Annotated in this window: 47 protein-coding genes and 1 other annotated feature (2 of these 48 only partly in view); of the genes, 9 read left to right on the forward strand and 38 right to left on the reverse strand. The window is 46.7% G+C overall.

Features of this window, described 5'->3' with window-relative positions:
* The 7 genes from CHH60_RS05735 to CHH60_RS05770 all read right to left on the reverse strand — a co-directional run.
* Nucleotides 1–781 carry the beginning of an ABC transporter ATP-binding protein gene (locus CHH60_RS05735; RefSeq protein ID WP_095358323.1) on the reverse strand. 989 nt of this gene lie to the left of the window's left edge, so 781 of the gene's 1770 nt are visible here — the first part of the coding sequence; it begins with the start codon at nucleotides 779–781; the stop codon falls past the left edge of the window.
* Entirely contained in the window at nucleotides 778–2523 is a 1746-nt protein-coding gene (locus CHH60_RS05740) for an ABC transporter ATP-binding protein (protein WP_095358324.1), read from the reverse strand. Before CHH60_RS05740 ends, CHH60_RS05735 begins: the two co-directional genes overlap by 4 nt.
* A 141-nt stretch (nucleotides 2524–2664) precedes the next feature.
* Nucleotides 2665–3396 carry a Stf0 family sulfotransferase gene (locus CHH60_RS05745; RefSeq protein ID WP_095358325.1) on the reverse strand — a complete coding sequence of 244 codons (732 nt, stop codon included), beginning with the start codon at nucleotides 3394–3396 and terminating at the stop codon, nucleotides 2665–2667.
* Nucleotides 3397–3964: 568 nt separating this feature from the next.
* Nucleotides 3965–6598, reverse strand: a complete 2634-nt coding sequence (locus tag CHH60_RS05750; protein WP_095358326.1) for a PAS domain S-box protein — start codon at nucleotides 6596–6598, stop codon at nucleotides 3965–3967.
* Between the two features lie 273 nt (nucleotides 6599–6871).
* Complete coding sequence (locus CHH60_RS05755; protein ID WP_095358327.1) at nucleotides 6872–9256, reverse strand: polyprenyl synthetase family protein; 2385 nt, start codon at nucleotides 9254–9256, stop codon at nucleotides 6872–6874.
* Nucleotides 9257–9444: 188 nt separating this feature from the next.
* Nucleotides 9445–10242, reverse strand: a complete 798-nt coding sequence (locus CHH60_RS05760; protein ID WP_095358328.1) for a sulfite exporter TauE/SafE family protein — start codon at nucleotides 10240–10242, stop codon at nucleotides 9445–9447.
* Between the two features lie 449 nt (nucleotides 10243–10691).
* On the reverse strand, nucleotides 10692–11162 hold the full coding sequence (locus tag CHH60_RS05770; RefSeq protein ID WP_141236937.1) for a DUF6376 family protein: 471 nt from the start codon (nucleotides 11160–11162) through the stop codon (nucleotides 10692–10694).
* Nucleotides 11163–11304: 142 nt separating this feature from the next.
* Between CHH60_RS05770 and CHH60_RS05775 the strand changes: the two genes are divergently transcribed.
* A complete protein-coding gene (locus CHH60_RS05775) occupies nucleotides 11305–12273 on the forward strand; it encodes a bile acid:sodium symporter family protein (RefSeq protein WP_095358331.1) in 969 nt (322 codons plus the stop codon).
* A gap of 67 nt (nucleotides 12274–12340) precedes the next feature.
* Here CHH60_RS05775 and asd read toward each other — a convergent pair whose 3' ends face one another.
* From asd to CHH60_RS05805, 5 genes are all read right to left on the reverse strand, one after another.
* Nucleotides 12341–13426, reverse strand: coding sequence for an aspartate-semialdehyde dehydrogenase (asd, locus tag CHH60_RS05780; protein ID WP_095358669.1), 1086 nt, complete (start codon nucleotides 13424–13426; stop codon nucleotides 12341–12343).
* 168 nt (nucleotides 13427–13594) lie between these two features.
* Nucleotides 13595–13867 (reverse strand) — a binding site (T-box leader).
* A gap of 183 nt (nucleotides 13868–14050) precedes the next feature.
* A complete protein-coding gene (galU, locus tag CHH60_RS05785; RefSeq protein ID WP_095358332.1) occupies nucleotides 14051–14923 on the reverse strand; it encodes a UTP--glucose-1-phosphate uridylyltransferase GalU in 873 nt (290 codons plus the stop codon).
* 1 nt (nucleotide 14924) lies between these two features.
* Nucleotides 14925–15368: a GtrA family protein gene (locus CHH60_RS05790; protein WP_095358333.1), complete on the reverse strand. Its 444-nt coding sequence runs from the start codon at nucleotides 15366–15368 to the stop codon at nucleotides 14925–14927.
* Entirely contained in the window at nucleotides 15361–16347 is a 987-nt protein-coding gene (locus tag CHH60_RS05795) for a glycosyltransferase family 2 protein (protein WP_095358334.1), read from the reverse strand. Before CHH60_RS05795 ends, CHH60_RS05790 begins: the two co-directional genes overlap by 8 nt.
* Before the next feature lie 47 nt (nucleotides 16348–16394).
* Nucleotides 16395–18632: a glycosyltransferase family 39 protein gene (locus CHH60_RS05805; RefSeq protein ID WP_255247835.1), complete on the reverse strand. Its 2238-nt coding sequence runs from the start codon at nucleotides 18630–18632 to the stop codon at nucleotides 16395–16397.
* Nucleotides 18633–18834: 202 nt separating this feature from the next.
* Here CHH60_RS05805 and CHH60_RS05810 point away from each other — a divergent pair, with 202 nt between their 5' ends.
* Together CHH60_RS05810 and CHH60_RS05815 are read left to right on the forward strand one after the other, a co-directional pair.
* Complete coding sequence (locus CHH60_RS05810; RefSeq protein ID WP_095358335.1) at nucleotides 18835–19518, forward strand: response regulator transcription factor; 684 nt, start codon at nucleotides 18835–18837, stop codon at nucleotides 19516–19518.
* Nucleotides 19518–21065 (forward strand): sensor histidine kinase, encoded by a 1548-nt coding sequence (locus CHH60_RS05815; protein WP_095358336.1) that lies wholly within the window; start codon nucleotides 19518–19520, stop codon nucleotides 21063–21065. Before CHH60_RS05810 ends, CHH60_RS05815 begins: the two co-directional genes overlap by 1 nt.
* Nucleotides 21066–21139: 74 nt before the next feature.
* On the opposite strand, the gene CHH60_RS05820 is transcribed toward CHH60_RS05815, so the two are convergent.
* The 7 genes from CHH60_RS05820 to CHH60_RS05850 all read right to left on the reverse strand — a co-directional run bounded on the left by CHH60_RS05820 (nucleotide 21140) and on the right by CHH60_RS05850 (nucleotide 26501).
* A complete protein-coding gene (locus CHH60_RS05820) occupies nucleotides 21140–21730 on the reverse strand; it encodes an HAD-IA family hydrolase (protein ID WP_095358670.1) in 591 nt (196 codons plus the stop codon).
* A 65-nt stretch (nucleotides 21731–21795) separates the two neighbouring features.
* Nucleotides 21796–22344 carry a hypothetical protein gene (locus tag CHH60_RS05825; protein WP_095358337.1) on the reverse strand — a complete coding sequence of 183 codons (549 nt, stop codon included), beginning with the start codon at nucleotides 22342–22344 and terminating at the stop codon, nucleotides 21796–21798.
* Between the two features lie 41 nt (nucleotides 22345–22385).
* On the reverse strand, nucleotides 22386–22736 hold the full coding sequence (locus CHH60_RS05830; RefSeq protein ID WP_095358338.1) for a VOC family protein: 351 nt from the start codon (nucleotides 22734–22736) through the stop codon (nucleotides 22386–22388).
* Nucleotides 22733–23308 (reverse strand): GNAT family N-acetyltransferase, encoded by a 576-nt coding sequence (locus CHH60_RS05835; protein ID WP_095358339.1) that lies wholly within the window; start codon nucleotides 23306–23308, stop codon nucleotides 22733–22735. The genes CHH60_RS05830 and CHH60_RS05835 overlap by 4 nt, the downstream gene beginning before the upstream one ends.
* Nucleotides 23309–23488: 180 nt before the next feature.
* On the reverse strand, nucleotides 23489–23782 hold the full coding sequence (locus tag CHH60_RS05840; RefSeq protein ID WP_095358340.1) for a hypothetical protein: 294 nt from the start codon (nucleotides 23780–23782) through the stop codon (nucleotides 23489–23491).
* Between the two features lie 143 nt (nucleotides 23783–23925).
* A complete protein-coding gene (locus tag CHH60_RS05845) occupies nucleotides 23926–25659 on the reverse strand; it encodes an ATP-binding cassette domain-containing protein (protein ID WP_095358341.1) in 1734 nt (577 codons plus the stop codon).
* A complete protein-coding gene (locus CHH60_RS05850) occupies nucleotides 25656–26501 on the reverse strand; it encodes an ATP-binding cassette domain-containing protein (protein ID WP_141236938.1) in 846 nt (281 codons plus the stop codon). Before CHH60_RS05850 ends, CHH60_RS05845 begins: the two co-directional genes overlap by 4 nt.
* A gap of 113 nt (nucleotides 26502–26614) precedes the next feature.
* Here CHH60_RS05850 and CHH60_RS05855 point away from each other — a divergent pair, with 113 nt between their 5' ends.
* Nucleotides 26615–27205, forward strand: a complete 591-nt coding sequence (locus tag CHH60_RS05855) for a biotin transporter BioY (RefSeq protein ID WP_095358343.1) — start codon at nucleotides 26615–26617, stop codon at nucleotides 27203–27205.
* Nucleotides 27206–27379: 174 nt separating this feature from the next.
* Here the strand turns inward: CHH60_RS05855 and CHH60_RS05860 are convergent, their stop codons facing one another.
* On the reverse strand, nucleotides 27380–28150 hold the full coding sequence (locus CHH60_RS05860) for an SDR family NAD(P)-dependent oxidoreductase (RefSeq protein ID WP_095358344.1): 771 nt from the start codon (nucleotides 28148–28150) through the stop codon (nucleotides 27380–27382).
* Between the two features lie 139 nt (nucleotides 28151–28289).
* On the opposite strand from CHH60_RS05860, the gene CHH60_RS05865 reads away from it, so the two are divergent.
* Nucleotides 28290–28919: a TetR/AcrR family transcriptional regulator gene (locus tag CHH60_RS05865; protein WP_255247836.1), complete on the forward strand. Its 630-nt coding sequence runs from the start codon at nucleotides 28290–28292 to the stop codon at nucleotides 28917–28919.
* A 75-nt stretch (nucleotides 28920–28994) separates the two neighbouring features.
* Here the strand turns inward: CHH60_RS05865 and CHH60_RS05870 are convergent, their stop codons facing one another.
* The 6 genes from CHH60_RS05870 to CHH60_RS05895 form a co-directional block, all read right to left on the reverse strand.
* On the reverse strand, nucleotides 28995–31250 hold the full coding sequence (locus tag CHH60_RS05870) for an FAD-dependent oxidoreductase (protein WP_095358346.1): 2256 nt from the start codon (nucleotides 31248–31250) through the stop codon (nucleotides 28995–28997).
* 5 nt (nucleotides 31251–31255) lie between these two features.
* Complete coding sequence (locus CHH60_RS05875) at nucleotides 31256–32101, reverse strand: carbohydrate ABC transporter permease (RefSeq protein ID WP_095358347.1); 846 nt, start codon at nucleotides 32099–32101, stop codon at nucleotides 31256–31258.
* Nucleotides 32102–32123: 22 nt separating this feature from the next.
* Nucleotides 32124–33005, reverse strand: a complete 882-nt coding sequence (locus CHH60_RS05880) for a carbohydrate ABC transporter permease (RefSeq protein WP_095358348.1) — start codon at nucleotides 33003–33005, stop codon at nucleotides 32124–32126.
* A 263-nt stretch (nucleotides 33006–33268) separates the two neighbouring features.
* Nucleotides 33269–34582, reverse strand: a complete 1314-nt coding sequence (locus tag CHH60_RS05885; protein ID WP_369680177.1) for an ABC transporter substrate-binding protein — start codon at nucleotides 34580–34582, stop codon at nucleotides 33269–33271.
* Nucleotides 34583–34735: 153 nt separating this feature from the next.
* The gene (locus CHH60_RS05890; protein WP_095358349.1) at nucleotides 34736–35491 is read right to left on the reverse strand and encodes a response regulator transcription factor; all 756 of its coding nucleotides are present in this window, start codon (nucleotides 35489–35491) and stop codon (nucleotides 34736–34738) included.
* Between the two features lie 18 nt (nucleotides 35492–35509).
* The gene (locus tag CHH60_RS05895) at nucleotides 35510–37312 is read right to left on the reverse strand and encodes a sensor histidine kinase (protein WP_095358350.1); all 1803 of its coding nucleotides are present in this window, start codon (nucleotides 37310–37312) and stop codon (nucleotides 35510–35512) included.
* 450 nt (nucleotides 37313–37762) lie between these two features.
* On the opposite strand from CHH60_RS05895, the gene CHH60_RS05900 reads away from it, so the two are divergent.
* Both CHH60_RS05900 and CHH60_RS05905 read left to right on the forward strand, forming a co-directional pair.
* A complete protein-coding gene (locus CHH60_RS05900) occupies nucleotides 37763–39487 on the forward strand; it encodes a cellulase family glycosylhydrolase (RefSeq protein WP_095358351.1) in 1725 nt (574 codons plus the stop codon).
* A gap of 125 nt (nucleotides 39488–39612) precedes the next feature.
* Nucleotides 39613–40512 carry a manganese catalase family protein gene (locus tag CHH60_RS05905; RefSeq protein WP_095358352.1) on the forward strand — a complete coding sequence of 300 codons (900 nt, stop codon included), beginning with the start codon at nucleotides 39613–39615 and terminating at the stop codon, nucleotides 40510–40512.
* 71 nt (nucleotides 40513–40583) lie between these two features.
* On the opposite strand, the gene CHH60_RS05910 is transcribed toward CHH60_RS05905, so the two are convergent.
* Nucleotides 40584–40973 (reverse strand): hypothetical protein, encoded by a 390-nt coding sequence (locus CHH60_RS05910; RefSeq protein WP_141236939.1) that lies wholly within the window; start codon nucleotides 40971–40973, stop codon nucleotides 40584–40586.
* Between the two features lie 565 nt (nucleotides 40974–41538).
* Here CHH60_RS05910 and CHH60_RS05915 point away from each other — a divergent pair.
* Nucleotides 41539–41844 carry a hypothetical protein gene (locus CHH60_RS05915; RefSeq protein WP_217989974.1) on the forward strand — a complete coding sequence of 102 codons (306 nt, stop codon included), beginning with the start codon at nucleotides 41539–41541 and terminating at the stop codon, nucleotides 41842–41844.
* 84 nt (nucleotides 41845–41928) lie between these two features.
* Here the strand turns inward: CHH60_RS05915 and CHH60_RS05920 are convergent, their stop codons facing one another.
* From CHH60_RS05920 to CHH60_RS05930, 3 genes are all read right to left on the reverse strand, one after another.
* Nucleotides 41929–43893, reverse strand: a complete 1965-nt coding sequence (locus CHH60_RS05920) for a sucrose-specific PTS transporter subunit IIBC (RefSeq protein WP_095358355.1) — start codon at nucleotides 43891–43893, stop codon at nucleotides 41929–41931.
* 26 nt (nucleotides 43894–43919) lie between these two features.
* Nucleotides 43920–45395 carry a glycoside hydrolase family 32 protein gene (locus CHH60_RS05925; RefSeq protein ID WP_095358356.1) on the reverse strand — a complete coding sequence of 492 codons (1476 nt, stop codon included), beginning with the start codon at nucleotides 45393–45395 and terminating at the stop codon, nucleotides 43920–43922.
* A 161-nt stretch (nucleotides 45396–45556) separates the two neighbouring features.
* Nucleotides 45557–46546: a LacI family DNA-binding transcriptional regulator gene (locus CHH60_RS05930; protein ID WP_095358357.1), complete on the reverse strand. Its 990-nt coding sequence runs from the start codon at nucleotides 46544–46546 to the stop codon at nucleotides 45557–45559.
* Between the two features lie 540 nt (nucleotides 46547–47086).
* Here CHH60_RS05930 and CHH60_RS05935 point away from each other — a divergent pair.
* Nucleotides 47087–48166: a bifunctional 3-deoxy-7-phosphoheptulonate synthase/chorismate mutase gene (locus tag CHH60_RS05935; protein WP_095358358.1), complete on the forward strand. Its 1080-nt coding sequence runs from the start codon at nucleotides 47087–47089 to the stop codon at nucleotides 48164–48166.
* 122 nt (nucleotides 48167–48288) lie between these two features.
* Here CHH60_RS05935 and CHH60_RS05940 read toward each other — a convergent pair whose 3' ends face one another.
* From CHH60_RS05940 to CHH60_RS05975, 8 genes are all read right to left on the reverse strand, one after another.
* A complete protein-coding gene (locus CHH60_RS05940; RefSeq protein WP_095358359.1) occupies nucleotides 48289–49962 on the reverse strand; it encodes a ribonuclease J in 1674 nt (557 codons plus the stop codon).
* Between the two features lie 204 nt (nucleotides 49963–50166).
* Nucleotides 50167–51438: an L-rhamnose isomerase gene (rhaA, locus tag CHH60_RS05945; protein ID WP_095358360.1), complete on the reverse strand. Its 1272-nt coding sequence runs from the start codon at nucleotides 51436–51438 to the stop codon at nucleotides 50167–50169.
* Nucleotides 51439–51455: 17 nt separating this feature from the next.
* Nucleotides 51456–53525 carry a bifunctional aldolase/short-chain dehydrogenase gene (locus CHH60_RS05950; RefSeq protein ID WP_095358361.1) on the reverse strand — a complete coding sequence of 690 codons (2070 nt, stop codon included), beginning with the start codon at nucleotides 53523–53525 and terminating at the stop codon, nucleotides 51456–51458.
* Nucleotides 53526–53779: 254 nt separating this feature from the next.
* Entirely contained in the window at nucleotides 53780–54760 is a 981-nt protein-coding gene (locus tag CHH60_RS05955; RefSeq protein WP_095358362.1) for a glycoside hydrolase family 5 protein, read from the reverse strand.
* A gap of 272 nt (nucleotides 54761–55032) precedes the next feature.
* Nucleotides 55033–55743, reverse strand: coding sequence for a trehalose operon repressor (treR, locus tag CHH60_RS05960; protein WP_095358363.1), 711 nt, complete (start codon nucleotides 55741–55743; stop codon nucleotides 55033–55035).
* Nucleotides 55744–55855: 112 nt separating this feature from the next.
* Nucleotides 55856–56509: a prolyl oligopeptidase family serine peptidase gene (locus tag CHH60_RS05965; protein WP_095358364.1), complete on the reverse strand. Its 654-nt coding sequence runs from the start codon at nucleotides 56507–56509 to the stop codon at nucleotides 55856–55858.
* Nucleotides 56510–56525: 16 nt separating this feature from the next.
* On the reverse strand, nucleotides 56526–57542 hold the full coding sequence (locus CHH60_RS05970) for an SDR family oxidoreductase (RefSeq protein ID WP_095358365.1): 1017 nt from the start codon (nucleotides 57540–57542) through the stop codon (nucleotides 56526–56528).
* Nucleotides 57543–57639: 97 nt separating this feature from the next.
* Nucleotides 57640–57671 carry the 3' portion of a cupredoxin domain-containing protein gene (locus tag CHH60_RS05975; protein ID WP_095358366.1) on the reverse strand. It continues 394 nt past the right edge of the window, so the window shows 32 of its 426 coding nt (coding positions 395–426); its start codon lies beyond the right edge, outside the window; it ends in the stop codon at nucleotides 57640–57642.

A 57671-nucleotide genomic window follows, 5' to 3' on the forward strand; every position in this document is an offset into this window, starting at 1 on the left:
CACACATCAGCAGGATTAACCCTGTACAAATGCTGAGCACATGCTGATTCAGGGATCTCATCCACTGTTTGAACAGATTATCCCTTAAGGCTGCTTGACGACGATCCTCATTGAGTTCATTGAACCGGGCTGAAACATGCTGCTCAGCCTGCCCCAGTTTCAACGCTTGCACAGCACCAAACGTTTCCGCTATAAAACTCGTAATCCGCCCTGTAGCCTCCCGATTTTTCTGGGCGTATTTACGTGCGCGATTACCTGACAGATTGTTCAGCAGCGTAACTACAAGTAATGGCATGACGGCAACCAGTGTGATTTTCCAGTTGATGTTCGCCATAATGACGATGGATACAATTGCAAACACAAGCCTTCCCCAGAAGTCTACCCAGGACTCAGCGTACTCGACAACTTCGTCCACATCATCACGAAAGCGACTCATCGCTTCTCCGGGTGAAGCCGGAAGATTACGTCCAGGCCAACGCATAATGCCAGCCAGCATATTGGTACGAAGAATGGCCTGAATGTGAAAGACATATGTAATCCACGCATAGAAAGCAGCAAAGAACGTGCCTACTCTGGCTAATCTTACTAGCGCAATGAATACTAGCGGCACTGCCAGCCATAAGTAGTCACTGGATCCGATCGTCACCCGGTCAAAAAACCACTGCATCCCAATACCAATAGCTAATGGCAAGGAATGAAACAAACACCACAACAAACCGTTAATGATGAATAATACAGTTCTAAATCGAAACAGCCGTCCAATAAACCCTGCCACATTCACGCAAGTTCCTCCTCTCTGCCTGTCATTCGCAGCCGTGCATAATGAGAATTCGGATTATTCGCCAGATCTTCCCTCGCACCGAATTCCAATATCCGGCCATCCCCCAATACCATAATCTGATCTACCTGTTCAAGCGTAGCCAGACGATGAGCAATAATAATTCCCGTACATTGCTGCATCAACTGGTTGACAGCCGACTGGAGCAAGTGTTCCGTAGCCGCATCCAGACGTGAGGATGGTTCATCCAGAATAACCAGACTCGGCTCGGTCAGAAATACCCGGGTTAAAGCAAATAATTGCGCTTCCCCAGCGGACAAGGATGAACCACCCGCCGTCAAATGAGTATCCAGCCCATTTGGCTGGGTATCAATCCATTGACGCAGACCCAGTCGATCCGTCGTTTCCAGGATCATGTCATCCGACACCTCCTGATTGAACAATGTCAGGTTATCCCGCAGTGTGCCATCGAACAGCTGAACATCCTGCGTAACCATACCCACCCGTCTGTACAGTGCCTTCAAGCTAAGTTTGGAAATATCCGTACCGCCAACGCGGATAACACCCCGGTCCAGATTATATAAACGAAGCAGCACCCGGCTCAGGCTTGACTTGCCGCTGCCTGTGCGACCAATAATTCCAAGCCTCTGACCAGACTCAATCTTAAAATGAATATCCTGTAAAACAGGCTTATCGATGTTATAGCTGAAGTGTACATGTTCAAATTCAAGACCAAGCGCTCCATGCGGCAGCTGTTCCTGGTCTCCGTCTTTGATTTCACTGCTCAGGGCAAGCAGTTCCCTGGAACGAAGCATACCGGATTTCGCTTTTTGAAACTCCTGCACCTGATCTCCCAGCATCTCAATCGGATCATTTAGCATCTGGGTATATTGATAGATCAGAAACAAGGTTCCGATGCTAATCGCCCCTTGCATAAAATAATGAACACCCAGCAAGAGAACCACTGTAACAGCAATGGCGAATAAAATCACGGTGGTATTCCACGGAATTACACGGAGCATCCAGGCTCTCCGGCCTTTCAGGAATACCATCCGCATTAATTTGTAGAAACGGCTCATGACATACGGCACGTGCCCGTTCGCCTGTACATCTTCAATTCCGGCAATCCGTTCTTCGATCATGCCGAACAGGGATGCACTTGCTTCTCGCTCATTTTTGGAAGATTGTACGCCCAGATTACGGATAAATACCATAAATAAAATCGATAATAACGTAAACACGGTCATAACGATGGCAATAGGTACATTCACCGTGAACATAAATCCGAGGATGCCGGCAAGCAATACAAAACTCCCGATGACCTGAACAATAAACATGGCGAAAAAGTTGGAAATGCTCGTTACATCTCCATCGACACGTTCAATCATCTCCCCGGGTGTTTTTACATTGTGAAAACGCATATCCAGTTGCAGACAATGTTTAAGCAGATCTCCCCGCAGCTGATTAGTTGCACGCCACGACACATCATTTCCAAAATAACTGACTGCCACCGTAATCAACTGATTACATACAGCAACGACCAGAAAGAGTCCCGCGAGCTGAATCAGATTTGTGAGCATTCCACCGCTAGCGGCTGTATCAATAAACCGCTGGATGATCTGCGGATTCAGCAGCTGCAAGCCGGTAGAAGTCAGCAGCATTACCAGCAGCAGAGCGAGTCGACCTTTTACAGGCTTCAGATAACGGAAGAGCCAGGTCATGGATCTTTTTTCTTGTTTGGGCATGCTGCCCACCCCTTTACGTCTATTTAAATTCCTTTTTCAATGAACTCATAATGACTTTTATGACGAATGTCTAAGACGAATCATGCAGAAAAACATGAAATACCATCTCTTGCACCCAAACATCATATTTGACTTGTGGTTTTACCATCTTGTATTCTCCCAACCCTTCTGGCAATCTTCCCGGAACTTTTGTACCCATTGTTCGGATATCTCATCTGCGATAGGGTCAAAAGCCGGTGGCGCAACGGTAACGTCTGCAGACGAAACATCCAAGTACTCCAGCACCTTCTGGACGGTCCCTTCGTAATTTTGTACGAAATCCTCATATACTATCGTCAAAGGTACGATACCCGACTCCGAAAGGAAATCTTCGATGGCAGCTTCACACATACTGCTCTCAACAAGCAAATGTTTAATGGCATCAAAATGGTATTGATCTGCAATATCTTTCTCTTCAGCCTGAGTACCATACTGACGATGCCACTCACCTGAAACAATAGCCCGCCACCAGGAGACAGCCAACCTCACTTTGTTTCGGCGTGTCATGTAAATATGCTTCGTGCAGTTGGGGAAACCTGTACTCCATACTTCCGCCCTCGGCGTTTCGGATGGCAGCTGATACAGTTTGCGAATGGCATCGATCCAACGCTGTTCAAAATTGATTTTGATGCCGAATACCCCATTAGGTGTTGTACCCATCTCCCAGATTTGCTCCAGATCTGCGTGCTGCAATGTCTCCGGACGCTTGTGCTGGAAATGCAGCCATTCACCAGGTTTACCTGCAACGCCTGTTGAACTTAAAGCTTCACCAAGCAGTGTACTGCCTGTGCGTTGAGAAAACCAAATCGTATAGCTTTGAGAAGGTTTATTCATACCTTTACCAACTTTCTTCCCTTAGGATATAAAATGAATTGAAGCCCGGTAGCCTACAAGATCTCCTTTCCATGTGAACCGATTGGCGGGATGCATGCAAAAAAGCCATAGATGAACTGATGTTCATCTACAGCTTTGTATCAACAAGAGAACCATATGAAATCAAAAATCGTTTCCGGATTTCTCCTCTGCATCGCAAAAATGAATAGTGTCCACGACAGGGGCTGCACAAGCACGACTGTCTACACACTGACATTCATCCTAAGATCGTATCTATGCTCATGCTTATTCAGTTATTGAATGTATATCCCTTAATAGCATGAACATATTCATCTACCCACCCGTTACACATATTTGTTGTTTATTGTATTCGCTCCACTACATTACGTCAAGAACATTTTGTCTAAATTGTTATTTCCTACATGTTGATCATCATATGAGGTTAGCTTAACGATCATACCCCAGATTAGGAATCGGACCAAAAAACCGCTAACTTATCTAGGATAAGCTAGCGGCTCCAATGCCCATCAAGTGCTGACTCGTTCAGAAATGATCCTTTATTACGAGGTCAATGATGGATTTGTTTCTTGTGGTAATACCTCTCCATCACTTGCATGATGGACTCGTTCTTAATAGGTTTGCTTACATAATCATCCATGCCTGCCTTCAAGCATTTATCCCTATCGCCTCGGACGGCGTTTGCCGTAACCGCAACAATATATGGACATGCTTCGGGGTCCGAAAGTTCCTTAATCGCTCTGGTGGCTTCAAATCCGTCAAGGTGCGGCATATGCACATCCATAAAAACAATATCATATGCATTACGTTTGACCTTCTCAACTGCTTCCACACCATCTGCCACATGATCTACAAAATGCCCTTTTTTCTCAACCATCCGGCTAAGAACAAGCAGATTAACCTCATTGTCTTCCGCAATCAGAATGCGCAGAGGTGTACTTCTGTTCTTTTTCTGCTGTTGATCAAACTGGTTGCTACCTTCATCATTATTTAATTTGAAAGAAGCCGTAAATATAAATGTTGTACCTGGTTCGTCCGATTCCTCGATCCAGATATCTCCCTGCATGAGCTCTACCAGCTTCTTACTGATGGCTAAACCCAGACCAGTCCCTTGAGGTTTACGGGTCATAAAGTTCTCTAACTGGTAGAACGGCTCAAACAATTGTTGTCTTTTCTCAGCAGGAATCCCTATGCCCGAATCCTTCACCTTAAATTGCAGAAGGATGTTATTGCTGCACTGCTCATTAACTCCGACTTCAATTGCCACACTGCCTTCTGGCGTAAATTTGACCGCATTGCCGATAATGTTGGTAAGTACTTGTTTCAAACGGTAAGCATCGCCATAGAGCGGAGTCGGTATGGCCTCATCCAGACATAAACGAATATCCAGCTTCTTTTCACGAGCCAGTGGTTTCACAATTTGCACGGTCTCTGTCACGATTTCCCCAACATCAAAAGGATCATCTACCAGATCCGTTTTACCTGACTCAATTTTTGAGAAATCCAGAATATCATTAATGATGGCCAGCAAGGAATCTCCACTCTTCTGAATAATACGAATATATTCCTCTTGCTCCTCACTAAGTCCCGGCGTATCCAGAAGCAGGTCTGTCATACCGATAACACCGTTCATCGGTGTGCGAATTTCATGGCTCATCATGGCCAAAAATTCACTTTTGGCCTTGTTCATTCTCTCGGCGGTCTCTTTGGCCACAAGCAGCTTCTTCTGTTCCGTAATATCCTTCGCAATCAGATAGAATCCAACATTGGTCTTGTTGATGATGATCGGAGCAAGTGTAGCCAACACTTCTGTCTCACTGCCATCCGTGTGACGAACAGCGTTAATTTCCTTCTCAGCCAATTCGTAGTTGCTGCGCAGGATCATTCCCAGATTGACAGCTCCGATGAATCTGCTAATACTCGTGCCGATCATGTCTGACACAGGACAACCTGTCATCTTCACTGCGACCGGGTTCGCATTCATGATGTTGCCGTCCATGTTAAACGAGATAATGGCGTCATGATTATATTTCTTAAGTGAAGTGTAACGTTCCACGGATTCCTGAAGTTTAAATTCAATAAGTTTCCGTTCGGTGATGTCCTGCAATGTTCCGTTCAATTGTACGGGCTGTTGATGTTCATCGAACGTAATCAGACCGCGCAAATGAAGATATTTCTCACTCCCATCAGAGCGTATGTGTTTATATTCGAAATCAAGCGGTTCTCCTTGCTTCGTGCCTCTGATTTTTTCTTGCAAGGATGCTGCATCCGCGGGATTCATCACCCGAAGAACATCCCTTGCCCGGTAGCGTTTGTGTGTGCGCTCGAGCTCGAAGATTTCAAGTACCTGATCTGAAGTGGCGATTTGGTCATTGACCATATCCCATTCCCAACTACCAATCATCGCAATCCGTTCGGCCTCTGCACTGATCTCTTCATGTTTCTTTCGCTCAGATATGTCTCGTCCAATGGTAAGTATCTGCCGTTCTTGCTCGGCATCCCCAATAATCTTGTATGTGGTCTCAAACCATAGATAATGTCCATCTTTATGGCGAACTCTGATATTCAGAATATTCCCCGTAGTCAAGTCCATCTGTGAAATCTGTTCCAAATCAAACGGATGGAAATAGGCATTGTTATTTTGACCGATAATGTCTTCTGGAGAGTAACCCAGCAGATCTTGAACCGAAGGTGAGCAGAACCGGCAAACTCCTTCAAAATTGGCGATGTAGATGATCTCCTGTGCGTTATCCGAAATCAGTTTGAACATCTCTTCACTGTGCAGAAGTTTTTGTTCGGACAACTTACGATCTGTGATATCTACAATATGACAAATGAAATAAAGCGGCTCATCTGTACTTTCATCCCGAGCCAAGGCTATATGCAATGAAATCCAGAGTACGTCACCATTTTTTTTGATGTAGCGCTTTTCGTACGTATACTCATTTGATCTGCCTTCAAACAAATCGCCAGCATAGATTATATCCTGCGGGCAGTCGTTCGGATGTGTAATATCCTGGTAGCTGAGATTCATGAGTTCCTCACTGGTATAGCCCATCATGCAGCAAAATGCAGGGTTTACTTTCATCCATTGACCTGAAGGAGCTACAAGTGCAATTCCAATAGGTGCTTGGTTATAAATCTGCTCGAACAATTCGTGATGGTCAACCTTTTGAACCTGCATTTTAAGATCTCCTTTTTGATATATATACTCATGCAATAGATTGTCGAAATTTCAAATTTTTCTTTATCTTGTCCGTTCCGAAAGGAATAGTGGTTTTAGAACCATAATAACTGCTTAGTACCCCGTATTATAGCGATTGAAACATCTCTTTCCAAGTGATTTGTGTCTTTCAAACGGAAACAAGGCCTGGATCCCATAGACATGGAATTCCCGACCTTTGTCGCTAAAGTTAATTATAAGTCAAATGGTGCACGAAATCGCGAGTAAAATCTGTCAGCGCTCACGCCCAACAATGTAATCCAACAGATGTTTCAAAAAAGGGATATGCTTCGGCATTTCGGCAAGTGCATCCGTTGCGAGACCATAATGTTCCCACATTGCTTTCTTTGCTCCATCCTCCCCAAGGATGGAAACGAAGGTAGAATTGTTGTTGCGGACATCCTGCCCGGCTGGTTTACCAAGCACCATGTCATTCCCGTCCAGATCCAGCAGATCATCCTTGATTTGAAAAGCGATACCCGCATGGTAGGCAAATGTCTTCAAGGCGGAAATTTCAGAATCCTTGACCTGTGCCAGAATAGCAGGCATGACAAGCGCCGCTTCAAAGGCAATGCCTGTTTTGTAGAAGCAGATCATGTTCAGCTGATCCAACGTTAGCGCTTTACCTTTGGCGTTCAGGTCCATCGCCTGCCCCATACACATGTCTTCTGCTTTTTCAGCCGAATATCGGATCAAGGTTAGCACCGTTGCAGCATCGAATTGACTTAGCGAGGATTGTTCTCCAATGGCTTTCTGGATCAGAAAGAGGCCTGTTAATTCAGCTGTGGCGCTGTTATGCACCTGATGCAAGGTTGAACGGCCCCGCCTGGTTGAAGCATTATCCTGCGTTGGCAGATCATCAAAAATGAGCGAAGCGGTATGCATATACTCCAGTGACCTTAATAGCGGAACGATCGATGCTTCTGACAGCCCATACTCTCGCACACCCATAACCCAGGTCAAGATCGGCCTCAGCCGTTTGCCGCTGCCCTGCAGGCTGTAATTGGCTGCATCAATCAGCGTTTCTTTCATTTCCGGAATTGCATTCGGTTTGGATATTTGAACTTCCATGTTAATCCGTTCACGAACGTTTCGAACCGTTTGAATAAAATCCTCTTTTTCCTTTTTGTCATTCTTCAGATGGACAACAACCTGATCCCTGAGCAATTTATCGAGAAAGTCCACGTCATCCGCTTTTCGAACCATTCGTTGAATGAGATCGTTAAATTCAGGCTGACCCGAAGCAAAGATGTCCATAATTTCATTATATTTCGCCGGTCCCAGGCGTTCTCTGCTGCGTTTGAGGCCATTGATCGCACGATCCAATATGACCTCACGTGTTTTGGCATCCGAGTCATACACATTATGGATCAAGTGAGAGATCACTGTCCAATAGAGCTCATATGGATTAATTAAGTCAGGACGCAGATCCCGGTACTTCAAATAATACGTGTACGGAGTCACTGCCCCCTCTTCCAAATCATCAAACATATCTGCAAAATCATCTGCCAGTTGATTGTAAATTCCATAATAGAACGTGCGGACATCAAAGCCTTCATCCTCCGAAGCGCTAAGAACGGAACGAACAATCAGCCTGGATGAAGATGACTTGATAATAATCGGGATATAGAGCTCTTCATTGGTATAGTTCGCATTGGTAAGTTTCTTCGCCCGGTCCAGCTCTTGGGATTGAAAAAAAACATAAGATTGCTCAAAAAAAGTTCGCTGCATCTCAGGTCGCTGGTAATTCTTGATGTATTCAAATGCCTCCCGCAGCTCCGAGTGAACATAGCGGATGACTTCCTCATTGTCTCCATTCCACTCACCAATGTCAGGTACAATTCCTGTAAGCAGCGCCTTTCGAATCAGGAGGGAATACTGTTCTTTCTCCTGGGAAGTCAGGGCCTGTGAATCCAATAGATCGTCTATAAATGGATAGGTTAACCCGTATGAATATCCCAATCTGATGGCTGCATCAAATCTCTTCGAACGTTCCGGAATTGGCGTCGTCTCATCCAATTCATCATTCACATGCAGAACAACGCCAAGAATGATCTTAATCAGCTTGCGTTGTGCCTGCTCTGCGTCGAGCTCCTTCGGGATATTTGAAGCGACGTTTTCGAGTTTCTGAATCAGCCAGATTACGGCAGTCTCCACGTTTTCCTTCTGAGCCCAGCGATACAATGCAGCCAGGCTGATAAAATCGGGCTGGCCCTGTCGTTTCGCTCCATCCTTACGCATGAAGTATTTCTTCGTATCCTGCACAACCCGCTGAATACGAGCCTGCGTCTCAGGGGTATCCAGCGCCTTGCCCAGATCTCTCATATAAATATAGGAGATGCTGCGATCGAGGTACTCGTCCAGTTTGCCGGTTACGTTCAACCAGTGGATATATCTATATACATCCCGGGAATCGGGTTTTCTTGCGGTTCGTGATATCCAGGGTAACCATGAGAATCGATGAATATGTTTCTTTTGCCATTGATGAAAATCCTGCATTAGAACCGTCGTATATGTGTTATTCATTAGCTGGTTATGAAGGGAAGCAAAGTACTGGGCTGCCTTATGCTCGGCTAACTGATATCCTGCTTCGGCATGATCTATAAGTGCGTTATTCATAGGATGGATACCTCAACTTCTATTAATGTTAAACATGTATCCATGAGAGGAGATTGAGGGTGCTCCATGGACGAAAACTGTTGTGAATTCATGCTGTATCAAATTCGCCAGCTCATGTTCATAACCTTTATACGGCGCTTGAAGCGTTTGGTTACGTAATCGTCAAGGTCCCTCCACTGATCCTTGTTTTATAAGATAGAAGCCCACACTTTAACGGCAGTAACAGCAATAAGAACAATTAGACCATAGCGAAGCACACTTACATTCATCATTGAACTGACTCTCGAGCCAAGTGATGCTCCTATCAGACTCCCTATAACGGTGTAGATGATCGGCTCAATCGGAATGCTTCCACCACTGACTTTCCCGATGACTCCACCAATCGCGGATATTAACACGATGGCCAGGGACGAGGCGATCGTCGTTCTCGTAGGAATACGAAGCACCGTCAGCATGATCGGAATCAAAATAAACGCACCGCCAGCGCCAACAATTCCCGAGACAACGCCCACTGCCAGAGCCGAACCTGCCGCAATCCATCGGTTAAATTCCACCACATCAGAAGAAGCTTCTGTACCTCTTCCAGGGATCAACATGAGGACAATGGCGATGACCGCCAATATGCCGTAAATCAGGTTAATGACATCTCCATCCAGATGGCCGGATATGATGCCTCCGATTAAGCTGCCGATGAGAATACTGAAGCCCATGTATACCACGAGCGTCCTATTCACCAAAGCATGCCCGTCCCCGGCCTTCCTCTTCTTTCTCTGAAATGCGATTACACCTGCCAACGAAGAAAAGAATACCTGGAACATACTAATGGAGGAAACCTCATGTGTAGTAAAAGGCTCAATACCCATAAGAGAGGGAACGTACAGCAGCAGGGGGTAGTTAATAATAGCTCCACCAATACCCAGTAAACCGGAAAAGAAGGAACCGACCAGACCCAGTATAAACATGATGATAAAAAGCAGAACATCCATCGGTAATTCTTCCTTTCTTGCGCTTGAAAAACCTTGTCAAAAAACTGTATACGCGGCGAAATTTATCGGCTATAATAAAAACCAAGTAAATTAATCAGAAATGAGTGATTAAGCATGCTTAATCTGTTCAAGACTCTTTTTGAAAATAAATGCCCTCACTGCAACGAAAAACTGCATGTGTCCAGTGATCCGCTCTGCGCCACCAAGACCTGCAGCCAGTGCAATTATAAGGAAGAAAGCTACGGCTCTCTCGGTGTACGCATTGTGTATGACACCACAAAATGATAAAAAACATTCCTGCTCATTGTACCACGTCTCCGCTGGCTCGATAAGCGGTAAGCCCTGAGAACAATTGAAATCGAATACTCCAACATGTAGAAATATAAAAAAAGGTGCCAAACGAATTACATCGTTTCGCACCTTTTTTACTTCATATTTGAATATTTAGCTTATTCATTCCCTAATCCGCTCAACGGATCTTTTAGACTGTTGATATTATTGATCAGATCCGGGATTCCGGTCTTTTCCCAGTTTTCTGCAGTGAAGCCTTGCTCTGCTATGGTGGTCTCGAATTGATCCACAACTTCGGTTAACTGATTGTTATAACTGACCAAATTTTCATGGATACTCTCACCGATGGCCGGAGCCGTAAGCTGTGAGAATTCACTTGCTTCCGCTTGAATCTGATCAATTTTCGTTTGAATTTGATCGGTGATTTGGGGATTGTTGACGGCATCCGATGCGAGCTGCTGGAGCTCCGCACCAGCACTGGATATTTGCTCGATATAGTCCGTTGCTCCGCTAACGTAGTTTAAACTTTCGTTTGCCTGCTCCACAACAGAACAAGCCGAGATGACAAAAATACTTGCAGCAATAAAGCCTGTCATGATCAGTGTTTGCCTTCGTTTACGTAAAATCATGAGCATCTTCCCTTCCTTGTTTCAGAAGTCATTTACCTAATTGAATGATAGCTGTTCCGGATACCTGAATGCAAATCGGTCTGCACTCATAGGATTGAACATGTATAATGGAAGAATCACACGGTAAAGGGATGTCATGAATATGCTTCAGGCTTTGAATCAGCGCTTGAACCGCATCATGCCACTGATTACTCCAACCAGCATTATCATTGGCGTACTTTGCGGAAGCTTTCTTTCTTCGTACACCTTTTTGTCACCTTGGCTTTTTGCATTTATGACGTTTGCAGGAAGCATCAGTCTAGGGTTCAGGGATTTTCTGAATGTTTTGAAAAAGCCTTTTCCCCTGTTTGTTTGTCTGTTCATATTACATTTGGCGATGCCTTTGATCGCACTGGGTATGGGGCATCTGGTTTTTCCGATGGACGCTTATACGATAACCGGACTTGTTCTGGCAGCCGTAATTCCGACTGGTGTAAGCAGCTTCATCTGGGTTAGCATTTACCGTGGCAATATTGCACTGACGCTATCCATTATCCTGATTGACACCATGCTGGCCCCATTCGTCGTTCCGGGTGTTCTTTCACTCCTGATCGGCACCAGCGTTACGCTGGATATGGGAGCGATCATGAGCAGTCTGTTTTGGATGATCGTTGTGCCATCATTGGTGGGTATGCTGCTGAATGAATGGACCAAGGGAGCCATTGTACCGGTATGGGGCCCAAGACTGAATCCATTTTCCAAGTTGTTTATGGCGGTGGTAGTGGCTATCAACGGATCGGTCGTTGCTCCTTATCTGGCCGATTTCAACTGGAAACTGGCAGGTCTGGCGGCAATCATCATTTTCCTGGCTTCCTTAGGCTATGCACTCAGTTATTTCATTGCAAGATTGCTGGGCTGGAATGAGGCTGACCAGGTGGCTCTCGTTTTCAATGGAGGCATGCGCAATATCAGCGCAGGAGCAGTGCTTGCCGTATCCTATTTCCCACCTCCCGTTGCTGTGCCGGTTGTTCTCGGAATGGTATTTCAGCAAATGCTGGCTTCCCTGACAGGTTATCTGCTAGGACGGCGCTCTCAACTGCTGCAAAATGCAGACAAAACGTCGGCAGCCTAGGGACGTAAAAACCAAAAAAAAACGCCAACAACGGTTGGCGTTTTTTGGTATTTCAAATGATCATTTTTTATTTCGGTTGAATATATCCTTCAGCTTTAAGCAATTCCGCGATCAGAACTGCACCGCCTGCTGCTCCGCGGAGCGTGTTGTGGGACAATCCCACAAATTTGTAATCATACAGGGAGTCCTCACGCAGTCTTCCTGTGGATACACCCATTCCGCGTTCAATATCACGATCAAGCTTCGTTTGTGGTCTGTTCTCTTCTTCAAAGTACGTAATAAATTGTTTCGGTGCACTTGGCAATTCCAACTCTTGCGGACGCCCTTTGAATTGCAACCAACGCTCCAGAATTTCATCTTTGGAAGGTTTTTTCTCAAAGTTGACAAATACCGTAGCCAGATGCCCATCCGTTACCGGAACACGGATACATTGCGTCGTGATGAGTGGAGACGAAGCTTTCACAATCTCGTTGTTTTGCACGCTTCCCCAGATGCGAAGCGGCTCTTGCTCGCTCTTCTCTTCTTCGCCACCAATGTATGGAATGACGTTATCCAGCATTTCAGGCCAATCCGTGAAGTTTTTGCCTGCTCCCGAAATGGCTTGATACGTGGAAGCAACCACTTGAGTCGGGTTGAACTCACGAAGCGCATGCAGTGCAGGTACATAGCTCTGAATGGAGCAGTTTGGTTTAACTGCGATGAATCCGGTTTTGGTGCCCAGACGTTTGCGCTGTGCTTCAATCACTTCCAAGTGTCCTGGGTTGATCTCTGGAATAACCATAGGTACATCGGCAGTCCAGCGATGAGCCGAGTTGTTGGAGACAACCGGTGTGCCGGTTTTGGCATAAGCTTCTTCAAGCGCTTGGATCTCATTCTTTTTCATATCTACTGCACAGAAGATAAAATCAACCTGGCTGGCAAACGCTTCAACCTGGGAGGCATCCTGCACAACGATTTGTTTCACATCTTCCGGGATGGGAACTGCGAGTTTCCATCTGCCTTGAACGGATTCTTCGTATGTTTTGCCTGCCGAGTTGGCACTTGCCGAAATAGCTGTTACTTCAAACCATGGATGGCCATCCAGCAGGTCCACAAAACGCTGGCCTACCATTCCTGTTCCTCCGACAATACCGACTTTCAATTTTGCTGTCATATAATCATCATTTCCTTTCGGTGTGAGTTCAATAATCGCTATTTTCATTCCTGCATCGGTTGATGGGACTTCATGATTCTTCCCTTAGTAAACACTATTCAGGTGATTCCAAAGCGTGTTGCGAGCACCCCGGAAAAACCAAAAAAATCCCACCCCCAAGACAAAAGTCTCAGGGACGAGATTGAACACTCGTGGTACCACCCAGATTCGCCCATATGTCGCCATATCAGCCTCTAAGAGTTAAGGATACAACCGTTAATCCGTTGTAACAGCCTATACTCCAGCTCTGTAACAGGAGCTCCTGTCACACCATCCCTTATATGCCAAGTTCCGATGTGCTGCTCTGAGTCTTTATTCAATAAAAATTCTTTACCCCTTTTCAGCTGCCGGGGCTCTCTGAGAAAGAATACTTTTATTTACTCGTCTCTTCGTCGCATTTGATATTGCGATTATAATATCAAAGTTACCATTGCGAAGTAAACATATTTTTTATAATTTGCTGCAATTGGATATTTATTTACTACGTTTTAGTGACAAAAGCATTCGTTACCAGAAGGACAAGCTGCATTATGCTCAGATTACCATATCCTACCTCATTACCTAATGCAGCTAAACATTATACAATCAGCCCCACTGCGTTGCGAGCTGTTTGAGGTATGGTGACAGTACCGGCTGCAGCTCCTTGCGCATAAGTCCGATTTCCAAAATAGCCTGGATGTAACCGAACTGATTGCCAATATCATAGCGGCGGCCCTCAAGCTCAAGAGCGAGCAGCTCTTCCAACTGACTCACTTCTTTTAACGCATCGGTTAATTGATATTCTCCTCCTGCGCCTCTCTCGATCCGATCCAATATGGGAAATATCGATGGTTTCAGAATATAACGTCCCATTACCGCAGTTCTTGATGGTGCCTCCTCCATTGAGGGCTTCTCCACCAGATTCGTAATTCGGTGGACCCGATCCTCTGCACCTGCTGAATCGATAATTCCATATTTGCTTACATCTGCAGGCTGCACTTGACGTACACCCACGACCTGACTGTTGGTCTTTTCATACAAATGAATCATCTGTGCAAGTGCCGGCGGATCGGATACCATAATATCATCCCCCAGCAGCACTGCGAACGGATCCTCTCCCACAAACTGACGTGCGCATCCGATGGCATGTCCTAGTCCCAGTGGTTCTTTTTGACGGATAAAATGAATGCTGGCCATATCACTTATCGCCTGCACTTGCTCGAGCAAATCCTTTTTGCCTTTGGCATAGAGGGAATGCTCCAGTTCCACCGATTTGTCAAAATGATCCTCGATCGATTTTTTGTTGCGTCCGGTCACAATGATAATATTTTCAATGCCCGATTGAACCGCTTCTTCAACAATATATTGAATGGCGGGTTTATCTACAATGGGCAGCATTTCTTTCGGCTGAGCCTTGGTTGCCGGCAGGAAGCGTGTTCCGAGTCCGGCTGCCGGAATGACTGCCTTTTTGATTCTCATATCATGAAACACTCCTTTCGTTCGTATCTGTATTCGGATTCGGATAGGACGCTGTTGCAGACACAGCACGGAAAACCCAATATCGACTGGCAATATAGTTCAGAATCATCCCCAAGAGGGTCGCTGCTGCTTTGCTTATGACCAGATTCCAGCCAAGTATGTGGTTCGAGAGAAACAAGATTAGGGATGATATGACGAGAACGATCAGATTTGTAATCACAAAACGCAGCAATTCATTATTTGGACCTTGTCTTCTGGCATCCCTGAACGTCCAGCGTCTATTCCACCAATAACTGTTCAATACGCCGCAGCTATAGGAAATGAGCTGGGCAATCAGAGCGGGTCTGCCCAGGGCGGCGAGCATGGTAAACACCAATGCATCCACCGCCGTATTCATCACACCCACGATCCCGAATTTGATCAGAGTGGCCAACCGATTAATCATGGTGAGCAACTCTGCCTGTCATTCGCACTTGTCCGGACTGACTCTCCGATTGATACACGTCTCGCACAATGTATAATGGCCTCGCCTTGGTTTCATCATAGATGCGGCCAATGTATTCCCCCAGAATGCCCAGCATAATGAGAATAAATCCATTAAATATCAGCATGATGCTGACGATGGATGGCCAGCCTTTGATCGTTGAATCGGTAAAAATCGCAGAAATGATCACACTCAGCATGTAGATAAATCCGCCTACGGACAGAATAGCACCCACGTAACCCGCAAGCTTGAGCGGTTTATACGAGAAGGAAGTAATACCATCCAGGCTCAGCTTCAGCATGCGTTTCAACGGATATTTCGTCTCGCCTGCCAGACGCTCATCCCGTTCGTATTCGATCGCTGTTTGTCTGAATCCAACCCAACTGACCAAACCACGGACAAATCGATTTTTTTCCGGAAGGCGTTTCATTTCATCGCACACTTTGCGATCGATTAAGCGGAAATCTCCCGTATCCACTGGAATATCCGTATCGGTTGAAGCCCGGAGTACGCGGTAAAACATGCTTGCAGACCATTTCTTGAATCGGGTCTCCCCGCTTCGTCTGGTTCGGCGGGCATAGACTACCTCATAGCCCTCTTTCCATTTGGCAATCATGTCCAGAATCAGTTCGGGAGGGTCCTGAAGGTCTGCATCAATAATGACTACTGCATCACCTGCTGCATAATCCATCCCTGCAGTAATCGCGATCTGATGACCGAAGTTGCGTGCAAAATCAATTAATTTTACACTTTCATCCCAACGTGCATAGTCACGGATCATCTGCGCACTTCGATCGACACTGCCATCGTTGACAAACAGCAGTTCATACGTTTCTCCCGTACTGCCCATAACCTTTTTCACACGTCGATAGGTTTCTTCAATGACTGCCTCTTCGTTGTACATCGGAATAATGATGCTGTAACGGCACTTTTGGGCCATATTCATTCCCTCCCTTTTCAATTTCGGTTCGTTCCACTTGACCATCTCTATAACTTCACTTCGTATAGGTTGCTCTGTCCGCCGAAGCCAGCTCCGCTATCCGTACCTGTCATCCACTCAGATGTCGGAATTTCGGTACCATGTTCCATGATCCAGATGCTGATATCCGAATTACCTCCTCGACCACCCATGCCGCCAACCATGAAGTATTTCACTTGTCCGCTCTTCACAAGCTCTTCCAGTTCCTCGGTCGTATACACCGGATCAGAACCGGAGAAGCCTCCGAGTGTAATGACAGCCTCGTTCTCATCAATGATGTATGGAGCTGCCTGGTTATAATCTGTCGTTGCGAAAAGATAAGTCTCTCCTGTGTTATTTTCTCTGAGATAATTCAGTGTTGTTTTATCTACTTCTTCGTTCCTGTTTCCGGCTCCGCCTCGTCCGCCAGCTGCTCCCATGCCACCACCGCCAAACATGTTTCCACCAGATGCCGGAGGTGTTCCTGTACTCGAATTATCATCAGCAGCTCCGCTGCCAGAAGCACCAGGGAAGGATGAATCCGTATCACTTGCAGCATTAGGTGGAGTCATCTCGCTATCTCGATCACCTTGTCTGCCTCCCATAGCCATGCCCATGCCGCCGAACATTCCATTCGAACCCGTAGGACCCGCCGCAGGAATCATGCTGTTACCGCCGTAGGTAATCGGCGTAAATGCCCAATAGACTGGACCAATAAGCATAACCATAAACCCTGCCACGATGATGCCTTGCTTCCATTGATGTGGACGATTGAGCATAACAATTAGGATGAGTGTGATCACAATACCTGCAATGAGTTCGCTGATCGACCAGCCTGCACCGATGGTGTCATCATAGACCTGCATGATATACCAGCCGAAGATCGTCGTAAGCAGAACGGCAAGAGGAAGCAGCCAGGCTTGCCATCCGTTACGTTCTCGATAGGCCTGCCACATGGCTACAAATCCGGCACCAGTCAAAGCTGCAACTGGCGGGGCCAGCATGATCAGATAATATTGGTGGAAGAAACCAGCCACACTGAAGAATGCTGCAACCGGAAGCAACCAGATCAGCCAAAACGCAGCTTCCTTATGTTTCATCGTAATATTTATCCGTCTGAGCCCCGCAAAGAGAGCAATGCATCCCAGCAGTACCGTTGGCAGAAGCCAGCTGGCCTGCCCCGACAGTTCAGTCTGGAACAATCGAAGCACACCTTTTTCCCCTGTGCCGAACATGCCACCCATTCCGCCACCATTGCCGCCGAAATTCCTTCCGTTTGGCATATCAGCGCCGTTCGGCATCTGTCCGCCTTGCGGGAAATTCATTCCGTTCATTTGCCCCATCTCACCCGTTGAACCGTCATTCGATGGGTTGCCTGCAGCAACGGAGTTGTCTGATGAATCAGAATCCGAGGCTGCGGCTGAAGCACGGTTTCTATCATCTGCCATGTTAGGCATGCCTGCGCCAGCGGTTCTGTTCTGCTGACCAGTAAGACGGGACAGACCGTTATAGCCAAAAGCAAGCTCCAGCACCGAATTCGTCTCGCTGCTTCCTATGTAAGGCCGCTGACTTTCCGGTATAGAATCGACCGTCACTGCCCAGGATAAGGAAACAACTGCCAGTACTGCGGTACTACCAATAAGCAGAAGGATCTTCTTTCTCCATTTCGCCTGGAATGCAAGCAGGTAAAAGATATAAAATGCCGGAAGGATCATGTAGGCCTGAAGCATTTTCATGTTAAATGCCAGTCCAATAAGGCCAAATGCTACGAGGATCCGCCACGGACTGCCCTGCTTGGTACCTTTGAACAAAAACCAGGAACCGAGCAATAGCGTAAACACCAGCATGCTGTCGATATTGTTGGTACGGCTTACTGCCGCCACAACGGGAACCGTAGCCATGGCCAGAGCAGCAATACGTGCCGCAGCAAGTCCAAAGGTTGGTTTAACCATGAAATAAATGATCAGTACCGAACCGATTCCCGCTAACACTTGCGGCAAAATAACACTCCATCCATGCAATCCGAAAACATAGGCAAAAGCCGTCTGAATCCAAAACACGACGGGTGGTTTATCTACCGTTACGGAGCCAGCCGAATCAAGGGATGCGTAGAAGAAATTGTGGAAATTTCTCAGCATGCTCCCTACGGCGGTCGTATAGTAGGAATTGGTATAATGATCGTTCCAAATTCCGTATCCGTTCAGAATTGCCGCCAATATAACAATCGGCAGAAGGACAAGATCAATCCTTCGTTTGGCATGTTTCAATGTCAATCACTCCTTCTCGTTCTTCATGATTGTATTGTGACATGCCAAAATAAAATTGGGATGAGTCCCCGCTGAATGTTAACTGAGGATAAGTTCCAAACCTTTCAGCTAATTTTCAGCTTGGCAAGCGATAATACAACATAAAGCCCTCAACTTTTTGAGGCATTCAATAGATGGATTTAACAGGGAGGCATGCCCGCTTATGAAGTTAAGTACCGGGATTAAAGTCCTTTTGGCGGATGATGAACCACATATTTTGCAATTTTTGGAGCTTGGATTGAGTAATGAGGGCTTCGATGTACGCACGGCTCCGGATGGTGCTGCAGCGCTTGAACTCGCACTTGAGTTCCGTCCGCATATGGCCATTTTGGACGTCATGATGCCGGAAATGGATGGATTCGAGGTGGTTGAACGTCTGCGCAAGACTGGAGCCCAGGTTGGCGTCATCATGCTCACAGCCAAGGACGAAGTCGAGAACCGGGTTAAAGGTCTATGGCTTGGTGCTGACGATTATATGATCAAGCCCTTTGCCTTCGATGAGCTGCTCGCCCGGATTCAGGCAAGGCTGCGTAATCAGTTTCCATTGCTCATTGGGGCCGTGACACATGGTCCTTTCCGAATCGACGATCAGCGCAAGGAGATCACCTATCATGATCAGATTCTTGAGTTGTCCCCTACGGAATATGAACTATTAAAGTTCATTGTGCTGAACCACGGTATCGTGCTAAGCAAGGCGACAATTCTTAGTCGTGTGTGGGGGTATGATTTTGGTGGTGAAGAAAACATTGTCGAGGTCTATATACGATCATTGCGTGACAAACTTGGGGATAAAGAGCACAAACTCATTCGCACTCTTCGAGGTGTTGGATACCGAGTGGATCTCTGATGAGTCATTCGACGAATCCAACCACCAAATCTCTTCTGGGACAATTGCAGCGATTGATCTGGCCCCGTTCGCTCCGTTCTCAGCTGCTCGCACGTTCTCTGTTTATTCTTGCTGCCTTATTCTTGTTAATTGGCATTTTTCAGTTCTGGATTATGGAGAGCTTTCTGTATCGCAATCAGGCGAAAACGATGGAAGAGCAGATCATGTCCATGCCTCCTGTCTGGCTCGGCTTATCTTCGCGGAATGAGTCATTCAACAACCCATTTGCTGGACAGGCAGGCTTGGATGCGCGCGTGTCGGGTAACAGGATGCTCTACATTCCCGATCGTTCACTTGCCCTATTCGATCGAAATGGTACATTCGAGGATGTATTCGGTAAAGAAGACGGTCTGGCAGCACCCCAACTCACTGCCGCCGAATACAAAACAATCACGGACCAATTATTGGACAAACGACATGCTCCATACCAGATTTTGACGGATCGTACAGGCAGTGAGCAGTTAATCGTTTTTGCCTCGCCCGGTCCGCGCAATCGGGATTTCACCATGGTTCAGATGGGTACCCCCACGAAACCGATAAGAGATCTCATGGTTAAACAGCTGCTCATCTTCGTCATGTTATCCATTCTGGCGATGGTGGCAGGTCTCATTCTCTATACCAAAACGCTCCGCCGTACACTGATTCCGTTATCCAGTATGGTCGATACCGTCCAGCGGATCGATGCAGGCAGCTTGGCAGAACGTCTTCCCGCCACCCAGGGTCAGCAGGAAGTGGATCAGCTCGCGCAGTCGTTCAACGGCATGCTCGAAAGACTCGAGCAATCATTTGAAGCGGAACGTGAATCCAAGGAACAGATGCAGCGTTTCCTGTCCGATGCTTCCCATGAACTGCGTACTCCATTGACGTCCATCCACGGATTCATTGAAGTTCTCCAGCGGGGCGCAGCGTCCAATCATGAACAACTGTATAGGGCACTGGACAGCATGTATGGGGAGTCTGTTCGTATTAACAAACTGGTTGAAGATTTGCTTATGCTAACCAAGCTTGATCAAGCTCCGAAGCAAGAACAGGAGATTGTTCAGCTGGATCATTTGCTGATGGAGATGCAGCCCCAGCTGAACATGATGGCACGGGAGCGCCATGTACACTTTGACCTGACTGCCGGTTTAACCATAATGGCTGAGCCGCACAAGCTGAAGCAGGTGGTTCTCAATTTGTTCCACAACGCGGTGCAGCATACGCATCCGGAATCCGGTTCCATTACAGTGGCGCTATATGCTGTTCATAACAAGGCCGAATTGACCGTTAAAGACAACGGCACCGGAATTGAACCGGAACATCTTCCCCATATTTTTGAACGCTTCTACCGAACCAGCTCTTCCCGTTCCAGAAAGGAAGGCGGCGCTGGCCTTGGCCTAGCCATTACACGTTCCATTGTGGAAGCGCATGGCGGAAGTATTGCGGTGAACAGCAAGTTAGGCAGCGGAACAACGTTTACCATTTTGCTGCCTTTGTCTGACTTATCTGAGGCAACTTTCGATCATTAGCATGACCAATAACCCTTTCCAGCTCCTAATAGACTGTGAAAGGGTTATTGGCTTAATACTCATTTTTTTCAATTCTAAACTCCTACGGTAAGTATATGGTCTATTTTTTCAATCCAATAATGTTGTTCATCTGCAAGTATTGTTTCCCATCCCAGCTCCACAGCAGACTTAAAGTTTTTCAATTGATCATCCACAAATATAATACGAGTTCTGGAATTCATATGAGATTCTACGATTTCATAAATTTCTCTATAGGGTTTGCAGAACCCGACCTGATTCGAAATGGTAATGCTCTCGGTGTGCTTTTCAATCATTAGCAATATCGGTTTAACCCATTCATGGCAATGATTACTTAGCAGATGTATATCAGCGTGCTGACTCCATCGTTCAAGATAATGTATCGCAGGTAATAATTGTGTCGTACGCTCCAGCAATTCATAAGCATAAGTTTTGTCAATCTTGGGGTATTGGGATTGCAACCAGATCCAGAACTGTTCCTCTTTCAATTTTCCTGTCCATAGGTCTATCCGAATAGCGCTCAGCTGTTCAATGAATATAGGAAAGGTCGTGCCTGCATGACCTGCAAGCTCCTGCCAAAATGAAGAGGAAAGATTCGTAATCAGAACTCCGGCTATATCCAAAACAAGCTGAGGTTTATCTTCCATTCCATCACCTCTGTTAAAATTGATTTTCTCGAGTAAATGTTTCCTCACCATATCCCCAACTCATACTAACTCTCCGGTTTCCATGACTGGATCACCTGATGATTGGCATCGATGGCATGGATATTGTCGAACGTCTCCATGAGACTAAGCTGCGATTCGTTTTGAAAGGCTACTGGCATTCTCACGATAAACGTATTATTTATTGCTTCTACAGCATGAGTCTCTCCATTAATATATTCAATTTGGAATTTGGCAATGGAGATGTCAGAATATAAGGCACCCCACATGAAATTTCCGTTATTGTTTTTGGGCTCCGCGACAACGAGGAACGCAGGACCCAGATCTGAACTGGCCGTCCAACCCGACTCGGTGTCCGCATTTACATGAAATCTCCCACGCTTCTGTTCATAGGCTGCAAATACATACTGTGTTTCGTCCAGATAAAGGACCAACTGATTCTCCTGATCAACATTCACAATCTTCACCGGTGTCTTCCAATTGGATTGGACAGCCTGGTCCAATGTTGGATATCCGAAGATCCGATTCCAGAAAAGGTTGAGACCTACAATCAACAGCACAAGCAGGATGGTGCTTATCCAAATTATTTTCTTCATGCTCCCCCTTACTACACTTCACCTTTTATTCATTTTACGAGCTAACACTTGCACACCATTAACAGGTTTCCATCCAGATCCTGAAAGTTAAACCAGTGATCATGCTCAATGGGTGTCGTTATGTGAACATCCTTGGATTGCATAAACGCATAGGCTTCCTCAATATTTTCCGTATCAAAATGGAATGCAGGCGTTTTGAACGTATGCGCTTCGGCATAAATTTTGCTGTCCAGCACAATCCGTGTTCCGTTCATTGGAAGGATGTATAAATGACCAAACAGGATCTCGCCATCCGCAGGCAAGCCCAAGAGGTCACAATACCAATCTTTTGCACGCTCAATGTCACGGACGGGTATAAACACTGTACCGATCTGATTTAATATCGGGCTCATACCATTCCCTCCTTCTCCATAAACTCGTCCTTGGTTAATCCGAAAAGGATCATGTCATGGTACCTGCCGTTCGTATATATGACCTTGCGTCGAACACCTTCCTGAACGCAACCCAGCTTTCTCATCATGGCTGCTGAGGGTTCGTTCCCTTCGAGGACGCTATCGTTAAATTTGTTCAGTCTTCTCTCGAAGAAGGCATACTTCAGCATAATTCGAATGGCTCGCGTTCCAATCCCTTTGCCCCGATGATCACGATCGATCTGGATTCCAATGCTAAATGTGCCGTTCCTCTCATCTATACTGTTTATGTTAGCGCCCCCAACGTACTCTCCATGCCAATCCTCAATCGAGAACATGATGCGTCCATGTGTACTGGAGAAATTGGAGAATCTCTCTGTAAAATGTTTGGCCTCGGCAGACGTCGGCGGCAGTTCCACTGCACATTCGAGCAGACGACGGGCAGGTGTATCAAACCGATTATAATAATGAGCTTCCCAATCTTCCTCGCGCAGAGCACGCAGCCTGATCTGCTCATCCTGCCAAAAGTAATGGCTATAGTCAATCTCTCTCATTTCTTCATCCCCATTTCCCGTCCGTTCTTGTACTCACCATCTGTTGAACTAAAGCTATGATAACCCAAATTGTGAAATATGTGGTAGATATTTTTCCATGAGTGCACGCCAAACAGCCCCCAAGCAAAACATTCTGCCAGGAGACTGTGATTTATTTTTGTATACGATGAACTGCTCCAATTATTCCGAATATTGAGGCTTAGTTACGCGATCAGGAACCGATTCGTCGAAGACATCCTGACCCGGATAATCCCGTACTTCCCCTTCATGAAGCTCGTGGTTCTCATAGTCAAACCGATGTGCGGATCGCTGATCCATTCGCCACGGCGAACTCTTTCCAAGTGATTCTGACAGTAACGATGAGCCGTAAGGCCCTTCCGGAAACTCTTCCAGTGCGAGATCATTCCGCTGCGACTCCACCGTGGACAGATCGGTATATTCGCGCCGTTCTTCGTACAAAAATTTGTCCTTCATCGTTCGTCCCTCCATATCCGCCTTGAGGTATCCAAAGCACGTCTATTTTGAGCGAAAACCATACCATTTATGCATCATCCCTGGAAAACACTGCGTTTCATATTTTGATTCATAGAATGAATCTGAGCATTGCTCTCTCGTCATCACTTACGTATCGATATAAACAAAACAAATACAATAAGTCCAATACAACAGATGATCGTATCCCTTTTGGACCATACCAACAGGGTAGAACGTACGCCAAGCATCGGATTTTCCCGCACTTTCCGCATCTCCATGGCAATCGTCATATCTTCAGCTCGCTGCAATAACGACATTAATAAGGGGATAACCATCGGTCCGATGTCCCGGACCCGAACCGTATTGGGTTTCAGGACAGCTTTACCGCGTGATCGAACGATAAGCGAGAAGCGCTGCCACTCGCTCCAGATCATCGGGATAAACCGGAAGATCAATGAAACGGCAAGTGCAAACGAAGCAACAGGCAGCCTAATTTTTTTACCTATGCCCAGCACCCAGTTTAACCCTTCTACCATTCGGCCATAAGGCGTGGTTAGCGAAAACCAGAGACTCGCCAAAGTAACGATAAACAGACGAAATACATTCAGGAGTGTTGCCTCCGCCTGCAGCAAGGAAAAACCGAAGCGTAGACTCCCTCCCTCTGTAGCAAGCGTGGTTCCAGATAACGCTGTAGATATAATGAAGAACAGCAATAAGGGCTTCATTAACTTCACGCAGCCTGCCAGAGTCTGACGGGGCAATATACTAAGCGCCAAAACGACTGGTACCAGTGTGAGGGATAACCCAATCCAGCGGTGCTGCAGCATCGCTGCCGTTACGAGCAGAATATACAGCAGCCATTTAAGACGCGGGTCCATGTTACGGTAAAGGCCATTGGGTGGAGTTGCCTCTTGAGCTTCAATGGAATGCTCCATTTTTGCTAACTCTTGCTGGCTCGCTTCACTTGTCCCTGGCACACTCCTGGACTGTTCTCCCTGCTGACGAAGCTCATTCGAAGCCTGGAAAGAAGTCTGAGCTATACTTGCAGCCATCTCTTCAGGTGTCATTGCAGTGGGCAAGTCCATACCAGCCGCTCTCAACTGCTGGGCAAGTCGCATGGAAGGCGGCAACCCGATCTCCGCCTCTTCCAGCAGTTCGGGATGCATATGAAGTTCTCTCGGTGTAAGATCCGCAATCAACCGTCCTTCTCGCAGCAAAAGAACACGATCCGCAATCGGCAAAAATGTATCCAGGTCGTGCGTGGCCACAATGGCTCCCTTACCTACATTCCGGTGCCGTTTAAGCACGTCAAGCAGAAGCAAAACGCTCTGCGCTTCCAATCCAGCGCTGGGTTCATCAAGCAGAAGCCACTCAGGCTTCGTTGCCGTCCCGAGTGCGAGGCCGAGCCTTCTTCGTTCACCACCGCTCAGCGCAAAAGGAGATCTATCCGGATTGAAGCGCTGTTTCATCTCATCTGGATCCGTTGGCGGATCCCATTGTACAAGCGACTCGGTCATCTGGCATTTCTTTTGTTCATCCGATAGTGGGTACGGGCGAAGCGAGTACGAGAATTCCCGCTGAATGCTTCGGGCAAATAGCTGCTGCTCGGGAAACTGGAACACCAATCCCATCTGCAGCAAAATAGACCGCGGTACCTTGCCATTTTGCCAGAATGGTTCACCGTTCAATGCAATGTGACCAGCACTTGGTGGTTTGAGACCTGCTATGGTCTGCAATAAAGTGGTTTTACCGGATCCTGTGCAGCCTAATAACAGGGTTATTTCACCGCTGTTAAACTGGATGGAAAGGTCCTGCAAAAGCGCTCGTGTTCCGGAGTCAGGCGCTTCTAGGGTTAGGTGATCCAGTTCAATAGTCATCGGGCAGCCTCCTCCACCAGTTGTTCTGGCCGGAGTGGTGTGGCGGCTTGATTCAAAAAACCTTGCTGTTTGAGAAGGAGAGCTGTTTTTACTGTAAAGGGTGGGTCCAGTCTCAGTCGCTCACAGGGTGTACGTTCCTCAGCCATGGTTGCCGGGGGAGTCTCGACCGTACTTCCATAGAAAAATGACGATGGTATCCCATCATATACACATTGTCCTTGTTCCATAGCCATAATCCGATTACTTAGAGTTGCTTCTTCCAGGTGATGCGTTATCCAGACAACTGCGGTTCCTTGCCGGACGACAGATTCCACAATGGATTCTATCCGCTCTCTCGCTCCCGGATCCAGCATGGCTGTAGGTTCATCCAGGACAAGAACATCCGGCTTCGAGGCCAGGGCTACCGCAATATTGAGCAGCTGCTTTTGACCGCCAGACAAACGAGATATGGATGTGTCCGGGGAATATTGAAGGCCAACCATATGTAAAGCGTCTTCTCTACGCCGTAATTGTTCCTCTACGGAATCAACGAACGGCGATAGACTGAAATGAAACTCTTCCTCAATCGTATCTCCAAGCACCTGCGCATCAGGCTGCTGAAGCACTCCGCGAACGGCAAGCTCAGGAGCGGCCTGTCTTGTTCCGCCTGATAGTTGTGTGAAGCCGATCAGCACTGCGGCCAGGGTACTTTTCCCGCTGCCATTGGCTCCCACAATGCTGATCCATTCTCCGGGATATACGTTCAGGGAAACCCCATCGACTGCCTTGCGAACCTGGCCGGATTCGGCAGCATAATGAACTCGCGCTTGTTCCAGTGTAATTAAAGGTATAACGTCCTGCATCGAAATTTGGTCCTTTCCCTTTTGCTTCTTTTGTGGTACGATCCAAATCGTTAACCACCGTTTCCTGTTTTGGTTAACAATAAGATTACCAAAATCGAAAGGATTGTTCAATCATGAAATTATCTTTGCGGGGTATTGTATTTAGTGCACTCATGGCAGCTATACTAGTTCTTTTTGGTTACATAAGTATTCCCATCGGTTTCTCACCCGTCCCTATTACGCTGCAGACACTTGCCGTCATGCTGGCGGGAGGATTACTGGGCCCGTTATACGGTTTTCTGAGTATTGCTCTTGTCGTTATTTTGACTGCTCTAGGGTTCCCACTTCTGCACGGGGCCGGCGGCCTCGCCGTACTCCTGGGTCCAACAGGCGGATACGTCATGATGTGGCCTTTCGCAGCCCTGCTCATTGGATTATTGCTGGCACGAATCAAGCTGAAAGGGATCGGCGGTTATGTACTGGCATTTGTCGTGTTTGAACTGTTCGGATCGCTGCTGATCTATGTTTCGGGCGTACCTTGGCTGGCTTATGCCTATAAAATGTCTCTTCCGGAAGCCATGATTCAAGGTTTCTATCCTTACATTATCGGAGATCTGATCAAAGCAATCTTTGCTGCGATCATTATCGCCCCAGTTCGTATGGTATTCCCACCGCAGCGACTGACAGGTAATCTGAATTCGACCATTGTGAAGGCAGATTCCTAAGGAACACATCGTATAAAAATTCTCAAGCAAAAAAGTCGTTTCCGCGTGATAAGGTACTTACATTCACGCTGGAAACGACTTTTTAAATACAATCAGGAACTTAGCTAGTGAATTGAAGCATGAAGGCGATCCTTGCCCCCAGCTCTAACGACCAGTTAGCGAACCGAAACTATTTTATCGTGAAGTGTATCCTGCATCGGCATGAATTGTCGTGCCAGTCACATATGAAGATGCATCGGATGCGAGCCACAGACTTGCTTGAGCAATCTCGTCAGGTTGTCCAAAACGATTCAGCAAACTGAGCTGTGGTGCATACTCTTCTGCCGTGAAGCCGAATTGATCCAGTGCACCACGCAGCATCGGCGTGTCGATCGCGCCTGGAGCAACCGTGTTGACACGGATATTGTGCGGTCCGTTTTCCATAGCGGCAACTTTGGTCATGCCGACAACACCGTGTTTGGCAGCAACATAAGCGATGTTGTTTGGTTGAGGACGGAACCCGCTCACGGACGAGATGTTAATAATGGATCCGCCCTTGCCTTGTTTCAGCATCTGCTGAAGCTCATATTTCATGCAGAGCGCAGTACCTGTCAGGTCAACGGACATTAGGCGGTGCCAGTAGGCTTCGTCGAATTCCGCTGCTGGTTTATCATCCGGAGTAAGGGCGGCATTGTTCACAGCCACATCCAGTTGTCCGTACGTATCCACTGCAAATTTAACCATAGACTGTACTTCTTCGGATTTGGAAATATCCACTTTCACGAAAGCGGATTCACCGCCTTCCGCACGGATTGCTTCCACAACAGCTTGTCCCTTTTCTTCGTTAAAATCCGCTACCACGACTTTGGCTTTGGCTGCGGCAAACAGTTTAGCTGTTGCTTCGCCCATGCCCATGGCTGCACCTGTTACGATTGCTACTTTTCCTTCCAAAACGGGAAATGTCATTATGAATACCTCCAATTTAATATGAATTCTAAACAATCCTCAATATATCCATATCATTACCCTTATTCAATCCGTAATATGTCCTTATCTGTATGTTACTGTACAAAACATGACGTTCTGTTCATTAAGTTGCGTCATTATGACAATTCAACCATACTGTAATAGAGGTGATTATATGATGACCATGCAGCTGGACAAGCGCATTCTGCGCTCCAAATCTGATATTAAACATACATTTTTGCGTTTACTTCAGGATAAACCTTTTCAACAGATCTCCATTTCGGAGATTGTAAGGGAAGCGAGCTATAATCGGGGAACATTCTATGCCAATTTTGCAACTAAAGAGGACCTGCTAGGTGAAATTATTCAGGATGTTCTCGAAGAATTTGTTAATCAAATCAAGCATCCCTATCGGTACATAACGAGAGTTAACCTGAAAGAAATGCACACCGAAGACATCACATTGTTTCTGTATTTGAAAGAACATGCTTCTATATATAAGCTGCTGCTTAGTGACCATATCCAGGTTGATTTTCGCTACCAACTGGCGAAGACGATCGAAGACCTGTTTGTCGCTGAATATGAATATGAACTGGAGGAAGGATCACGGATTGATCCGAAGTGGCTGTTTATCTACCGGGCGCATGGCGTTGCTGGACTGTTGATTCGCTGGATTGAAGAGGACTTCCCCACCACTCCTGAGTATATGAGTACTCAAATTGTAGAATTAATGCTGCTATCCACAGCAGTTTTCCATGTAAAAAAGTAATCCCTTGATCGCTTTAACCCATTCCATTCGAGACAAATTTAAAATGAAAGGGCAGCGCCGTCGGCGCTGCCTTTTTTAGGAATATACACGGACTTCAATTAGCTCGGCACAAGGAGCGCCGTTGGTCTCCTCAATTACGATACGTAACGTTTTAGTTGATAGACTATCCTTCAAACCCATTCGGTTTGTTCGTTTACGATTGTCCTTTACGGATTCAACCAAAACCCGTTTGCTTTCCACCTCTGCCTCGATCCGGTACGCTTTTACGAGCTCCGGAATAATCTCGAACGGAGTCCGGTGATGATGCAGATTAATGAGATCTTCATTCACATCATCATTCCACGTCAGAAGAATCTCACGGATGGACACCGCATGCTCCCATTCCAACTCCACCCAGGCTTCCCCGTTTTCGTTCTCATTCAGAGGAAGGGACATCCAAGAATGAGGGCCGCCATAAGGGCGCTTATAGCCATCGATTACTTTTTCCGGCAGATAGGCATCCGTCTTTCCTGTAATTTTAAAACAAAATGGTTTGCGGTTCAGCGCCTTCATGCTCCAAGCAACAACGGGCTGAGACTCATCGTGATCCTCAAGGGAAGCGACCGCGTGCGGGGCAGCACCCTTCTCAAAGGCCAACACACCAGTTACTTGCTGACTAGATTGATAGAGTCTAATTCTGTCATTCTGCCTGATAACAACAAATGCATTCTGCGACTGGACAGGCTCCCATTGGATGTTAACATGAACCCATTGCTCTTCACCCTGAGCTACACGAATGGTCTTTTCGGTAATCTGTTTTGCTGGAACGTAGTTCTCTTCACGCCCTGTATCCCAGAGTTCTACTTGGAGTTCTGTATCTTCCTCTGCCGATATCAGTAACTCCATCCCCTGAAGCGAAGGATCAACAGGGAATAGAATTCCGATATCTCTCTCCAATCCATAGGACGCTGCCGGTTGATCAATTGCAATGGTCATACACGAGGTTGAAGCAGTTACTACAGCCTTAGGAGCCAGGTCCTGCCTGTCTTCATTTCTCAAACCGATGACCGATGCATCCTGCCGCAGCAGGGTCTGCTGCAATTCCTCCAGATGCTGGCTATGAATCAATTGTGGCGATACCCCTTTGGCTGCGCATAGCGCAGCAGCCGTCCCGGCAGCTTCACCCATCACCGCACAGGTAGCCATAACTCTCGTCGTACCGAAGGCCACATGTGAAGCACTTACATTTCTTCCCGCAAAGAGCAGGTTCGACACATTCACTGAGTACAGTGAGCGATAAGGAATATGATAGATGCCGTCGGCATGCATATGCTTGGAACCGCTGGCTTCGGCGTACATGCCCTGCGGTGGATGCAGATCAATGGACCACCCGCCAAAAGCAATCCGGTCGGCAAAAGGCTCCTGAGCAAGAATATCATTTTGGTTAAGTACATAATCTCCCACAAAACGTCTGTATTCTCGTTTCCCCGGAATGGAACCCACCCACTCCAGTGTCATCGTTTCTGCATCAAACTGCCCTGAATTTTTAATATAATCCCAAATGCCGTAAATGACCGACCAAAGCTCATCCCGGATCCGTTCATTCTCGTGAACCGTGTCCAGCTCCCCTCCCCATTCAATCCACCAATAGTGACAGCCTGAATCACCGCTGCGAATGACACGTTTGATTGGAATGGGCGTTTCCTCAATGTTTTTGGCAAAGGACGGCGGCACGAAACGAACAGGTCTACCTACATCCTGTGTGTAAAATAGCAGCGTACTTCCCAGCGTTATTTGATCCGCCGTCTCAGGCGCCCACTCTTCTCCATATTCATGCGCCGCCTCCCGGCCCAGACGATAGCGAGCTCCTGCCAGAAATCCGACTAAGCCGTCTCCTGAACAATCCAGAAACACCGGACTTTCAAAGCGAATGCGCCGTTCCGATCCCATCATCCACCCCGTCACCGATCGAATATGGCGGTCTTCCTCTGTTCCTTCTGCTTCCACCTCGTGTACATCCGTATTCAAAAACAGGCTGATCCGCTCTTCCGCTCGAACGGCTTCCATTAGAACCAGATCCCACAAATAGGGATTGCCTTCCGGATTGCGGTACTGGTTCTCCAGAAACAGCTCCCCCATGATGCCCGTCTCCCGGGCATACCGGTTCGTTCCATGTGCTGTTGCTCCGCAAACCCACACTCTCACTTCACTGCTTGAATTACCGCCAAGCACAGGCCGGTTATTAATTAATGACACGGTACTTCCCAATCTCGCCGCTGCGATGGCAGCACAGATGCCCGAGAGCCCCGCCCCGACAATCGTAATATCACTGTTAATCTGTTCAGTTCTCATGTTCATCACCCTTTCACGGCAGAATTGGTCAACCCCTGAATGATGTAACGCTGCCCTATAGCAAATACAATGATCATGGGGATAATCCCCGCTGAAGCAGCAGCCATCATGCCATTATAATCCACCGTATTTTCCAATATGAAATTTTGCAGTCCCAGAGGTACCGTATACAGATTCTCGTCGATCAGAAATACAAGTGCATTCTCATAGTCGTTCCACTGCCAGGAAAAATCAATAATGGCCAGTGTGGCAAGCGCCGGCTTGGCAAGTGGAAGAATCAGGCGAAAGAATATGCGGAAATGTCCCGCACCATCAATAAAGGCTGACTCCGATATTTCATTCGGAATGGACAGGAAGAATTGACGAAGCATGAACACCCCGAAAATGGTGAACAAACCAGGCAGAATCAATGCCAGATGTGTATTATAGATTCCCGCCCACTCAAACATGATAAACTTCGGAACGAAAAGCACTTGCGGCGGAATCATCATCATCGACAGATAGAGCAGAAACAGCGTATTCCGACCCTTGAATTCAATTCGGGCGAATCCGTATGCGGCAAAAGCGGAAAGAAATGTCGCGCCTACCATGCCAATGATGGATATCTTGAGTGAATTCAAATAATACGTGGCGAAGCTTTTAGCGCCTGACCATACTTTTTGATGATGCTCCCAGGTCAGATTGGATGGAATCCATTCAATCGGATACTTAAAAACTTCAGCAGGTGTCTTCAGCGAGGTGCTGATCATCCATAGAAAAGGAATAATCATGACCACGGCCAGAGCCAACATGATGATGGTGATGAACAAACTGCTTGGCTGCAGGATGGATAGGCGTTTTTTGAATTCCATTTCTTCGGTCTCCCCTCATCATTTAATAATGGACCCAGCGTTTTTGCCCTACCCACTGAAGAACGGTAATCAGCAGAATAATGGCGAACAGTGCCCAGGAGACCGTAGCGGCGTACCCCATGTCGTAATAACGGAACGCATTCTGGTATACATACAAAGACAGGATGGTTGTACTATTACCAGGTCCCCCCTGTGTCGTGGCCTGGATGATTCCGAACGTTTTGATAGCCATGATCAGTCCGGTAATTAGCAGCAGAAATGTGGTTGGACTAACCAGAGGCCATATGATTCTGCGCAAAATCTGAAGCGGTCTCGCTCCATCGATCTTGGCTGCTTCCAGCAGTTCGGATGACACTTCCTGTAAGGCAGCAAGGTAAATAATCATGTTGTAGCCCAGCATAAACCAGATCCAGATGATATCGATGGCGTACATGGAAGAGGTTGTCGTGGAAAGCCATCCCGGCGGGTTATCTACGCCAATACTGCGCAAGAAACCGTTGATCGGACCCTGATTCGGCTGAAACAGCAGCATCCAGACAAATGCCACGGCCACTCCGCTCGTGATATAAGGCATAAAGTACAACCCGCGCAGCAGCTTTTTCAGATAAATCTTTTGATTCAGGATCACGGCTACAATAAAACCAAGCACAATTGAGACAGGTACGGCGAGCAAAAATATCAGGGTATTACGCAAGGATAGAAAGAACAGCGGGTCTTTCATCAGTCGCTTGATATTGTCCAAACCTATAAACGTCATATCCGGGTTCATAAATTTGTAATCCGTGAACATGAGACCAAAAGAGTAGATGGCCGGGATCAGGAAAAAAAGCAAAACGCCCAGCATGTTTGGACCGACAAAAATATATCCCAGCATGCGCTGTCTTCTCATCCAGTTGTTGTGCATTGTTCTTCGCCTCGTTTCTTCCAGGGATAACCCAAGTCTACCAACCCGGCAATGTTCCCATAAGTAACAAATCCACCTTGTTCATAAAACAGAATGATGCAAAAAATGCTTTGCCACAGGCGGTCCGATCATAGAGAAACATCAATTTGTTCTATTCTGCAAATGCCTATCCCTCTGCTGTCAAAACAAAGAGACTGCCACCATAAATATGGAGCAGTCTCGATATTTCAACCTTTTGGAGTACACGAATAATGTTGCTCTTTTTATTTGGCCGTCTTGAGATAATCATTATGTCTGGAGACCATTGCGGAGATCGTTGTGTCCAGATCCTGTACGCCCAGAAAATACTTTTCGTACTCCTGCGCTCGCAAATCCATCACTTCCTGAGGCACAGTCCGGACATAGGTTGGGGTTTGATAATCAAACATGACATACATGAGTGACTCCAGATCATACGTATCTTTCTTGTCCCCAAGCATGCTCTCCATCGCCTTATCCTGATCTGCATCCTTGGAAGCTGGGAATCGTCCTCCCTCAGCCATTGGGGCCATGCCGCCATCCGCATACCACTTCAGAAATTCCCAGGCTGCTTCCTGATGTTTCGATTTGGCATTAATGGAGATGTAATCTCCCAGTCCACCTCGCATAACATAGCCTTCCTTATCTTCAGACAAACGCGGTACCGGTGCGAAGGCGATGGTGAAATCCCGCGGGTAATCGGTAAAATTGTTCGAGCTGCGTAGAAGCCATGCGCCAATGTTAAGCATAGGTACTTCCCCGCTCAGAAACATCTGCTCCACAGGCATTTTCGACGTCAGCTGCTCTCCGAGCGGCGGTGTCGTTTTATCCTCAGCCATCATGGCATTCAGGGTTTCCAACCATTTTCTCACCATGGGATGATCCAGGTTAGACGTTCCGTCTGCTTTGGTATACCCTTCCTGTGACAGGACGGAATCCATCGAATCAACGAACGGTTCTGTGTTTTGAATGAACCCATATCCACTATCCTTTTTTAGCTTTTTCGCATATTCTCTCATCTCATCCCAGGTCCAGTCCTTCGGGACAGGCAGATTGGCCGCATCGAGTGCTTCCTTGTTCAGTGCTACGAAATAAGTGCTCTTCGTGGTAGGGACACCATAATACTTCCCATCAATTTTCCAGCCCTCCGCATCAGGACCCATTTTCTCGTCGATGTTGTAGTCGGTGAAGGAACTCAGGTCAGCCGCAGCACCGGATGCTACCCTCTTGGCCGTATGGGAAATCGTATAGTTCACAAATAAATCCACATCCTGACCTGTCATGATGGCGGTATCCAATTTAAGATTGCCTTCGTCATCATTCACATAACGCACATATTCAATCTGTGTTTCGGGATGCTCCTTGTTCCACACATCGATGACTGCCTGCGGCCCCGCTTCAGGCGGTACGCCTCCCCACATTTTCAATTTGACTGTTTCACCCGCATTGTCAGACGCACCGGTCTGAGCATTGGAACCTGAATCATTGGAACAACCTGCGATCATGCCCACAACAAGGACAAGTGATACCATTCGTGCTACCAAGCCTTTTTTTCTCACCAAGAGACGACCCCCTCGTAAATTCTGGATTGAAGTTTGCAACTTAAGGATAGCAAATGAGTGAGAATGGTCGTAAGTAACAGAATCATGATTGCCATGGAACAGAAATACACATTTGAAACCGTTATCATCCTTCAGTCAAGTCATTTTGTTCTATTTCTGATGACGATACTGACTCGGGGTTGTACCCGTCATTCGTTTGAAGATTTTGATAAAATAATTATCGTTCATAAATCCGACCTGGTGGCCAATCTGGTTCACAGGCCAATCGGTATCCGTCAGATACTCGATCGCTTTGTTTATTCGTGTTCGATGCAAATAATGAATCAGCGTCTCCCCGGTCTTCTTTTTAAACAGGGCACTCACGTAGTTTTCCCCCATCATGACGTAACGTGCGAGGAACTTCAGTGTAATATCCTGATCATAATGCTGCTCAATGTATTGGATGATCTTATTCACTTCCGGATGTGTAATTTTCTCCTTGGGCGCTGTGGACGCGGGACGAATGGCCCGCTCTTGTGGCACTCCGTTATTCGATAATTCCTTGCTTACCTTAACAAGGGTTTCCCGCAAATCCTTCACACTCATCGACAACTTCAGAATGTAATTGGAAGCTCCGTATTCCATCGCCTGCCGCATGGATTCAAAATCGCCCATACATGTCAGCATGACAAATTTGGATTGGATGCCAGCCTTCCTTGTTTCCTGAAGTAACATTAATCCGTCCATCTGCGGCATGACAATGTCACACAGAACAAGATCCGGAGGATCCTGCTTAATCATTGGTAACGCTTCCAATCCATTGCTTGCTTCTCCTGCTAGCGTGAACCCCATGTCCTCCCAACGAATGATCTCCTTCACGGACTCCCGGACGAATGTCTCATCTTCTACCAGTAATACTTTCCACATCGTAGTCCCTCCATTCCGTTAATCCTCGTCATTCTTGTTGCCCAGGTTTTGGTTCGCATATGGTTCGGACAACAAAACAGGCAGATGAATCCGGCACAGTGTGCCCTGTTCCAACGAGATCACCTCAAGCTCGCCTTTGTCCTTGAATAGAAGTCTTAGTCGCTCCCTTATATTCTGCAGCCCAATACTCGGTCTCTGACGACCCTGCTCCCTGTTATTCTTCGAATGATCCATTCCTACCCCGTTATCCTCGACCTCCAGCGTCAAACGATCAGGCACAGCTGCATTTCTAAACATCCGGATCTGGATCCGGCCTCCCTCAGCCATATTGCCAATTCCGTGGCGAATCGCATTGTCAATCAAAGGCTGCAGACTGAGCTTGGGAACCAGGGCATACAGCAACTCTTCGTCATAACTGAACTCTATAGCAAACACATTTCCATATCTGACTTGTTGGATATACAGAAAAGCTCGCGTCAGATCCATTTCATCACGTAAGAGAATGAGATCCACATCTGAATTGAGGCTGGTTTCCAGCAATTTACCGAGTGAAAGACATATTTCCACCGTTTCTTCATTCCCGTTCCGCAGGCCGATCCATTTCAATGTATTGAGCGTATTGAGCAGAAAATGTGGATTCATCTGAGCCAGAAGCATCTGAAAATGGACGGCATCCTTCTGCCTTTCTTCGGCACGAAGCTGTTGAACCAGTCGGTTCATGTCTACCATCATCGTATTGAAGGTCCGTGTAAGATCCAGCACCTCTCCCCGGTGATTCTCCTCTGGCAGCCGTATGCGGAGATCCTTGCCAACCGCTTCTTTCATCTTGACCTGTAGACGGGACAACGGCCTTGTAAATGTATAAGCAATCATGAAAGCAATAGCAATAAAAAGGGCCGTGATGGCATAAAAAGTTGCAAAATAATGCTTCTTCAGGCTTTCAATCTCACCAAACAACAATTGTAAGGGAATCCGGTTTATCATATACCAATCCAGTGAAGGCAGATAACTATAGTTAATGAGTGATTCACTCGATTTGTCAGTCCAGTATCCATTACTCGGCTCGCGGGAAACCTCCCGAACAACTTCAACAGGCAGCTTAGATTCGGAGTTGGAACGAGCAATCACTTCACCCTGGCGGGTCATGATAAAGTAGAGCTGGTCACTCTCGGACTTCTGCAATACAGACTGAAACCAGTAGGAGAAATCAATACTGATTCTTGCCAGTCCGTATGTATTGTTATTCCGGTCACGCAGTTTGGCGTACAAGGATAACAGGGTTGGGCTCCTGGTCACATCACGAGATACGTAATTCTCATCATTCGATGTCCACACATATGAGGTTCCGCTGTCCTGAAGAGCCAAAAATGAACGATCCGAGGCAACAGTTTCATAATCTAGCGGGACCTTGGGCTGATATGAGGTGTAGATATGCCCGTCTTCATCGAGCAGCGTAAAATAAACAGATGGATTGTAGAGAAAAAAACTGTTATTCAATCCTTTGAATTTGTCCTCCATACGCTCCTTGTTATCCAGGATGTTGCGCTCGCCAGGGTTTTGCAGAATTCGGCGAACCTCGGAATCCTGTTCCAGGAAGATCAATGTTTTGAAAGCGATACTGAGCTGATCTTCCAGCGACTGGTGGAGATTATCCAGCTGTTCATGACTCTGTTCACTGATCTTCTGCTGCACAAGCGATTCAATTTTTTCGTAGTTGTACAGATTGAGAATGCTGAATGGAAGCAGAATGACAAGCGCGAATCCTGCAAACAAACGGTATTTGAGCTTGTGGGGGATCATCCATCCCAGCCACTTCCGCATATGAACCGACTCCTTTGGCTGCCCTCTGGTGAACTTATTATATCACCCTGTTCATGCAGCTGGACGGCTGATTTTGCTAACGATATCTTCATTTTAAAGAAGGCTGCACTCCAGTCATAGAAACATATTTCTCATTGCATAGAACATATCTACACATTAAAGCCCGCTTCTCTTCGAAAACTTATGCTTTCATATACGAAAAGTTTATTCATCCTATTATCGTGAAATGGATCACTAATTTACAACTGATTTCTGTTCCAATTGTGATGGTATTCGCTTCTTTTATTCTATGTTATATTAACATCTACGAAAACGCTTTCAATACATATTCTGGAGGTGATCCTTCCTTCGTACACCCTGTCTGGACTGTTTTATAACTGAGCTTTTTCTCCATCTGAGCAAGCATAATTTATCAGTTCAACTATTCCAAGAATGAAGGAGATACTGTTAATGAAGAAAAATCGTAAAAATGTTCTATCCCTCACACTGATCACAGCACTGATTCTGTCTCTGTTCTCTTCTGCCATGGCCTCTGCAGCTCCTGATCACAAAGGCAAGCCAAGTAAACCTGCTGCCCCAACCAAAATCCAGTCCTACGTCAGCGCCATGGAACCAGGCTGGAATTTGGGTAATTCGCTCGACGCTGTGGGCGAAGATGAGACGGCCTGGGGTAACCCGCGGATTACCAAGGAACTGATCAAGCAGATTGCGAAGCAAGGTTATAAGAGCATTCGCATTCCTGTGACCTGGGAAGCCCACATCGGCGACGCACCCGACTACACCATTGATCCCGCCTACATGAAACGTGTACAGGAAGTTGTGGATTGGGCACTCGATGCCAATCTCTATGTCATGCTTAATATCCACCATGATTCCTGGCGATGGGTCAGTTACATGGAGCAGGATCATGACCCTGTGCTAGCACGCTATAATTCCGTATGGACGCAGATTGCGAACCAATTTAAAAATGCTCCTTCCAAGCTAATGTTCGAAAGTATTAACGAGCCCCGTTTCACAGAAGGTGGAACAACGGATGCCGCAGTCGGGTACCGTATGCTCGATGAGCTTAATACGTCTTTCCATCAAATTGTAAGGTCTTCTGGCGGAAACAACAAGACACGTGCACTCGTACTCCCGACAATGCACACCTCATCCGCACAAGCCGATCTGGATGCATTAAATGAGACGATCACGAAATTAAATGATCCTAACATTATTGCAACAGTTCACTATTATGGCTTCTGGCCATTTAGTGTGAACATCGCTGGTTTTACCAAGTTTAATGAAGAAGTACAAAAAGACATCACGGATACATTCGATCGCGTATACAACGCTTTTGTAGCCAAAGGCATTCCAGTTATTGTAGGTGAATATGGCTTGCTGGGCTTTGATCAGCATACGGGTGTCATCGAACAAGGTGAGAAACTGAAATTCTTCGAATTCGTTGGACAGTATCTGCGTCAAAAGAAGATGACCACTATGCTGTGGGATAACGGGCAGCATTTCAGTCGTACAAACTATACTTGGTCTGACCCTGATCTCTATAATACGATGAAAGCGAGCTGGAAAGGTCGTTCGTCCACAGCCGAATCCGATCTGGTGCACCTCAAAAAAGGAGCAGCCGTTCAAGATCAAACGATCCGATTGAATCTAAATGGAAACACCTTCAAATCCCTGGCTAACGGTAACAAAAAACTGTCTAAAGGCAAGGATTACACGATTAAGGATAACGTGCTGACCCTTAAATCCAGTCTGTTAACCAAACTGACCGCTTCCGGCAATCTTGGTGTCAATGCGAAGCTTACAGCGAAATTCAACAAAGGCGCCGACTGGAACCTGAATATCATTACGTATGATACGCCTGTGCTGGGCGATGTTACAGGAACTACCGATTCTTTTGCAATTCCAACCACATTTAACGGAAACCAGCTGGCCACGATGGAAGCGACTTATGCCACAGGTGGTAACGCCGGGCCGCAAAACTGGACATCCTTCAAGGAGTTCTCTTACACCTTTAGCCCGGATTATAGCCGCAATATCATTGAACTCAAACCAAACTTCTTCAACGAAACCAATGATGGTGAGGTTATTCTCAAATTCCACTTCTGGAGTGGAGAAGTACTCACCTACAAAATAACGAAGGACGGCACAAGTGTTGTTGGTAAAACGTCCTAGTCACAAATGCGAACGTTCTGTTCAGAGCAAGGCTCTGACAGAACGTTTTTGTTTTGACCAAAGTCCGAATAACGTACAAGTCATGCCTCATACCTTTACAGTAATTTGGCTTGAGGAGGCAATATATGTTTAAACGGGTAGACCGCCTTGCAATTGAACTGCCGATCTCCAATAACCCTGACCCCAATGGAGCAAGCGCAGTCCAGGAACTGCTTGGTGGAAAGTTTGGCGAGATGTCCACGTTAAACAACTATATGTTTCAGTCCTTCAACTTCCGGGGCAAAAAAAAGCTGCGTGCCTTTTATGACATTGTGGCAAGTATTACGGCTGAAGAATTCGGTCATGTGGAGCTTGTCGCCAATACCATTAATCTGATGCTGGTTGGTACTACTGCTCCAGGAGACCCTGATACCACCCCGCTTCGTGCAGGTAAGGATGCTCGAATCACTTCACATTTCATTGAATCGGCTCAGACTGCGCTCCCGTTTGATTCCATGGGCAGACCCTGGAACGGTTCCTATGTCGTGAACAGCGGCAATCTGATCTTCGACCTGCTGCATAATTTTTTCCTCGAATGTGGTGCACGTACCCACAAGATGAGAGTATACGAGATGACGGATCATCCAACTGCCCGGGAGATGACCGGTTATCTGCTCGTCCGTGGTGGCGTACATATTCTCGCTTATGCCAAAGCGCTGCAGATTGCAACTGGCGTTGATGTGACCAAGATGTTCCCTATTCCCCGCCTGGACAATAAGGTGTTTGATACGACCCGGAAATGGGAAGCCATGGGTGAACATCGTAGGCTTTACACCTTTAGTGACAAGGACTACCAGAACATCGCCCAGATCTGGAAAGGCACACATCCGACAGATGGCGGAAAACTGGAGGCATTCGCAGGGCTGCCCGGACACAGTGGCGCTATTCCCGATCTGCCGGACCTGCCGGAAGAATTCGCCCCTGGCGTCTCTGCGGAAGATCTGTTACAGATTGCAGAACGGCTGAAGCGGCAAGCAGGTTTGTAGAGCCGAACATATGTCAAGCGGTCATCTCATTATTCGAGATCACCGCTTGTTATTTTTGCATGACCGACCTATCACAATACAAACGATATATCACCACTTCGGCTGTGTATGACATATGAGGCTCCCAACCCGCGGTAAACCAGCTGAACCGGATTCAGGCTGCTTGTAACTACATAAAGCCGCTGCGGGCACCAGCTATGGCATAATTGAATGTCCTGACAGCACTCTGGCAGATTTCTTTCAAATACAAAGGCATGTTTCACCGCCCAATCTATAGCAACGGGCGTCTTGTCTGCCGAACCAGAGGGATAGAGGCGATACACAGAGATTTTACCGATCAAATTAGTCAGCTGCCGTTCCTCTTCTGCATTGTGGACAAGCACGATTACATCCATTCCCCTCTTCAGCAATAAACGAACAAACTCCATACCTGCTGAGCTCTGTCCCGTTGAAACTAACATTACAGCGTCTTCCACCATCGTACTCCCTCACCTTCGTCTCCAAGCCAGCAAGAATAAATATCCTCTGACACGGTATGAGCGAATCATAGTCCTGTACTCGCAGGTCTGCAAGGCAGTAAGGGAACGATTTACTGCGTAAATCAACCAATTCTGGCGAAACTCAAGTTCATTTTAACCATAATCTACTCCTGGCTTCATCTAGCTTCAATTTACCGTGGAGGAAATAAGCCAATGAAATAAACGGATGTAATCAGCAAAAATAGCAGACCGATCCCGATTTAATCGCTTACATCACGGAAATGTCCACCCGGAAGCACTTAAATGCGGTAAATAAAAGACCCCCGACACTTTACTTCATCGTCACTCAGCCGTAACATAAATCAATGGTTGAAGAACTTAAAGTCGCATACATTTGATGGAGGTTGGTGGCGTGTTTCCGAGTTGTGAACTCATAAATCAAATAACAATAAACCATGAAATGAAGATTACTTCCATGGAAATCATTCGGTACGATATGCGAAAGCTGCCCTTACTCCCTCACAAACATTCAGACAGCTACTGTAGATTGTTCAAAATTTCATGTGGAGGCATTCACGGATTTGCAGAATTTAATTTACCGAGAGGTTCAGAGCCCGCCGATCTGGTCAAATGGGCTACGGTATTCGGAGGGTTAAAAGGGCTGGAACCGAAGCAAGCTATCCACTACATCACCGAGCACCAATGTCTGTGGGGAGAGGTTCGTACTCATTTTCTTCTAAAATGCCTGGACAATCTGATCTTCAATCTGGATAACTGCGGGAATTTGCCTATGAGCCAGGAACAGGTGCGTGCCTTTTTGATGGAATATGCATTCACCTATTATTCGTTTTAATACACTTGTTACATGAAGGAATAGCAAAAAAAGCAGGCAATGAGTCTGGTCAAATTCATCAGCTCTCTCTGCCTGCTTTGGTCATTATTGTTTAAACTTCACGACAAGGATGTTGTCCCCATTCGCCTGTACGCTGCCAATCTTGGCCGTCTGCACTTCTTCTATCATTTCATTTCCGTTCGGGATCAGAACGGGAGTGATGAGTGGCAGCCCCGCAGCCTGGATTGCGTTCATGTCGAACTCAATCAATAACTGTCCAGCGGTGACTACCTCTCCGCTTTGGACATGAGCGGTAAAGCCCTCTCCCTTTAGACCTACGGTATTGATTCCAACGTGAACAAACATCTGCAGGCCAGTCTCATGCTCCAGAATGACAGCGTGCTTACTCTTGTTCATCACATGGGCTACGACGCCATCAAAAGGTGCGAACACTCTACCCTCCGTAGGCTCAATGGCAATCCCCTCTCCCATATGCTTCTCTGAAAATGCAGGATCAGGCACGTTGGCCAAAGCCACCGCTGTACCGGTCATCGGCGAAGCAATTTCTAACATATCCACCTGAGGCCGATGTACAGCTGTTTGATTGATACGATCATCCATACCTGCGGTTTGGACAGCCGAAGGATCACTCTCACTGCCACTCTTCGTTGTCTCTTCTACAGCAAGTGGCTGATCCTTGTAACCGAAGAACCAGGTTAACGCAAAGGCTACACCCACAGCAACCACATTCACAAGAATGTACAGAGGCAGCTGACTGTTCAGATACAGCAATGTACCCGGAATCACCGTTACGGCCATGCCTGTACCCTTCAGATGGAACAAGGATGCGAGAAAACCACCGACTCCGCCACCAATCAATCCCATAATGAACGGTTTCATGAAGCGCAAGTTTACCCCAAAAATGGCAGGTTCACTAATCCCGAGAAAAGCGGATAAGGACGATGGCAGGGCAAGTGCCTTGAGTTTCGTATTCTTTGTTTTTAATCCTACCGCTAAACAAGCGGCTCCTTGTGCAGCCATTGCAGAAGTTACGATGGCGTTGAACGGATTATAACCGGTTTTCTCCAGCAGCTGGATTTCCAAAAAATTAAAGATATGATGCACACCGGTAACGACAATAATCTGATTGAAGAAACCAATAATTAATCCGGCAATACCGAATGGAAGGTCCAGGACAGCTGTCGTCCCATGCAGCACCCACTCTTCAAGCGAATGAAAGACAGGACCGATGGCAAAGAGTCCCAATGTGATCATAACCGTTAGTGTGATAAAAGGCGTGAGGATCAGGTCCAGTGCCTCCGGCACGCGTCTTCTCAAAACCTTTTCGAACTTCGCTCCAATAAGTCCCACAAAAAATGCAGGTAAAACGGACCCCTGATAGCCTACAACGGGTATAAATCCGAACATGTGCAATGCTTGAGCCGATCCATCTGCCACAGCATAAGCATTCGGCAGTGCCGGATTGACAAGCATCAGTCCGAGCACAATCCCGAGCACAGGGCTGCCGCCAAATACGCGGAATGCAGACCAGGCCACCAGTGCAGGCAGGAATGCGAATGCAGTGTCCGTCAGAACTTGGGTAAACAACAGGAAATTGGGCGAAATGTCCTCAGGGGTTGCACCGAACAAGGACAAAATCTCATTCTGGGTAAGCAGTCCGCGCAGCCCCATGAACAACCCTGTAGCCACCAGTACAGGAATAATAGGTACGAACACATCTCCGAACGTGCGGATTGCTCGTTGAAATGTATTGCCTTCCTTTTTCCCCTGATTCTTCACATCTTCCTTGGAGGTACCTTCGATTCCAAACTTCTCGACCTCTTCAAAGATTCGGTTCACGGTACCCGTCCCAAAAATAATCTGATACTGTCCGGAATTGAAGAAGGCACCCTTGACCTTGTCTATATTCTCGACCTGCTTCTGATCGATTTTCTCTTTGTCATTCACCATAATGCGAAGACGTGTCGCGCAATGGGCAAATGATGCGATGTTATCTTTGCCCCCAATGGCTTGAATGACTTCCTTGGCTATTTGTTGGTTATCCGACATGGTAATTCATTCCCCTCACCTGATATCTAGTAATCCCATTTGGTCGCTTTGAACTCAGCCTTGCCTCCACTCGCAAAAAAGCGAATTCCCGTACTTTCGGGGCTTGGGAAAATTCGGCTTGTGAATACCTCTTCCCCATCATTGACAAAGATTTCAACCGATGACGTATCTACAAACAGTTGTAACTTGATCCGATCTCCGTTCAGTTTGCACTGGCGTACCGTGCCATTCATGCCCCCCATTGGAGCACCTGATAAGGTTCGGTCCAGTATCAACTTTTGCTGGAGACGGTCGTATTGCAAAACGGTCTTTTCTTCACCGCCTGTTCGAAATTCAATCCCGAATCGTTCAGCATCAAAATGATTGATTTCACACTCCAGCTCATAGGCAGTGCCTCTGAATGCAGCAACACTTTCAGATCTGTTCTCAAGTGTCGTTTGATAACGGTGCCCCTCGGATTGTTGACGCAATTTCTTCATCTCATCTACAGGCTGCTGAATGAGTTTGCTGTCTTTCAAGGACAACTGGCGCGGGATCGTAAGGCAATGTGCCCACCCACTCGCATCAGTTGGATACTCCACTTCCGGAAGTCCCATCCATCCAATCAATATGCGTCTTCCGTCCGGCGCTTCCATCGATTGTGGCGCATAAAAATCGAACCCGCGATCCAATTCCTGAAAACGATCATGATCAAACTCTATTGTCTGTAGATTCAATGGCTCACCAATCAGGTAACCTGACTGAAAAATGTTGTTGTACAAATCCCCGTCACCTTCGATACCCTGCGGTGAAAAAAGAAGCACGCCCCTGCCATTCATCTCAAAGTAATCCGGACACTCCCACATATAGCCGAATTGGGAGAGATGCGTCTGGATCTCACCCAGAAACTCCCACGTGGTGAGGTCGGATGATTGATACAACACCGCGCATCCTGTCATGTCTGTCCGCTGTGCTCCAATTACACAATAATAGGTATCCCCATCCTGCCAAACCTTCGGGTCCCTGAAATGTTCTGTGTATCCGGACGGTACTGACGATATAACAGGCTGCTCGGCTTTCACAACTGAACCGCTTTCATCCATTATCGCCAAGCATTGAAACGGATGTCTGATCCATGCTTCATCCCTGGTATTGCCTGTATAGAGCAAATGCAGCTTGTCATCCTTGACAATGGCACTTCCTGAGTAAGCCCCGTGCGAATCGAACTTATCACCGGGACGGATGCCGATGCCCACCTGCTCCCAGTTCACAAGATCTGTCGAGCGAACATGATACCAATATTTCATTCCGTGCTCTGTTCCCAGAGGAAACCATTGATAGAAGAGATGATAGTGTCCTTGGTAGTATGAGAATCCGTTAGGATCATTGAGTAAACCCGTAACAGGTTGAATATGATAGGATTGTCTCCACGAGCAAGCGGAAATCAACGCTTTCAGCTTATCAATCTCTCCTTCTTCCGCCTGCTCAATGAATCGGTAGCGCTGCTCTCTGGTCATTTTCATAACATATCTCCTAACCTTGCCTAAAATCATTACATTGAAGAGGAACCGGTTCCAACGCAAATAAAAAAATAATTCCACGGCATACAGCCAAAACCACTATTCCAATTCGAGTATCTCAAACGAATGGAACCGGTTCGATGGAATTATCATAAAGGATACGTTTATACGTTGTCAACGCTTTCTCGGGGAATCAATTCCACATCAAGTATAGTTTGCTTCCCTACCGGCTCACCTGTAACCTGACGAATCATATGGCTCGCAGCCAGTTTACCGGCCTGCAAATAATGAAATTTCACTGTTGTCAGCGCCGGATGAATCATTTCCGTGATATCGTATCCGCCAAATCCAGCTACTGACAATTCATGAGGTATTCGAATCTTGTTAGAGAAAGCAGTCTTCATAACACCAAGTGCGATGTTATCCGTGGCACCTACAATGATGCTCGGTTTATTGTCCCGAAGAATGGCTTCTGCTGTAACGATCGCTTCGGACATTTTGAAGCTTGTCTCATAGTAGGTAACATTACACAGATCCCCGCCATTTTCGGCGATGGCACGCTGAAATCCCTGTCTGCGATGTATGCCGACGGCCTGGTCCCTCTCCGTTACTCCAATATAAACAATCTGGCGATGCCCCTTCTCCACCACATATTTGCCCATATCGTATCCGGCCTGGTCATCGTTGTGAACCAGACTATGCAGACGTTCATGCTGTTGTCCCACCAATAACACCGGAATGCCAATCTCTTCGACTGCCTTCAGATGTGCTTCAGTCACTTCTGCGGCAAGCAGAATAATGCCGGATACCTTCTGCCTTGCAAAATCATAAATGGCGTCGATCTCGCGGTGCATATCCTGGCTTGTATTGGCAATCAACATCTGGTACTGATTGGTTCTTAATTCCTCATCTATGCCGATAAGCGTCTGTGAAGTTGCAAATGAGTCCAGCCGCGGGACGACTGTTCCGATAATACTGGTTTTCTTCGCTTTGAGGCTCTGTGCAAAGGTGTTCGGTACGTAATTATATTGTTTGATAATGCGCTCAATCTTCTGACGTGTATCTTCACTGACCGAACCGCCATTCAGAAAACGGGAAACGGTGCTTTTGGCCACGCCGGCCAGTTGAGCGATATCAGAAATGGTTTTGTTCATAGTTACTCCTCTTGTGTACAGCTTAAAAATGAAAATGGATAAAGCACCCTTCTTATTATACTTGGTTGACGTCAATGTGGCGAATAGCATTGTGCTGCAGTACAGCGTTATTGATGTGCGGCATCACTTCAATTCATTGCATGTATATGGTGTACATGCTAGTATAACTTCAATTCATATCGTGCACGATGGAATACTAACATATCAATAAACAGTTTACAGGCTATGACGGAAAGAGTAAGCGGAATCTGGCGTTGATTACAGGGACGTGGTGCCAAAGACTGAGAGCACCCGAGGCAACCATCCGCCGAAGTTCACTCCCGAGCCGATTGCTGAAAAGCGGCTTCTTCAAGAGTCAGCTTCTAGGACAATCCGTTCCTTGCGTTAAAAGGTCAAAGTGAGATTCGGCATGCCTGCAATCAGGCTGAACCGTTTCTAATTAGGGTGGTACCACGGCTTCTTCGTCCCTTGCGGATGAAGGGCTTTTTTGTTTTTCAATAAAATGAATTCATATCCAACGTAATGGAGGAGTGGTTGTAAATGGACGAGAACAAATCCTTGGAACAATTACGAAGCCGATTGAATGAGATTAACCATGATCTGCTTCACTTACTATCAGAGCGGGCGCAAATCACACAGGAAATTGGACAGATCAAGGAAAAACAGGGCGTTCCCAAGTTTGACCCCGTTCGTGAGAAAGAAATGCTCGAAGAATTGACGGCAGCCAATCCTGGGCCTTTCCATGATGATGCCATCAAGCTGCTGTTCAAGCAGATCTTTCAGGCTTCGCTGCATTTGCAGGTCGACGATCACAAGAAACAGCTTCTCGTTAGCCGTAAAAACCAGCAGGAGGATACGATCGTTTCCATTGGTGACATTCAGGTTGGGGCGGGCAAACCAATAATGATTGCCGGACCTTGTTCCGTCGAGAGTTACGAGCAAGTCCGGGAGGTTGCCAAAGCTTTGAAAGAAGCCGGGATCTCGGTTATGCGCGGCGGAGCGTTTAAACCACGTACCTCTCCATATGATTTTCAGGGCCTAGGGATTGAAGGACTGAAAATTCTCAAGGAAGTGGCTGACGAGTTCGGTCTCAAAACGATCAGTGAGATTGTGCATCCAGGCCATATCGAGCTGGCAGCGGATTACATCGATGTGATCCAGATCGGTGCCCGAAACATGCAAAACTTCGAGTTGCTCAAAGCAGCAGGCGACGCTCGTATTCCGATTTTGCTAAAACGAGGGTTGGCAGCAACCATTGATGAATTCGTGCATGCTGCGGAGTATGTCGTGTCCCGTGGGAATAAACAAGTCATGCTGATCGAACGAGGGATTCGCACTTATGAAAAAGCCACACGCAATACCCTTGATATCTCTGCCGTTCCTATTCTAAAACAGGAAACCCATCTTCCCGTTTTGGTGGATGTAACCCACTCTACCGGACGCAAAGATATTCTGGCTCCATGCGCCAAAGCTGCTCTGGCGGCTGGTGCCGACGGCGTTATGGTGGAAGTGCATCCCAATCCAGCGGTCGCGCTATCCGATAGTGCGCAGCAGTTGAACATCGAACAATTCCATCAGTTCTTCTCCTCTGTGAGACAATCCGGTTTATTGAAGGATTAATAGTCGCAGAAGATAGTGAACAGAATTTTTTAATCAAACAATAAACAAAAAGCCTGAAGGAGTTGCCTATTCATTAAATATGAATGAGCATTCCTCAGGCTTTTTCTTATTCTAACCATTTTTCATACCTCTATGATAATAGGCAGGATCATCGGTCTTCGTTTCGTCTGGGCATAAATGTAATGTCCGATCTCGTCCTTAAGCTTTCTTTTGATGACATTCCACTGGTTCACTCCGGCTCCGGTCAATTCTTCCATTCTGGACAGTACCAGGGCATGAATCTCCTGCATAAATTCCTCCGAGTCTTTCACAAACACGAATCCTCTGGAAATGATCTCTGGAGATGTGACCATTTGCTTCTCCGTTTTGCTAAGTGTCGTCACAATGACTAGCATACCGTCTGACGATAACTGTCTGCGATCCCGAAGCACAATATTACCTACATCCCCCATAATCAAGCCGTCAACCAGACTGTTGCCTGAAGCGATTTTGGGACCCGGTGATGCCTCGCCGTCCTTGTACTGAATCATGTCACCATTATTTACGATAAATACGTGATCCGGGTCTATGCCAACCGCTTCAGCCAGCAATCGGTGCTGGTACAGCATGCGGAATTCGCCGTGGATAGGAACCAGATAATCCGGCTTCATGAGTGTAAGCATCAGCTTTAGCTCTTCCTGACTGCCATGCCCCGATACATGCATTCCCCCCGACCCGCTCGAACCATATAGTACTCTTGCTCCCAGTACATACAGGTTATCAATAACGTGGGCTAAATTGCGTTCGTTGCCCGGAATTGCTCCTGCTGCAATAATGACGGTGTCACCTGCTGCCACTCTCACATGAGGGTGCTTACCTGTTGCGAGCCGAGACAGTGCAGCCATAGGTTCACCTTGGCTTCCCGTACAGAGAATGACCACTTGTTCGGGAGGAAACTGATCCACATCGATCGCTTCAATCAGCAGACCATCAGGAACATCAAGGTATCCCAGTTCACTGGCAACCGACACGACGTTAACCATGCTTCTGCCCAGCAAGGCCAGTTTGCGCCCAGTCTCAAAGGTGGCATTCACAATTTGCTGGACCCGGCTGACATTAGAAGCGAAGGTGGAGATAAATATTTTTTGCCTGGCTCGAATAAATGCATCCAGAATACGATCACCTACAACTCGCTCCGAGGGTGTAAATCCAGGCCGTTCAGCATTCGTACTCTCGGACAGCAATAGATGAACGCCCTGTTTACCAATCTCAGCCATTCGATACAGGTCAGGATAAGGCCCATTCACGGGTGACATGTCGAACTTGAAATCGCCGGTATGTACCACATTTCCACCAGGTGTACGGAAGAAGACACCCAGGCAGTCCGGGATGCTGTGGCTCGTTGCAAAAAAGGAAACGTCGATATCCCCCAGCTTTACAGTGGAGTGAGCATCGATTGTATGAAGATCTGCCGTTCGCAGCATGTTATGCTCTTTCAGCTTCAGTTCAATCAACCCTCGGGTAAGCCTGGATGCATATACAGGGATATTCATTTGTTTCAGAAAATAGGGTATGCCCCCAATGTGATCTTCGTGTCCATGAGTAACCACAAGTGCTCTCACTTGGTCCAGATTCTCCAGCAAGTAGGAGACGTCCGGAATAATCAGATCGATGCCCGGCAAGGTCTCATCCGGAAATTTGGAACCACAATCGATGACGATAATATCCTTGTTGTACTGAATAATGTACATGTTCTTACCAATTTCGTTTACGCCGCCAAGTGCAGCGACATACAACTTATTGTGGGCTAGATTCAATTTGAAGCATCCTCCTTTTCGCTTTGCTGCAGTAGCTGGGCTATTCTATAAGTCTGTTTATGTATTTGTAGTATGTTATTTCTCGGTTTACTTATGCATCGTGAATGATTGCAACGCCAAAAAGCCCGCAATCGAACGCAGGCTCCAATGCGGACTTTTATCAGTTTAGGATGAAGTAATACAAAATTGCTTTACAAGATTAAGTTAAACGAGCGATTTACCACGCTGCAGCAAAACATCTTCTTCATAGGTTTTGATCTCGGAGATCCATTTCTCGCGAACAGGCACTCCCTGCTGGGCACAATAATAATCCCAGATGGCACCAAATGGATAGGATTTGAATTCTTCAGTCAGTGCAAGCCGAACCGTATAATCACCTTGCAGTTCAGCGGCTTTTAGTGCATCCACCGGTTCCAGCATGGCACGCAGCAGAGCTTTGATCGTGTTACGCGTTCCAACAACCCAAGCCGCTACCCGATTGATACTGGCATCAAAGAAATCAAGACCCACATGCGTCGTTGGCAACAGGTCGTGACGAACAAGTTCGCGTGCAATTTCCAACAGTTCATCGTCCATAATGACGACATGGTCACTATCCCAACGCATTGGACGGCTCACATGCAGCAGAATGCCACTTGTAAAGAGTGCAAGGGAGGACAGCTTGTTGGAGATGACCTCTGTGGGATGGAAATGGCCTGCATCCAAGCAGATCAAGGTATCATTTTGCAATCCATATCCCATATAAAACTCGTGTGACCCAACCACGTAAGCTTCCGAACCAAGGCCGAACAGTTTACTCTCAACCGCGTCCAGATTATGCTTCGGATCAAGCTTCTCTGCAAATACTTGATCCAACGAATCCTTAAGGCGTTTGCGTGGTGTCATGCGATCAACCGGATTATCCTTGAAGCCATCAGGAACCCAAACGTTGGTTACGCACGTCTGGCCTAATTGCTCGCCGAAATAAGCGCCGATGCGCCGAGACGCCTTGCAGTGATCAATCCAGAACTTGCGGATCTCCGGATCAGGATGACTCAGTGTAAACCCGTCGCTCGATTTCTCGTGAGAAAAACACGTCGGGTTGAAATCAAGCCCCAGTCCCTGCTCCTTCGCCCATTGCACCCATTTCTCATAATGCTTGGGTTCAATCTGATCCAGCTCCACTTTTTCGTCCGTATCGGTATAGATCGCATGCAGATTGACCTTATGCTTGCCTGGTATCAGCGAAAAGGCCTGTTCCAGATCCGCCCGAAGTTCAGCAGGAGTGGTTGCTGCACCCGGATATTGACCTGTAACGGAAATGCCTCCCGTCAACTCTCCATCCTGGTTCAAAAAGCCTTTCACATCATCACCTTGCCAGCAATGCACAGATACCTTGATCTCTGCAAGCTTCTCCAATACTTCATCCGTATCAATTCCATGCTGGGCATATAACAATTTGGCTGCTTCATACGCTTGCTTGACTTGGTTATCCATTCGCAGAAACCCTCCTCTTAACGTGTAAATGCTGCCGGTACACCGCCATCAATGGTCATCATGCATCCGGTTGTTTTCTCGGATTTGGAAGAAGCAAAGAAGGCAATTCCTTCCGCAATATCTTTCGGATAAATATTTACGAGCAATGTCGTACGCTTACGGTAGTACTCCTCCAGTTGATCGGGCTCAATACCATACGCTGCCGCACGTTCGTTTCTCCAGGAACCATTCCAGATCGCAGACCCTTGCAGAATCGCGTCAGGAAGTATCGTGTTGACACGAATGCCATATTCGCCGCCTTCAGCTGCAATACAACGTGCAAGGTGAGCTTCAAGGGCTTTCGCCGAGCTGTATGCCGATGCACTTTTACCAGCATAGACCGAGTTTTTCGACCCGATGAAGACCATACTGCCGCCTATTCCCTGCTGTTTCATCAGCTTGAACGCTTCACGGGCAACGAGGAAGTATCCGGTACCCAGCACATTCATGTTGAGGTTCCATTCCTTCAGGGATGTTTCGTCAAATGGACTCGATGTGGCAAGACCCGCATTGTTAACGATAATGTCCACTCCACCATATTGTACAGCTACTTCAGCGTATGCCGATTGCACAGCTGCCTCATCCGTTACATCCATTTTTAGCGCATATGCGCGATTAGCACCATATTGGTCATTGATTTCCTGGGCTACTTTTTGAGCCCCTTCCAGGTTCAGGTCAGCCAGAACGACGTGAGCCCCCTCGGATACCAGCCTGCGTGCAGTCTCACTGCCGATCCCACCGGCGCCACCTGTAATAAACGCTACTTTCCGGGAGAATTCCGTCTCGGCCGGTGCAAGGGACAATTTATACAATTCAAGCGGCCAGTATTCTACATTGTAAGACTCATTTGCACTAAGGGATACGAATTTACCCAGGCTCGTCGCGCCCCGCATTACGGCAATCGCACGGTGATACAGTGCTCCGCTTACTTGGGATAGCGCCCAGCTCTTGCCTGTGTTGATCATGCCCACACCCGGGATGAGAATAACGCGAGGGGCTGCTTCAAACATGACATCGCCGTCGTTTTTGTTGCTTTCAAAATACTGTTTGTACTGCTCTTTGTATTGAGCTACGCCTTCGGTCAGCTTGGCTTTCAGACCATCGATATCCTCGGCATCCGGCGTCCAGTCGATGAACAACGGAACGACTTTGGTATGTACCAGATGATCCGGGCATGCCGCCCCCACCTGTGACAGCTCTGGTGAATTGGCTCCACCGACAAAAGCAAGTACATCGTCCTGATCGTCATAGGACAGAATCATTTTTTTGCTATCCGATACTGCACCGCGGAGCGTTGGCATGATTTTGGCTACAATCTCACGCCGCACTTCAGCAGCAAGCGCCGGATGTTTAACGCCACCAAACAAACTTCCTTCATCCACACGAGCTTCAATGAACGCTTCCGCCTCATTGATAATCTTGATGGTCTGTGCGTAACATTCCTCGGACGTCTCTCCCCAAGTGACGAGTCCGTGCTTCTCCATTAGAACCAGTTCCGCATTCGGATTCGCGAATACGCTTTCAGCAATCATCTTGGATAATGTAAAACCTGGGCGAACATATGGGACCCATACAAACCGATCTCCATAAATCTCTCTCGCCAACTCTTTCCCGTTATCTGCACAGCACAGACTGATAATTGCATCCGGATGTGTGTGGTCCACATGGTTATATGGAAGAAATGCATGCAGCAAGGTCTCGATCGAAGCACGAGGGTGCTTGGAATCGATCATGCAATGACCCAAATATTCAACCATCTCTTCATCCGTCATTGATTCACGTTCAATCAGGGGACGAATGTCTTCCAGAGCCAGGCCTGTAAAATGCTTCGCTTGCATTGAGCCCAGGTCGGAGCCACTTCCTTTCACGTACATGACTTCTACATCACGTCCACGAAAATCCTTCACTGTTGTTTTGGTAGACGTATTTCCACCATAAATGTTGCATACACTGCGGTCTGCGCCAATCAGATTGGATCGGTAAACCAGCTGCTCAAGTCCCGTTGTTTGCTCAGAAGCCTGTGAAGAATTCCATAAACTCTGTACCATTCATTTCCCTCCGATAATGTTTGTTTTATTCCTAATCAGAGTTTAACATCTTTGTTTTGTTTTGAAAACAAAAGATTTTAAATATAAACGGAAATATTCAAAAGATCGATCTCCCTGCTAATTCGTTTAATTAAAAGACACCCTGACGCTGCCGTCAGAGTGTCAAGAATGCAGTGAAAACCAGTAGAGTTTTAACATGCCGTTTAAAATTCAATCATGCTTACCGAACAATATCGATTGAAATAGGTATAGCTTTAAAAGATTCCCGCTTTTTGGGACGTGTTTTTAATTCCGTAAGTATCATTGACAACCGTATTACCATAGCTCGTCAAACTGCCGTTAGGTCCTGTTGCCAAATCAAGATAGTTTAATCCAGAGCTATTACCGTACCAAGACCATGCAAGCCATCCTACCCCTTTTTCCTGACCATATTTCATGATTGCATATTCATCGACATCTCCATTGGTGTGATATCCTCCGAACTCACCAATGATTAAGGCCAGCCCCTTATTCAGCACATTTTCCATATTGGATTTGACGGTGGCCGCATCCTTGCCTGCATACTCATACATGTGAATGGAAAACACCGTATTTTTCTGTGAATCCGCGGCGAATACACTTTGTCCGTAATCGACGATCGATTGAGGGTACTGACCCCAGCCTGCTGCATCTACAATCAAGGTATTTTTAATACCCGCATCTCTTAATTTCGGAATAGCTTTTTTGTACCCGTCAGCCCACGCGCTTCCGTTCCATGTTCCGTACCACTCATTTGCAATGTTTACAATAACCCGATCTTCCTTCCCGATCAGCGCTTCCTTGATGCTTATCCAGTAGTTGACCGCTGCATCCAACGAATTGTAGTCATCTTTCCCAGTGGCATCGTGTACTTCCAGCACAGCAATCATCTTGTTTGCATTTACGACATTAATGATGTTTTTTACGGAATTCAGATCATCCTTGGTGTATTGTGTACCGTTTGATAAAACAATTCGTACCGTATTGGCACCCGTTTTTGCGATCGCAGGGATAGCCGTGTTCAAATCATTTTTAAACCAGGAGTGCCCATGATTGATACCCCTCATGTAAAATGGTTTACCCGTAGAATCGTACAATTTGCCTCCATTCACGTAAAAACCTGTAGCTGCTGCGGCTTTGGGCGCCGCGCTCCCCAAAATGACAAACATCAGTGCTGCAATGACTGTTAAGATTGTACCCTTTTGCAACTTGGCCATGGCATATAACCTCCTGAGTTTTTTATATTTCAATTAACCCTACATAAGGCAACAGGTTAACTAAAATCAAATTTATCAGCTGATTAATAAAGTTATAAAAACAAATAATTTTAAATTTTTTTGTTTATAATTTACTTTATCGTTTAAGTTATGAGATTATAATAAAATGAAAACGCTTACCAGTCAACTCATTCTTAACTCTTTATGAAAAAAAAGAAATACCCGTCCAAAGATGAAGAAGTGGACAGGCATTTCTTTTTAATCCAATACAATTATTTACGTCTTGCAAAATCAACAAACCTGAACTTGTCCGGACGGTGCCGGGATTCCGTGAACTGAAAAGGACTCGCATCCTCCAGGTAGACCTGACTGCGTACAACGACCACATTGTGGAAACCTTCCAGATCCATCAGTCTTCGATCTTCTTCGGTAGGCTCTTCCACCAAGATCTCTTTCTTGGCAAAAGAAATGGACAATCCGAGCTGATCCTCAATGTACTCGTATATGGAATCATTACATATCTCTTTGGTTAATCCCGGAACAAGCCGTTGACTGACATAGTCTTTGTCCAGAATGACACGTTCTCCATCCACATTTCTTACACGCACGATTTTCCACACTTGTTCGCCCATCCCAAAATGAATGGTTTTAAACAAAGCCTGATCTACCTTCAGTTCCTCTAGTTCCTCAACATGCGTTCTTGCCCGCTGTCCCATTTTCTTGGCCAGTTCCTTGAAGCTGACCAGTCCCGAAATGGGAAAATCAATCTTGCGGATATCCAATACAATGGATCCCTTACCCTGAATTTTCTGAATGTAACCTTCTTCATACAGCATTTTCAGCGCTTTGCGTATCGTCTCTCTGGACGTCTGATAGCTTTCGGACAAATCAAGCTCCGATGGCAGAAGCGAACCAGCCTCGATCTCTCCAGTCCGAATATGAGCTGCGATATCTTCGTAGATTCGGATAAACTTGTTATTCATCATTCATCACCATAGTTCATTACCCTTTTTATCATATTAGCAACCTATTATAGCATTATTGGCAGGGTTAATGCACTTGGTGGCTCTACCAGCAAGGATGATACATAAAAGTTTACAAGGAGTGACTCAGAAACCACTTGTACAGGTCCGGATTGCTGTATGTCTCATCCCAAGCATTATGGTTCCCTTCCGGATAGACAGTCAGCTTCACGTTTGCCTCTATCGCTTCAAGGGCATCCACAATTCCTTGTGATTCCGAGAGAGGAACGACATCGTCCTTGGCACCGTGAAATGCCCAGATCGGCACATCACGCAAGGCTTCTGCTTTGGAAGGATCGATTCCCCCGCACACGGGGGCTACGGCAGCAAATACATGGGGATAGTCGATGGGTAGATGCCATGCCCCGTAACCGCCCATGCTTAATCCGGTAAGATATACTCTCTTCGGATCTGCAGGATAGTTCTCCAGCACATGTTCAACAATGGCATGCAGAGCTTCCTTTTCCATTGCCCAGAATTCATCCTCCGGACATTGAGGTGATATGACGATAAACGGAAAGCTCTTGTCCTGATCTACAATGTTCGGAAGTCCGTTCGCTTTCACCTTATTCAAATCACTGCCACGTTCGCCTGATCCGTGAAGAAACAGAATAACAGGCCACTTCTTATCCGCTGGTTGGTCTTCCGTATCTGGAATGTGCAGCAAGTAGTCCAATGTCAACGTTTTGGTTATTTCCTTGACGATTCGATGCCCCGTCTGGGTCATGACTGTCCCCTCACTTCTATTCTCTAATCTTCTTCAACGCTTCGTCCAGAGCTCCAACCACCTTGTCACACCAAACATCAAATTCAGGATCTTCGGTTTGCAGCTCTGGATGATCAAGCATATACTGTATCGTTTTCCGTATTCCCTGATCCGCTCTCGTTGTTGCTACAAATTCAGGTACAAGCCTCTTGAGTTTGCTATTGTCGAATACAACCGTATTGGCCTTATCTCCAAGCAAACCGCCGCGAAGGTCCTGATCACTGCATGCAGCCAGGAATTCCGATGGGACATGAACCGCATTCAGCTTGACACCAAGTACTCCAGCGATAATTTCATAGATTTGGTTCCACGTCACGGACTCGTCCGAGGTAATATGTACAGACTCACCAATGGCATGGATATTACCCATAAGACCGATAAAACCTTTGGCAAAATCACTATTATGCGTAATCGTCCATAGTGATGTGCCGTCACCGTGAATGATTACGGGTTTGCCTTCACGAATTCGCTTGAGAACCTGCCAGCTTCCTTTGGCACCATGCACGCCCAGAGGCACAGACAGGTCACCATACGTATGGCTTGGACGTACAATCGTCACCGGAAAGCCATGCTCCCGGTACTGCTTCATCAGATAATCTTCGCAGGCGATCTTATTGCGTGAATACTCCCAGTAGGGATTGGATAATGGTGTACCTTCCGTAATGCGATAGTCGGCAAGTGGTGTCTGATAGGCTGATGCCGAGCTTATGAATATGAACTGTTTGGTTTTGTCTTTGAATAAACGATAATCTCTTTCGAGCTGTGACGGGACAAAAGCTATAAAGTCTGCAACGACATCAAATTCAAGATCCGCAATGAGTTCTGCCACCCGTTCTTCATCGTTGATGTCGGCCTGCAGCACATTGACTTCCGCGGGCAGATCATCATTACGATTGCCCCGATTGATCAAGTAAAGCTCACAACCCTGACTCGCGAGCTGATGCGTAATTGCTGTACTGATTGTACCCGTTCCTCCAATAAATAGCGCTTTCATATTAGGCCACCTCCAGATGGAATGTCTCACAAGTACATGATAGCACGCATGCAAAAGAGGAGCAAAGCCAGCTTGGCACCGACTCTGCTCCTCTCGTTTAAACGACCTTAATTGTTCCGTATATCATAT

The sequence above is a fragment of the Paenibacillus sp. 7523-1 genome, from assembly GCF_002276415.1.
Classification (GTDB): Bacteria; Bacillota; Bacilli; order Paenibacillales; family Paenibacillaceae; genus Paenibacillus; species Paenibacillus illinoisensis_A.

Coding starts and splice junctions, on each gene's coding strand:
- CHH60_RS05740 (WP_095358324.1), bottom strand. CDS start 2,523: ATGCCCAAACAAGAAAAAAGATCCATGACCTGGCTCTTCCGTTATCTG.
- CHH60_RS05745 (WP_095358325.1), bottom strand. CDS start 3,396: ATGAATAAACCTTCTCAAAGCTATACGATTTGGTTTTCTCAACGCACA.
- CHH60_RS05750 (WP_095358326.1), bottom strand. CDS start 6,598: ATGCAGGTTCAAAAGGTTGACCATCACGAATTGTTCGAGCAGATTTAT.
- CHH60_RS05755 (WP_095358327.1), bottom strand. CDS start 9,256: ATGAATAACGCACTTATAGATCATGCCGAAGCAGGATATCAGTTAGCC.
- CHH60_RS05760 (WP_095358328.1), bottom strand. CDS start 10,242: ATGGATGTTCTGCTTTTTATCATCATGTTTATACTGGGTCTGGTCGGT.
- CHH60_RS05770 (WP_141236937.1), bottom strand. CDS start 11,162: ATGATTTTACGTAAACGAAGGCAAACACTGATCATGACAGGCTTTATT.
- CHH60_RS05775 (WP_095358331.1), top strand. CDS start 11,305: ATGCTTCAGGCTTTGAATCAGCGCTTGAACCGCATCATGCCACTGATT.
- asd (WP_095358669.1), bottom strand. CDS start 13,426: ATGACAGCAAAATTGAAAGTCGGTATTGTCGGAGGAACAGGAATGGTA.
- galU (WP_095358332.1), bottom strand. CDS start 14,923: ATGAGAATCAAAAAGGCAGTCATTCCGGCAGCCGGACTCGGAACACGC.
- CHH60_RS05790 (WP_095358333.1), bottom strand. CDS start 15,368: ATGATTAATCGGTTGGCCACTCTGATCAAATTCGGGATCGTGGGTGTG.
- CHH60_RS05795 (WP_095358334.1), bottom strand. CDS start 16,347: ATGGCCCAAAAGTGCCGTTACAGCATCATTATTCCGATGTACAACGAA.
- CHH60_RS05810 (WP_095358335.1), top strand. CDS start 18,835: ATGAAGTTAAGTACCGGGATTAAAGTCCTTTTGGCGGATGATGAACCA.
- CHH60_RS05815 (WP_095358336.1), top strand. CDS start 19,518: ATGAGTCATTCGACGAATCCAACCACCAAATCTCTTCTGGGACAATTG.
- CHH60_RS05820 (WP_095358670.1), bottom strand. CDS start 21,730: ATGGAAGATAAACCTCAGCTTGTTTTGGATATAGCCGGAGTTCTGATT.
- CHH60_RS05825 (WP_095358337.1), bottom strand. CDS start 22,344: ATGAAGAAAATAATTTGGATAAGCACCATCCTGCTTGTGCTGTTGATT.
- CHH60_RS05830 (WP_095358338.1), bottom strand. CDS start 22,736: ATGAGCCCGATATTAAATCAGATCGGTACAGTGTTTATACCCGTCCGT.
- CHH60_RS05835 (WP_095358339.1), bottom strand. CDS start 23,308: ATGAGAGAGATTGACTATAGCCATTACTTTTGGCAGGATGAGCAGATC.
- CHH60_RS05840 (WP_095358340.1), bottom strand. CDS start 23,782: ATGAAGGACAAATTTTTGTACGAAGAACGGCGCGAATATACCGATCTG.
- CHH60_RS05845 (WP_095358341.1), bottom strand. CDS start 25,659: ATGACTATTGAACTGGATCACCTAACCCTAGAAGCGCCTGACTCCGGA.
- CHH60_RS05850 (WP_141236938.1), bottom strand. CDS start 26,501: ATGCAGGACGTTATACCTTTAATTACACTGGAACAAGCGCGAGTTCAT.
- CHH60_RS05855 (WP_095358343.1), top strand. CDS start 26,615: ATGAAATTATCTTTGCGGGGTATTGTATTTAGTGCACTCATGGCAGCT.
- CHH60_RS05860 (WP_095358344.1), bottom strand. CDS start 28,150: ATGACATTTCCCGTTTTGGAAGGAAAAGTAGCAATCGTAACAGGTGCA.
- CHH60_RS05865 (WP_255247836.1), top strand. CDS start 28,290: ATGACAATTCAACCATACTGTAATAGAGGTGATTATATGATGACCATG.
- CHH60_RS05870 (WP_095358346.1), bottom strand. CDS start 31,250: ATGAGAACTGAACAGATTAACAGTGATATTACGATTGTCGGGGCGGGG.
- CHH60_RS05875 (WP_095358347.1), bottom strand. CDS start 32,101: ATGGAATTCAAAAAACGCCTATCCATCCTGCAGCCAAGCAGTTTGTTC.
- CHH60_RS05880 (WP_095358348.1), bottom strand. CDS start 33,005: ATGCACAACAACTGGATGAGAAGACAGCGCATGCTGGGATATATTTTT.
- CHH60_RS05890 (WP_095358349.1), bottom strand. CDS start 35,491: ATGTGGAAAGTATTACTGGTAGAAGATGAGACATTCGTCCGGGAGTCC.
- CHH60_RS05895 (WP_095358350.1), bottom strand. CDS start 37,312: ATGCGGAAGTGGCTGGGATGGATGATCCCCCACAAGCTCAAATACCGT.
- CHH60_RS05900 (WP_095358351.1), top strand. CDS start 37,763: ATGAAGAAAAATCGTAAAAATGTTCTATCCCTCACACTGATCACAGCA.
- CHH60_RS05905 (WP_095358352.1), top strand. CDS start 39,613: ATGTTTAAACGGGTAGACCGCCTTGCAATTGAACTGCCGATCTCCAAT.
- CHH60_RS05910 (WP_141236939.1), bottom strand. CDS start 40,973: ATGTTAGTTTCAACGGGACAGAGCTCAGCAGGTATGGAGTTTGTTCGT.
- CHH60_RS05920 (WP_095358355.1), bottom strand. CDS start 43,893: ATGTCGGATAACCAACAAATAGCCAAGGAAGTCATTCAAGCCATTGGG.
- CHH60_RS05925 (WP_095358356.1), bottom strand. CDS start 45,395: ATGAAAATGACCAGAGAGCAGCGCTACCGATTCATTGAGCAGGCGGAA.
- CHH60_RS05930 (WP_095358357.1), bottom strand. CDS start 46,546: ATGAACAAAACCATTTCTGATATCGCTCAACTGGCCGGCGTGGCCAAA.
- CHH60_RS05935 (WP_095358358.1), top strand. CDS start 47,087: ATGGACGAGAACAAATCCTTGGAACAATTACGAAGCCGATTGAATGAG.
- rhaA (WP_095358360.1), bottom strand. CDS start 51,438: ATGGATAACCAAGTCAAGCAAGCGTATGAAGCAGCCAAATTGTTATAT.
- CHH60_RS05950 (WP_095358361.1), bottom strand. CDS start 53,525: ATGGTACAGAGTTTATGGAATTCTTCACAGGCTTCTGAGCAAACAACG.
- CHH60_RS05955 (WP_095358362.1), bottom strand. CDS start 54,760: ATGGCCAAGTTGCAAAAGGGTACAATCTTAACAGTCATTGCAGCACTG.
- treR (WP_095358363.1), bottom strand. CDS start 55,743: ATGAATAACAAGTTTATCCGAATCTACGAAGATATCGCAGCTCATATT.
- CHH60_RS05965 (WP_095358364.1), bottom strand. CDS start 56,509: ATGACCCAGACGGGGCATCGAATCGTCAAGGAAATAACCAAAACGTTG.
- CHH60_RS05970 (WP_095358365.1), bottom strand. CDS start 57,542: ATGAAAGCGCTATTTATTGGAGGAACGGGTACAATCAGTACAGCAATT.